Here is a 55,189-nt window from a genome sequence, read left to right as displayed (position 1 = left end):
TTTCGACCTAACTCAGTCAAGGTCAGTGTCTTACATTCAATCAGTGCCTTAGAGGCCAGCATCAAGCTGTTTAATCGTTTTAGGTGAAGTTCTGGGCAGTATTGGTGTAAAGAATGTTGTAGGATATTGGCTTCGCGCATCTTGTTGTCCAAGTGTAGTTTTTAGCGAAACCATTTGATCATGCAACAAGATGCGCTTCCACCCTAATTTGATGATTTATTTGTAAATCATCAGGGGATTCTTCAGAGCTCAGCTTGAAGCATAATATTTGAGCAAGGAGTGCCTACTACCTTGAAAAACACCGATGGTAGGTGTGAGAGCATTGAGAATTATAGATAAAAAAGGAGTTATCGATGAAGGAAATAGATTTTAATCAATTGCAAAATATAAATGGGATCTATTATGAAATAGATACACAAATACCTTTTACTGGGAAAAGTAAAAGGTATTATGAAAGTGATGATTGTGACGGATATAGGGAAATAACTTACAGAAATGGTCTAGAAGACGGTCCTTTTAAAACATATGATGAAGATGGTTTGCTATTGTTCGAAGGATCTTATAAAAATGGGTTGGAAGAAGGCCCTTACAAAAAATATTATGAAAATGGCGGAGTGGAGAAGGAAGGAAGTTATAGAAATGGATTAGAAGAAGGCCCTTACAAGATATTTTATAAAAATGGCGCTGTAAGGCTTGTAGGGAATTATAATAATGGATTAGAAGATGGTCCTTATAATAGATATTATGAAAGTGGTAGGATATTGAGAAAAGGAACTAAGAAAAATGGACTTCCAGAAGGAATTTGTGAATCATATTATGAAAATGGTCAATTGTGGGGAGTGGTTTTCTGTAAGGATGGTAAGCAGGAAGGCCTTTCTAGATATTATTATGAAAGAGGTCAGTTGTGGTGGGAGATGACGTATAAAAGTGGTTTGGAAAATGGCCACTCTATACATTATTATGAAAATGGAAAGGTCAATTGTGATGCAATTATTGAAAATAATCTAAAAGAAGGTCCATATAAGCGATATTATGAAAGTGGTCAATTGATGGAGGAAGGGACTTATAAAAATGACTTATTAGAAGGAGTCCTTAAAAGCTATTGTGACGATGGGCAATTAGCATCTGAAGAGATTTATAAAGATGGTCAATTAATCATGGTAAAAAATAAATAAAATTTAAATCTGCAATTCACTGAACCAGACTTATCTCGTCTGGTTCCCAGGGTAATCGCGTGAATGTTCATATTTTGTCCGCCTTGGCAAGCCCAGCCATTAATATCTTTTCAAGAAATGCGGTTTTCATCCAAGCTCGATTTCTTTTGGTCACTAGACTCGACTTGCTCGGCTAGGCATTGAGCATATAAGCGAAAGTCAGGATAGCGAAAGTCAGGACATATATGGAAACGGTTTGTCTTATCCAAAACCTGATAAGGACATCTGCTTTCGAAGTCTTACTGCTGCCAAGAGGTAAAACGTCAATTTGGCACATATAAAGATGCTCAGTCTAGCTATGACGCCTAATATGTCGCAAGACCGCAAACCATTAACAACCAAAGCTCAATTACGAAATATTATTTTATCAATTAGCGAAATTTTTGGACAAAATCGCATGGGCCTTATTAAATACAGGGGGTGTTCATATATACCATCTAATTAATAAATGTTATTATTCAAATAATTAGATAGTAACAAGGATAATTACTAACTGAAAAAAATCATCTCAGCTGCGGCCTTATCAATGACTCTTTCAGCATGTGGAGGCGGAGGTGATGAAGGCGGCAATGGCAACGAAACCACAAAGCCAGTTATTCCGCCATCAGGCTTTGTTTCAGGCAAGATGGTTTCATCGGCCGATACTGGATTTGCCACCTTCCCCAAGTATGGAACAGGTTTTTACGGAAGAGACTGCGACAATTCTTCCAGTTATTTTGAAAGTAGCAACGTTCGCGTTTATTCAAAGCGAAACCTTAGTGATGTCGATTACAAGTCGGTTGCGACCGTTGTTCAAACCAATATGAGCTTCGCGTTTGAGAAAATGGGCTTTACCATTGATTCACTGAATGAGTTCAAGCCAGTATTCAATCATTTTGATGCCCACAATATGCTTCTATCGCCAAGCAAGGAATTAAACGATGAAGGGGTGTACATTAATTATTTCCCGTACATGAGACTCAATCCAGATTTCGCATGGCCTGAATTAAATGATGACAACTGGGAGCTGGTTATGGGCACAATTATTGATCACTATCAAGAGATTGCGCCAAGTAAGCTAAGCGATATCTATAACTACATCTTTAATGAAGTGGGCAATACTTACCCTGTTGCCGATGTTGAAAAAACAACCGATAAAGTTTCTGTTTGCTTGACAAATGCCATGGGCTCAGGAAGCTTGGCGGAAGGCACATTCTCTGGGGTTAATATTGCTGAGCCGGAATCAGACGGTCGTGTTTTGGAGCCTGTTTACTCAAAACATGAGCTTATTCACTATGTTCAAAACCAATATTATCGCTCCAGCAATATTGACAGAAAAAGTGTGTTAACAACGCTGCCTCGATGGTTTACTGAAGGTCAAGCAACGTACCTTGCTGGGCAAAATATAGCCCGAAAGTCCGAGGCAGTTAACACATCTATTGATGATATGAACAATGCATCAGATCGCAATCAATATTATGCTGAATACGGTTTGGCATATAGCTACCTTCACTTAAACAATGATATACCCAAAATCAATCAGGTTTTCACAAAGACAGCCAGTGGAGCCATGACTTTTGATGAGGCGTTTGATTCTCTTGAATTTAAAAATCACATGGGTGAAACCATGACATATAAGTCATACCGCGATAACTACGGTACATGGGTTCCCCAGTCTTAATTTGAAAAATTTTGGTCTTCAACTACTAGTCGACACAAAAATAATGGCCCCAAGATACTAATCTTAGGGCCATTCTCTTTTTATAATTAGTGCCAGCTACGGGAGCCGTGGCAGTTTGTGCAGTTGCCTTTAACATCGCCAGAACCAATCTTGTCTATACAGTTGATAGATGTTCATATCAATACCAAATGATAAAGATAGGCCCATTGCTTACGATTCTGGATTTATATTGAAGTGGCATGGTCGCTTATTCACATACATGTGATCGCGACATTAGTATGTCCTATACAGCAGATTCCATGCTCGAGCATACATGGACGACTATTTTAAAACCAAAGTCGGCGTGTCACTGGAATGATAGTGCTGAATGGATATGCGGAATTAAAGCTACACCTATATTTACAAACGCACGAAGGATTAAGTTGGCATCCAAACTAAACTGCGGACAAAACTGAGTATTCATGATCTCACCCTGCGGTAGATTGCATTAACTCACCAAAAGATTTTTTGTTTACGAAAAAGTCTTAACCAAACATATCCTCATTGATCAAAATAGGCTGAAAGAGCAAAATGCGCCTCTTGAAGCTGTATGCCAATTCGACTAACGCTCCTGTGTCTATGGCAAAATTAAATGTGTTGATTATGTGAAGGTAGGTGCAATGGATAGCTCAATATTAGTTTTTGATTCAGGTTCAGGTGGACTGACTGTCGCGGCCGAAATAAAAAAGAGAATCCCCAACATACGGCTGAGTTACGTCTCTGACGCTGGCTTTTTCCCTTACGGAAAAAAGCCACACGATATACTAAAAAAGCGAATTTTAGACGTTATATCCAAAGCAAGCTCACTGACTCAACCCGATATCATCGTTATCGCCTGCAATACAGCGAGTACCATTGCGCTAGACTTACTTCGTGCTGAACTCAATATACCTATTGTCGGCGTTGTCCCTGCGATAAAACCCGCCGCTTCGTTATCAAAATCAAAGGTAGTGATGGTACTTGGCACTCACACCACAGTGAACTCAGCTTATGTGAAGATGCTGATCACGAATTTCGCCACAGAATGTAAGGTTTTAGTAGAAGACTCTGAAGCGCTGGTTCTCGCCTCAGAGCAAAAACTTCTCGGCAATGGGTTTGATCCCGACATTGTAACCCAGGAAATTCAGCGTATTTTTAACAAACCCGATGCGTTTAATACCGATGTATTAGTGCTGGCTTGTACTCACTTTCCACTTATCAATGCAGAAATCAAAAATGCCCTTCCCCACCACGTTACCGTCATTGATTCTGGATTAGCCATTGCTAATCGAACGCACTCATTGTTGAAAATCGAACACCAAACGTGTAGCCCGATACTCGATCCAGAAATAACGTTTTACACCACTGGGAATGTAGATTCAGAACAAGCGAAACAAAGCAAAATTGAAGCACTGCTTCAGTGCTCTATTAAATTTAAGCAGCTGTTATTGTAATATTTTTAACTCATTTTCTTTTAAAACCCGTTTTCAAAGAAATCTAAATGATTACCCTAAAAAACACCACGAAATAAATGCTATATACCATTGCTGATTGTTAAATATTGGATCTTAACAGGCTGCTATTGCGGCCTTTTTTGTATCAGCTACTTCCTGAAGTGCTTGTCTTGGCATAAAATTCGGCCCGTTTACTGGTGCGCATGAGGCGCAAGTTATCGGTGTAAAAGGTGTAATTAAATGGAACTTTCGATTCGCAGTTTATTCACTGCAGCGGGCATGATGTTGTTATCCTCTTTAACGGTTATTCCTGCGGCAAACGCTGCGGTCAAAACCGTCCATCCCACTGTCGATTTACCAAATGGCCAATGGCTTAATTTTCACCAAAAAGACAATCAAGTGTGGAGCGAAATGTCCGACGGCGATGCGCCCGGCGTACATCTTGATGATTATGGTGCGGCTGAAATTGTGGCCGTTTTTTACTATGACTTTGATAAAGGTGGCGACAAAGAAGTCGTAGTCATGCTTAAAGATGCTGATGGTCAGCATTTACGGGGTTATGGTTTTGAGGATTCAAAGCTCACTAAGCTGCCACGCCTTCAAGTTGTGCTGGATGAAGTCGCCCCGACGTTATCATCATTTACCGTCAGCGACACCCGCAAAGTGTTAAACCAAATTCCGCCGCAGCAATATCGCATGACCTATGATGTTGAGGCGATTGAAGATCCTGCCATTAAAGCGATTATCGATGGATCAACCAAGCTCAAACCAACCTTAATCGGCTATCGCAATGCTAAAGGTTTACCCGCCGATGTGAAAACCGCGGACGAATATAAATTACGTTATCCCCTCACCCGCAAAGATAAAGATGCCCAAGGCCGCGAGCATCAATACAGTTTAGTGACCCACTTTTATCGCAATGATTATCGCGAACAACAGGGCAGTTTTGTGTTGGTGAGCGTTGTCTTTGAAGCCGATGATGTGGACTGGCTAAGCAGCGGTGAGGGTGAGATCCCAAAGACGGGCCCAGCTTATGATTACATGAATCTCGGTGGATCTTGGGCTGGACTTGCGCTTGAAAGTCATTATGCCCAAGGTGTGCTCGATGGCCCCTATATCGCCTACGATAACCGTAATGCCAATATCATGTTGAATGGTCAGTACAAACAAGGCAAAAAAGTCGGTAAATGGATGGAGGCTGACGGCCAAGCAAGCTATTGGGAAGGTGAATATCTTGACGGCAAAAAGCAAGGTAAATGGATTGCACAGTCCATGTTCGATGAGGCAGATAACTACGGTTTTGCCCATTACAATCAAGGAGTGCTCGATGGCCCCTATGAAATCTATGAGCCCGAATATGGCGGAGACACAGGAGATAAGCGATTGTCTGAAAAAGGCATTTATCGCAACGGCGTCAAAGACGGTGAATGGCTTGAGAGCAATGGCAATAAAGGTCACTATCAAAACGGCATTAAACAAGGCCCTTGGGTAGATAAAGTCTCGCTTGGCGAATACCGCAACTATGTGGGTAACGGGGCTTACCTTGATGGCAAGCGCACTGGCCCTTGGGTATTTAAAACTGACAAGAAATCACGGATCGAAGTGACTTATCTCAATGGATTACGCGAAGGTGAAGAAAAACTAATCAGCGATGAAAATGTGCTCTTTGCCAATAAGCATTATAAGCAGGGCCTGCTCGATGGCCAGAGTATTTGGTACTCAGCACAGGATGTTGCCAGTGGCATTAGGCACTATCGCAAAGGTGAATACCATGGCATGCAGGCGATTTTTGATCCTAACCACAATCATAGGCTTATGGAGTTAAGTCATTATGAATATGACGAAACCTTGCCCGTCAAGCCCTCTCAGGACGAGTGCATAATGCGAGAAAATCCCTATAGCAATGACTGTAAGGACATACTGAATCCCCCCTTTAGAAATACGCCATCGATTAAGCATGGGGAACAATATTATTATGATAGTAAAGGAAAATTATACAAATTTTCTGACTACCATCATGGCAACCTCATCAAAGAATATGAATTCGATGAAGAGGGTCGTGTCCAAAAGCTGCAAAATAATGAACAGGGGCAAGACAGTCAAATCAGCATCCGCTATAAGAAGGATGGCGGTTATTCACTGTCCAACTACAGCGACAATGAGCAACGTAGCTGGACATATGAAATCGATAACAAGGAGCGATTACTGTCCCTGAAGTATTACCACGATGGTGAGAAAAAGGGGTTTACCATCCGCTATAACACAGATGGAAGTTATGCGATTACAGAAAGGTAAACATTAATATCGAACATCAGGCACTGCTTATCCTTTTATCCTAATGGTTAACTCAAGACCTTGAAGACAATTACCAGCAAAAAGGCAAAGTTTAAAATTGGGATATAGGGTAATGCGGATGCCCTTGATTAAATTGACCTATATAAGCCTAATTAAAGTGCGCTTTATTCAGGCTAAGTGAAAATGGTTATTTTACCAATCACTTAGTTTGTTCTTGTTAATAGGTGTAATGGTGCGTCATCACTTAAATAAATATCATCCACCAGATATAGCTTATTGGTACGGATCATCTGACGAATCGCCTCAACATAGGCGTGCCCACGCTCCGAATATCGGTCTAACGTCCCTGCGAGTGCAGAGCCTGTCACAGCTTGATTAGCTTGTCTTGATTGGGCACGAAAATCTCGCATCTTCTGATAAGCATTATGGGTATTCAAATTCAACAAATACCCTTCTACTGAAGCAAATGGTGTATCGAATCGTGCTAAACCATAATTGCCTAAACCTTGGCGCTTTTGCCTAGGTTCCATACCATTACCCTTGAAATCCCACTGCCCAAATAATGCATTACCTTCACGGGCAAATCGCGATGTGCCCCAACCGCTTTCTTTTGCCGCTTGAGCTAACACTAACGATGGTGGCAGGATATCCACCCTTTCAAGTAGCATTTGTCTTTGGGCTTCTAACAGCGGTTTATCTTCACTGCTTATTACTTTGTACTTTACCCCTAAGGCTAATAACGCAATATCATCAAGGGGGGCAGACATAATGACCTGTCTTTCTTGTAAAATTTTCTCATTCGCCAATAAGACTAAAGGGGCAATCATTCTAAGAAACACCATTTTCTTTTGCTTCACCGGGAGTTGGCTTGACACTGAACTCCAGCCCTCACCCACGGCATCAAAGGTCAATCTAGGGACCGATTTATTACCATCACGAAAGCTTTCTGGCGTGTAATTAAGCGAGTCAAACAAGCCCATGAGTTCATCGAGAGAACTGATATTCAGACTCAGTTGTTTAGACTCTGGATTGTCTAAGGATGACTGCTCAAGCATTTTTGGGGATGAGAAATGTTCAGCAACCGTTGGGTTTGCAACAGCACCTTGATTCGCTTGCACCAGGGAAGTCGTCATCAGTTTTGGCAAACTCTGCATATGATGTAGAGCACTCTGACTGGCAACTAAAGGATTGGAAGCCGTCAGTGACTGAAAACCAAGAGCATCAACTGGCAGCCTATTCGAAATCAGCTTAGTCGCTAGCGTTTCTTGCACATACACCGAAGAGCATAAAACAGACAAAGCAATGAGTGCGAGCATAGCAACGGGAAGCTTAAACTTTATAAACATGGTATCTCTTTAACTGAGGTAAAACGGTAGCAATGGGATTAGCCAATACATCGGGGGCGTAAGGTAACAGTAAAAACCTGACAGTTTGCTTAATAGATATACAAAATGACCTATTACGATCATTTTTTAAGGAGAATAGGACGAGCGCCTTCTTGGCCGCCTCTTGACCCAATGTCAGCAATTAAATCCAACACCTTGATTTATTTAAACTCAATATGAAAATAGCGAGCGTTCACTCGCCAATAGAGATTGGCGAAATAAAATCAACTTATTCCAGTGCCAGCAAAACGAGGTAATGCCTCTTCAAGATAGGCGACGCAGGTGCGAAGTTTGGCAGACGTTTCTAATCGTGATGCATAAATTACATGAATTTCAGCGGATTGATGATACTCGGGGAGTACTCTGACTAATCTGCCACTTAAGAAATCTTGCTGTAAATCCCAGATGGAGCGCAACATAATACCGTGGCCTTTAAGGCACCACTGCTTAGCGACTGTGCCATTATTGGTCATCAAGGAAGCCGCTAAATCAACCGAGGCTATGCCAGCCGCACTTTCCAATCGCCACACTCTATGGTTTTGATCGCGCTCGCGGATCCCTATGCACTTATGCTCGGCTAATGCCGCGAGATTGTTTGGCATGCCATGCGTGTCGATATAGGTCGGCGATGCAGCCAATACCCGATAATTACTCGCAAGACGCTTAGCAATCATTTGCGGTGGCAATTCGCCACCGACACGGACCTCTAGATCAAAACCTTCAGAGACCAGATCGACCGGGCGGTCGAGCAACTCTAAATCAACTTCTAATTCGGGATAGTGGAACACGAGGTCTGAAATAATCGGCGCAATACAGTGGCTGCCAAATCCTGTGCTAGTTGCGATACGTAATCGCCCCCGTGGCACTTGCTGCTCTAAGCTAATTTCAAGGCTCATTTGCTCCATGGTATCGAGCAAACGTTCGGACCATTCCAAGGCAATCTTGCCCTCTAAGGTGAGGCTGACACTTCTGGCAGAGCGCAGAAACAAGCGCACTCCGAGCGCTTTTTCTAATAGGCCAATGCGTTTACTCACATACGCTGGAGAAAAAGATAATTGCTCCGCAGCGGCTGTAAATCCCCCGCTTGTTGCGGCGATAACAAAGACCCGTAAATCTTCAAGTGGCGGCAGTTGACTCACGATTCGTAATCCTTAACAAAACATTTAGCCTATTCATACACGATACGAATATGGAATAACATACTAAAAACGCAGAATCCCCTATTGGAGTCAAAGATGTCTAAGGTAAAAATCGCCGTAATTGCCGGAGATGGCATAGGTACAGAAGTGATCCCCGAAGGGATACGCACACTCGAAGCCGCAGGAAAAATCTTAGGTGTGGCGTTTGAGTGGACCTACTTCGACTGGTCCTGTGAAACCTACCATAAAACCGGTCGCATGATGCCAGAGGATGGACTTAAGCAACTAAAATCCTTTGATGCCATCTACTTAGGCGCTGTTGGATTTCCAGGAGTTCCCGACCATATTTCACTCTGGGGATTGCTACTACCGATCCGCAGAGCCTTTGAGCAATACGTGAACCTTAGGCCTATTCGGTTATTTGAAGGCGTGCCCTGCCCACTCTCGGGTAAAAAGCCCGGCGATATCGATTTTTATGTAGTACGTGAAAACGTGGAAGGCGAATATTCCGCCGTCGGCGGCATTCAATATGAAGGCACTGAACATGAGATTGTCTCCCAGCAGAGCATTTTTACCCGTCGTGGCACAGATCGCATCTTAAAATATGCCTTCGATTTAGCCCAAAGCCGCGAGGCAAAGCACTTAACCTCGGCGACCAAATCCAATGGCATATTTCACTCTATGCCCTATTGGGATAGTCGCGTCGGGGAAATGGCAAAACAATATCCCAATGTTAAGGTCGACCAATATCATATCGATATTCTGACGGCAAATTTCGTGCTAAAACCCGAGCATTTTGACGTGGTTGTTGGCTCAAATTTGTTTGGCGATATCCTGTCTGATCTTGGCCCTGCGTGCACTGGCACGATCGCCATTGCCCCTTCGGCGAACATCAATCCAAGCAAGGAATTTCCGTCGATGTTTGAGCCGGTACATGGTTCGGCGCCGGATATTGCAGGCCAAGGTATTGCCAATCCTTTAGGCACAATTTGGGCGGGCGCTATGATGATGCAACATTTAGGTTATGGCGCAATGCACGACCTGATACTCAGCGCGATAGAAAACGTATTGAAAGATAAGCAGTCTTTAACCCGCGATATGGGCGGAACGGCGAATACTCGGGAGCTGACCGATGCGGTTATCGCTGCGATTAGTCGCAATTAAAACGTGCATTAAAACCTAATGCTAAAAGCCCTTTAGCATTAGGATTGAAAGAATTTGAAACTATCAAGAAACTGATAATAAACGCATTAATAAGCTAGCCAATTAATGCGTTAATTAAAGGCCCCTCCTTACAGCGGCATTCTGTACTCAATGACTCCCGGTTTTTCACCAATCCAGTTATAGAGTTTTTGCGCGGTTAAATTTGTTTCCTGTGTATGCCAGTACAGGCGCGCACACTTGTGTTCAATGGCCGCTTGCTTTACAAACTCAATCAATTGTTTTCCAACATGTTGACCCCTTGCCGTTGGGGCAACAAACAAGTCTTCAAGATAACAATAATCCGTTTCGGCCCAAGTAGAACGATGAAAAACATAGTGCACAAAACCGAGTAAGTTTTGGCCCTCTCTTGCAACTGCGCAATAAATGGGTTCTTGGTCATCGAAGAATCGGTGCCACGTGGCTTGGGTGGTCGCTTCTGATAACGCCACTTTGTAAAAAGTCTGATAATCACGCCAGTGTGGTAACCAGAGTAAATAGTCCGTTTCTTTAACCATATCAATGGTCACTGTTAGTGATTGGCTGGACATTAGCGCACTCCTTGAAATTAAGTAAATGGTCTCAGTTTTACTGAAGCAAGATTCTAGATTCAATTGTGGTACCGCATAAGGTACACTTTTTGTATTTTTTACAGTACCAGTTAGCAAATGAAAAAACCTCAATCCAATTTCCCTCACTTGCAACTCAAAGATGGCATCCTCAAAGATCAGCTTTATCATGCGTTTAGAGAGGCCATTCTTGATGGACGTTTACACCCACGAATGAAGCTCCCATCCAGCAGAGCCTTGTCGGAAACCATGCAGATTTCACGTAACTCAGTACTGCAAGGGTTTGAGCGCCTGATTGATGAAGGTTATCTGCTGACTAAGCCGGGATCGGGTACTTATGTTTCAGATACCATTCCCGATGAACTGATCGATATACCAAACCGTGCCAGAGAAAGCGCTCAAGCCTTTGATTCCGAATTAGAAATTAATCCACAGTTAATAGAAATGGCGCGACTGAAAGCGAAGGGGAATACGGACCACAGCCATAGCATGTTGAATATTGGCGTCGGATGCGTCGATCTTTTCCCGCACCAACTTTGGGGGCGGCTGTTAGGCCGAGTTTGGCGGCAATCGCGTAAAACCTTAGGTAAATCAAACCATAGCGCAGGGTATTTGCCGCTGCGTGAGGCGATAAGTGACTATGCGCGTTCGACACGCGGCCTCAATTGCACACCTGAGCAGATCATCATAGTCAATGGAACTCAGCAGGCCATTAACCTCACAGCGCAGGTACTACTCCAACAGGGAGATGAAGTCTGGCTTGATGAACCTGGATATGACGGGGCTTTAGGCGCTTTTCTCTCGCAAAATATGCGGGTTCGTCCTGTGAGTGTTGATGATGAGGGCACAAATATTGCCGATGCGATCCAGCGGTGGCCCGCAGTGAAACTGGCTTTTACCGCGCCCTCACACCAATTTCCCCTCGGCGGTATGCTAAGTCTGCCACGACGATTGGCCTTACTCGATTGGGCCGCTGAGCAGAATAAGTGGATTTTAGAAGATGACTATAATAGCGAGTTTCGTTATAGCGCCCGTCCGATACAGGCATTACAGGGGCTCGATAAACATCAAAGGGTGATCTACGCTGGCACCTTTTCCAAGATGCTGCTACCCGAATTACGACTCGGCTTTTTGGTGGTGCCCCCTAAACTGATACAGGCTTTCCAGTTGGCAAAATATTATGCCGATACGCACACGGCTCACCTAGAGCAAGCAACATTAGCGTTGTTTATCGCCGAAGGACATTACGCGCGGCATGTTCGCCGAGTGAGAAAAGCCTGCTTAGCACGCCAAACGGCGTTAATCGCGGCAATTGAGCAGTATCTGCCCGACAAATTGTCCGTTCAAACCTCTGACTCAGGTATTCACCTCGTATGTTGGCTAAAAGGCAACTTAACCGAAGAGGAAGTGATCAATAAATGCCGCCAACTCAGTTTAGGTGCACAGCCTTTGTCTCGATATTGCCAAGCGCCCTATCCAAGGCAAGCAATCTTACTGGGCTATGCCGCTCATACGCCTGATGAGCTGCGGGAAAGTATCAAAAAACTGGCGCAGATCCTTTAATATCCAAGCTTAAAAAGCCTGAAAGAAAATCCCGAAAGCACTGAAGATAGCAACAAACCATGTGAGGGATCTTAAGGTGCCTTTGTTGGCAAGATAGAGGATGTGATACACAAAGCGGGCGCCGACATGGACGATGGCGAGCCACTCAGTGGTGGGATTCACTTTGCCCGTGGCGATAACCACTAATACGGCTAGGCCAAACACCAGCAATGATTCAAAGGCATTTTGATGTCCTGCTAAAGCGCGAGCGCCAAAACCGGTTAGCTGTGCTTGCTGAGCACGGGGATGATTATTATCGTAACCACCCGTCTTTGCCATAGCCCAAGCCACTGGACCTTTCGCAAGATATGGCAATAACATGGCGACAAATAAGCAAATAAGTAAGGTATTCATGGGGTAATCTTCCTTTGATTGTTGTTTTGAGCTCTACTGTTTGAGTTCTACTGCTATAAGTGCCTAAGTTACAAGTGTATTGGTTAGCGCCGTTATTTCACCATATACATGCCTTCACTTGCGGGACGACTAAATTTAAAGCCAAACTTTTCATAAAGTTCAGGCACATCCGCCATCAGGGTAATATACGCGCCCTCAAAAGCCTCACGATCTAAATAAGCCATGATGTACTGCATAATAAGCCGCCCTAATCCCTTACCTTGGTGCTCAGGATCCACTGCGATATCGACAATTTCGAAGTTGAGTGCGCCGTCACCAACCACACGCCCCATACCCACAGTCTGTTCGGCGAGCTTTATTTGCACGCCATATAAACTCCTTGGCAAGGCCTTGATGGCCCCCTCCAATGGTCTAGGGCTTAAGCCAGAAATCTGTCGTAGACGAACAAAATCATTGGCAGAAACAACGCCTTCAAGCACTTGGTACATGATATTTCCTATTGTTTTTATTCACGAACTTATCTTTCTATCACCTCAAGCTCAAAGCCTTCATCCAGAGTCGGCGGCTGAAAATAACCACTCACATGCCAGAACATCGCCTCAGTATCGAACATGGCGCGCTCAGGGTGGCTTTGTCTGCGTTTATCGAGTTGACTCAAACAAAGCGCATCGCTGTGATTAAGATAAATAAGTTTATGGGCGGCGCAATCAGTAAAAATGCTTCGAAACCACAGGCGCTGATTGATAGTATTCGCGGGAAAATCCATGACCACAGAAACACCCGAACAGAGCAGTTCCTGCACATGCTTTTTAAGCAAAGGCTTAAGGCGAGCGGAATAGCTCAAGTAAGTATCAAAATCTTTAATTTCATCGGGATATAGCGCCGCCAGCCATGCGTCTTCCGAGATTAAAATACAGTTTTCGGCCTCTGCAAGTTGTCGCGATAAGGTGGATTTACCTGCGCCCATTTTGCCACAAAAGAATATTAACGTACCTTTACTGACCAATTGTCCTAACGCATTCTGCTGTGTCATCTTCACTCCTTGATTACTGGTCTTTTATCTCAGCCGACAATTTTACTCGCTATGACACCAATGAACGACAGTACAGAGCATCACATAAAGCATGAACACCGAGCAAGACTTGGGACGAGTTTAAGGTAATAAAATCCCATTAGATTAATGACTATCCTGTGTTTAGACAGCAGAAGTTTACCGCTATTCGCACAATCCACCGTTAGCTTTTTTTGAGATATTACATCTCTTCGCCCGCTGAGATCGCCTCGCTCTCTCAGCCCTATCCTTGCCTTAAATCAGGGAGAAACCAAAGCATTTAACTCGAAGAATAAAACAATAAACCACACTATTAATCTAACAATTAAGCACTAAAGTAGTAATTTACGCTTAACAATAAAAACATTGCCACCATTCATGCTATGACATTAATTTAGGCGTATGCTAGGGTAAGAATGAAAGGATAACCGTCATAAGTGCAAAGGAGGCTCTATGAGCACTGTCGTTCCACGTACCGTCACTTCCCCTAAAAAATTCATTATCGGCAAGGGCCTATTAGCTCAAATGCATGATTATGTTAAGGACTTTGGTGACAATGCTTTTATCATCTGCGATGAATTTATCCTCAGCCGTGTGAAGAATGAAGCTGTCGCTGGGCTAGATCAAAATGGGATCAGCAGCCACCTCGAAAAATTCAACTATGAGTGCAGCGAAGCCGAGATAAAGCGCTTAGGCGCGCTGGCAGAACAGCATCATACCAACGTTATTGTTGGAGTTGGCGGTGGAAAAACCTTAGATGCCGCCAAAGCCGTCGCTTTCTATCAAAAACGGCCTGTCATCTTGTACCCCACAATTGCTTCAACCGATGCGCCTTGTACTGCACTTGCAGTGATCTACTCCGAAACAGGTGAGTTTGAACGCTATCTGTTTCTGCCACAGAACCCAGATGCTGTCGTTGCCGACACTGCCATTATCGCCGCGGCTCCGGCCCGATTTTTTGCGGCAGGCATAGGCGATGCACTGGCAACCTATTTTGAAGCTCGTGCCTGCTATCAATCGGATGGCGTCAACCTAGTCCTGAAAAAGCCTTCCCGCACAGGGCTGGGATTGGCCCAACTTTGTTATCAGTTACTGACTGAAAATATTGAAGCTGCTATGGACGCCGTTAAAAACAAAATAGTCACACCTGCGCTAGAGCAAACCATTGAAGCCACCATCTATCTCAGTGGTGTTGGTGCAGAAGCGGGCGGATTAGCCGCCGCCCATGCCGTAAACAATGGTATGTCAGCGGTGGCGGACTTACATAAAGCTCAGCACGGCGAGAAAGTCGTCTTTGGGCTGCTAACTCAGCTCGTGCTCGAAAATGCCCCAAAAGCCGAAATCGATAACGTTATCCGCATCATCAAAACGGCGGGACTGCCGCTCACACTCGCAGATTTAGGGCTGAAAACCTTTATCGAGACCGAATGGCGCAAAGTGGCTGAGATAGCCTGTGCTGAGGGCGATACTATGGGCAATATGCCGATGAAATTAACCGCAGATGACGTCTATCAAGCCATGATAGCCGCCAATACCATGGCTGAACGCTATAAAACAGCTGAAGCTTGTTAACCGTAACAATATGACGTGTAAACCGTAGGTGTAAATCAACTATACATTTGATTTAATTGATTAATTATGTTGAGGTAGTTCCTGCTGCCACACGAGTTTACCGTTCATCCTAGGCTTCCTTGCCACATAATCAATGGCAAGGGAGTCCACAACAAACAAGACATTTCCACCCTCGATGCCAAAGCTGGCATTTACGCTCTATTTGTTAAACGCTTGGAGGCACATATGGCTTATGCAACAACCAATCCCTTTACGGGAAAGCTCATTAAAGAATTTCCAAATGCAACAGATACCGAAGTCACACAGGCGATAGAATCCGCCCATCAGGCATTTTTAAGCTGGCGAACCACTCCCTTTGCCGACAAGGCCGCAATACTGTCTAAGGCAGCGAAGATCCTCAGAGACAACAAGTCCAAATACGCCAATCTACTGACCTTAGAAATGGGCAAAGTCACAGCAGAAGCCGAAGCTGAAGTCGAACTGTCGGCGCAAATTTTCGAGTACTACGCCGAACATGCCGAGCGATTGTTAGCCCCACAAAAACTGCCCGTTGCCGATCCCGCCGAAGGTGAAGCGATACTGGTTAACGAGCCGCTGGGCGTATTGCTGGCCATCGAACCTTGGAACTTCCCTTACTACCAAATTGCTCGCATCCTCGCGCCACAGCTTGCTGCCGGTAATACCCTACTGCTCAAGCATGCGTCTAATGTGCCCCAGTGCGCCGCCGCATTTGAAGGTCTAATGCGCGATGCCGGATTACCCGCAGGCGCATTCCAAAACCTGTACGCCACTCGAGAACAAATAGGGCAAATTATCAATTCGCCCAAGGTACATGGGGTTGCCCTCACAGGCTCAGAAGATGCGGGATCGATCATTGCGGCTCAGGCCGGTAAGGCGCTGAAAAAGTCCACCCTCGAACTGGGTGGCGCTGATGCTTTTATCGTACTTGAAGATGCCGAACTGCCCAAAACCATCGATTGGGCTGTATTTGGTCGTCATTGGAATGCGGGTCAGGTCTGCACCTCATCTAAGCGGATGATCTTAGTTGAAGCCATTTATGATGAATTTATGCAAGGCTATATCAAGGGGATTGAAGCGTTAAAAGCGGGCGATCCTATGGATCCCACCACCACACTGGCACCGCTGTCTTCCCAAGGCGCAGCCGATGAATTGAAGCAGAAAATCCGTGATGCCGTAAAACACGGCGCTACCGCGACCGAAGTGGGGCCAAAAGTGCCGCAGCAAGGCGCCTTTGTGCAGCCAACAATACTGACAAACCTGACGCCAGATAACCCAGCCTACTATTGGGAATTCTTTGGTCCTGTGTCCAGTATCCACAGGGTGAAGGATGAGCAAGCAGCGATTGCCGTTGCCAATGACTCGCCCTTTGGACTGGGTGGCTCAGTGTTTACCGCCGATACCAAACGCGGGCTGGCGGTCGCTAAGCAGGTTTCCACTGGCATGATGTTTGTTAATCATCCGACTATGGTCAAGGCCGATTTACCCTTTGGTGGCGTGCGCCGCTCAGGTTATGGCCGCGAGTTGATTGATTTAGGATTGAAAGAGTTTGTAAACCACAAGCTGATTGATGTGGTCGATATAAACGCACCTTTCTAACTCCTTAAACAATAGCGACATCGGACTAAACGCCTGACGGAATAATCTGTCAGGCGTTTTTATTTAACGCGCTTTATCCAAGGCATCACATAAGGCTTGAACGCCGAGTAAGGCTCTGGGCGTCGCACGGTGTAATAAATCGGCATTAAGCTGATAAATATGCTGATTTTTAACGGCGGGAATTTCGGGCCATTGGCTCCAATCGACACCTTTAACATTGCCTTCCTCTTGGCTTTGCAAAATCACCTCGGGCAAGGTCAGCAACACATTTTCTAAACTCACCTGCGGGTAATCACTGGCGGCATCGTAAAACACATTTTGGCCATGGCAGACACTGATGATTTGTTGGATCCAACTGTTTTTAGAAACCGTCATCAAGGGCGTAGACCAGAGTTGATAAAACACTTTAGGCTCAGATTTACTGGCATTATCGCTCCTTAAACGACTAAGCTCAGCGCGGTACGCAGCGGCTGCCTTGCTCGCTTCTTCAACGTGGCCAGTTAATTTACCTAACTCTTCCAGTTCCTTGGCAACCCCTTCTAAGGTTTTGGGATCGCTACCATAAAGATTAAAACCCAGAGCCTTAAGTTGATTGATGTCTTCGGCTTTATTGCCCGTATCCCACACCACAATCAGATCGGGATTAAGCTCCATCACCCGCTCCATTTGAATGCCATAGTAACCGCCAATACGCGGGATTTTTTTGGCTGCCTCGGGATAATCCGCATAATCAGTTGCGGCCACTATGGCATCACCCGCGCCTATGGCGTAGAGCATTTCTACCGCGTGGGGCGAGAGCGCAATAATGCGTTTAGCGGGATCGGCCAACACGCCGTGGGGAAGAAACAAGCTGAGCCCAAAAACGAGTCCAGCTAAGTGTCGCTTAATCATGATATGCCTTAATTTTTAAAAAGTTAAACTAGCTGCTCTGGCCAGCCATAGTGTTCGATATAGGTTTGTAGATTCTTGGGGCGATACTTAGGATCTTGATCCCAGCGAGCCTTCACTGAATGATGCAAAAGTACCGGGACTTGCTCAGGGTCGAGTGGTCGCAAATATTCCTGTTTTATCCGATAAAAGCTGCGCCTCGAATCATGCAAGGTGGCTAACGGACTCGGATGCACACTCGCGGCTAAGTGTGGCTCTAGGCTTAAATCAAATTTCTGCGCCTCGGATATCATCCACAGCAACGCATTATCCGACAGCAATGCACCGTCTTTATCGGGTTTATAACTGCCGCCAATATTGCTATGGGCACCGGCAAACCACACCTGTTGCATGTCCATATTGTCACGCAGTTGCCAAACGGTTGGCTCAAAGTCGCTGCGGTGTTCGTCTATGGCTAAGGCATGGCGGGCAACGCGCACATTGCGGCCGATTTTAGTGTCGTAAAACTCATCTTTATCTTCGAACAAGCCTAAAAACGAGATAGGGATCCCCATGGCGCCAACGGTATCCCACACGCCAACAAACTTGATGTCCCGCGATTCATGGCTGTATCTAGCTCTAAATTCGAGGGATATTTCACCATCAGGCGCAAAGGGCGCACTGCTTTTTTTATAATGGTCGAAGGCTTGCTGGATCAATGCCGCATCGGGGCGTTTGAGTATGCCGCAGTTATTAATCAAGCCACACAGGCAACGCACAGTGTAAGCACCACGGCTAAAACCAAAGAGGTAAATCTCATCGCCTGGGGAATAGTTTTGTACTATATAGCGATACCCATCCATGATGTTTTTATGCAAACCGCGCCCTGTTGCGCCGCCCATGGCTTCATCGTAATAGGAACCGACACCCCAATCGTAAAACACTTGCTGGGGTTTACCGTCACTGGCCAAGGGGCTAATCGCCCGAGCGAGGCGCAGCACATTGGTTGGGAAATCGACCTTTAGATCTTTCTCGGGCCGATTCCAAGTCCCATCGGCACAAATCACGATACGCTTATTCATAGGATCATCCTTGAGAACACTTTGAACGTTGAACGGTTAGCGACTAACGGCTAGTAGTGGCTAAAGGCCTAGCTGCCAGCCAATAACAGATAGTCGCTAACGCATAGCCACTAACGCCATAGTCACTAACGCCATAGCCACTAGCCCTAAAACTTACCTGATCTTGTACCCGCGCTAAAGCCATTCGCGCGACTGAGGTCGAATCGCAACCGGCGTGCACCGCCACTTATGCTCACTTTCTTATGCTCACTTTCTTATGCTCAGCCACTTATGCACAATCATCTATGCTCAGTCGCTTATGCGCCGACTTTTACCAAGTTCGATTAGTAATCAAAACCTTGCTGTGCCTTGATACCCGCTTCGAAGGCGTGTTTCAGCGGCTGCACTTCGCTGACCGTATCTGCAAGCTCGATGATGGCACGGTGGCAAGCACGGCCCGTAATAATCACATGCTGCATCGGTGGGCGATTTTTAAGTGCGCTAAGCACACGTTCCACATCCAGATAGTGATAGCTCACCATGTAGGTCAGCTCATCCAGCATCAAGCAGTCAATCGACTCATCTTGCAGCAGCTTTTCAGCGGCTTCCCAAGCGAGCACAGCGGCGGCGGTATCCTTTTCTTTATCTTGGGTTTCCCAGGTAAAACCTGTGCCCATCACATGAAACTCAACCCCAGCACCTTCGAGTAAGTTGCGCTCACCGCATTCCCAAGTGCCTTTAATAAATTGCACTACCGCGGCTTTTTTACCGTGACCGACGGCACGGGCAACTGTGCCAAAACCTGAGGTCGATTTACCTTTGCCGTTACCGGTTAATACCAGCAAAATGCCCTTCTCTTCTTGGGCGGCGGCAATTTTAGCATCCACACCCGCTTTCACTTTTTGTTGGCGAGCCTTGTGGCGTTCGGCCTTGATTTGCGCTTGTTCATTGTCGTTTTGTGCTGTCATGGTCTTCTCTTCACTCTGCTGCTAAAAATGTCTGCTTGTATAAATGGTTCAATTTGTAAATGCCGCTCTCTTAATATCCGTTCTTTGCCGAATTCAACGCTGAACTGCGGCATCCAAAATAGTCTGTAATTTTTGCATGTCTAGATGCTCGGCTAGTACATCGGCTAAACGCTCGAGTTGCTGCTCACGTATTTGATTGATATCTATGGTCTTAGCATCGTTTAATCCCGCCCAGCGCAGGATCAGCTGACAGGCATCAGGGCTATCAAACAACCCGTGTAAATAAGTACCTAAGATTTGCCCATCATCACTTTGCAGGCCATCGGCAAAACTCACCGTAGGCGCGGTTAATGATGTCGATTCTGGGATTAACTGCAAGGGCGCATTCGTTTGTTCAAGCCTAGGGATAAGATAACGTGATTCGCCGCAGTGGATTTCATAGCCCTGCACTGCAACCCTTTGCCCAATTAACGTTAGCTCACCGCTCACCCGCCGTAACTGTTTATCGGCTTTCAGTTCTGTGCTCAATGGTAAGTAGCCAAGTCCTTCGGTATCGCCCGCACTGTCTTCAATCCCTAAGGGATCGGCAATGCTTTGGCCTAACATTTGGTAACCGCCGCAAATGCCGAGCACTTTGCCGCCGTAACGCAGGTGTGTGTCGATATCCTTATCCCAACCTTGCTGGCGTAAAAAGGCCAAATCGGCGCGCACATTCTTACTGCCGGGCAAGATCAATAAATCGGCGGCGGGCAAATGAGTGGCGTGACTCGCGGCTTGGGTTTGCAATGACACATAGTCAAAATCGATATCGGGATGCAACCGCAGCGGATCAAAATCCGTGTGATTACTGATCCTTGGGTACACTAATACCCGCACTTTTAAGCGGCTGTTAGCACCTTTGGTCGGTGAACTTACCAGCGCATCTTCGGCATCGAGATGTAAATCGTGCAGATAAGGCAACACGCCTAAAACAGGCTTGTTCGTATAAGCTTCAAGCCAATCGAGGCCAGATTGCAACAGGCTAATATCGCCACGAAAACGATTGATCACAAAGCCCTTTACCCGCGCCTGTTCAGACTCAGATAACAGCGCCAGCGTCCCGACCAAATGGGCAAATACGCCACCTTTATCGATATCGGCAATAATAATCACTGGGCAATCTACAGCTTCGGCAAATCCCATGTTGGCAATATCGCCCTCGCGCAGATTGATCTCCGCCGGACTGCCCGCGCCTTCCACCACTATGGTTTGATACTGGCCACTTAATCGCTCGAAGGATTCCAGCACAGCAGCGAGTGCCATTGCCTTGTAATCCTTAGATTTAGGCCCAAAAAAGGCCGAGGCTTCCAGCGTTGTCAGGGCTTTGCCGTGAACGATAATTTGCGCGCCCGTGTCCGAGCTAGGTTTAAGCAGAATAGGATTAAAATCGGTATGGGGCTCAAGATAACAGGCCACGGCTTGCAACGCCTGTGCGCGGCCAATCTCGCCGCCATCAATAGTTACAGCGCTATTGAGCGCCATATTTTGCGGCTTAAAGGGCGCAACCTTACCGCCCTCTCGGGCGAGCAAACGACAAATCCCCGCCACTAAGGTGCTTTTACCCGCATCGGATGTTGTGCCCTGCACCATCAAGATTTTTGCGCGCCGAGGTGAATTAACAGCAGGCCTATTCACCGCAGAATTAACAGCAGGCGTATTCACCGCAAGATTAGCAGCAGAATGAATAGCTAAAGCGTTAGCGCTATCGAGTGCAGTTGCACAGCCTGTGTTGTCTGTGTTTGGAGAGGGCATAGGGCTAAAAAACTTATTCTAGTTTGCAGGGATAAAGGTAAAAGCTCAGTCTAAATATCACTTAACATATTTAGATTACAGTGGTTTGAGTGCCAAGGGTAAACCCGCGACCACTAAGGTGACATTGTCAGCCAAAGCGGCAACGGCTTGGTTTAACCAGCCCGCTTCATCGACAAATTGTCGGCTCAACTCACCTAAGGGCACGATACCTGAGCCAACTTCGTTACTGATCAACACCACCACACCTTCGAGCTCGGCAAGTGAATCCACAAAAGCGCTTTTCTCCCCCTGCCAACTCGCCAAAGCTTCATCGTTAGAGGTTGAACTGGCAGAGGTTATAAAGTCAGTCGCATGCCACTCAGTCGATGCTGGTTCATCATCAATTTTGGCGCTGGATGCAAGTAATTGATTGGTCAACCAAAGGGTTAAACAGTCCACTAAAATCACTCGCCCAGGTTTTGCTAAGCGCTTTAACAGTGCCGTAAGGGCGAGCGACTCTTCAAACAATTGCCATTCGATACCATCGTCCGTTCGTCCCGCTTGATGTTTGGCGATACGGGTCGCCATTTCATCATCCAGCGCCTGCGCCGTGGCCACATAGCAGGCATCGAAGCCGAGCGCAGTGTACTGGCGCACTAAGGCTTCACCATAGCGACTCTTACCGCTACGGGCGCCGCCTAGGACGAGGTGGATCACAGTATGTTACCTACAACGAGCAATACAAAATAACACACGATTTCAGATATTTGCTGCGCCGCGCCTAAGGTATCACCCGTGTAACCGCCAATCTGGCGTCTAAAGATCACTATGATCAAACGGCGCAGTCCTATCATCACCAATAGCAATGACAATGCCGCTAACCCCTTGAGGAATAACAGCACTAATACGCCGCTGGCGATCAAGATAAGCAGCTCATTAATGCCTTGATGTTGCGATAACGGCTTAGACTTACTGGTCTCGTCATCGCGGACATATTTTTCACTAAAGATGATACTGGCTGATACCACGCGGCTGACCGTGTGTGCGACGATAAGCGCCGAGCCCGCGACCACAGGATCGTACAGTGCCAACTCGACGAGCAACTGCCATTTCAGCAGCAGGGCCAACATCAATGCCAGTGCACCATAACTGCCAAGGCGCGAGTCCTTCATGATCCGTAGCTTGTCTTCCGCCGTCCAACCACCGCCAAAACCGTCGAAGGTATCGGCTAGGCCATCCTCGTGAAATCCGCCCGTGAGCAAGACGCCAACCAACATAGCTAACAGCACAGAGACGCCGGCGGGGAGCCAGTTCTGCGTCAGCCAAAATACAATGGCACTTAACAGGCCGACCAAAAGACCGACGAGACCGAAATAACGGCTGGCCTTATTCAACTTATCGCTATCGACTTCGACCCATTTAGGCATAGGAATGCGGGTAAAATAGCCCATGGCAACTAAAAACAAATCTATCTCTTTGTGCCAGCTTTCGCGTTCTGACATAAAGCATCCTTAGTGAATTAACACTTGCTGCAAGGTTTAAGATTAAAACGGTTGGCTAAAAAGTTATTATTTTAAATAAGTAAAATAAGCGACTTAGCAGAGCACATCATACAACAGCCTCAATCCCCGCATCACTAAAACTCGCCATTTGATTGTAAAAATTTACTGAGGCTTGAATAAGCGGCAACGCCAAGGCTGCGCCCGTACCTTCACCTAATCTCAGCCCGAGTGATAATAAAGGTTTCGCCTGCAAAAATTCTAACATCCGCTGATGTCCTTGCTCGTCTGACTGGTGGGCGAAAATCAAATAATCGCGCACATTGGGGGCAATTTGCACCGCGACTAATGCCGCCGCCGTGGCGATAAAACCGTCCACAACCACCAGCATTTTACGCTCGGCGGCGGCTAACATAGCCCCCGTCATCTGCACAATTTCAAAGCCACCTAGGCAAGCTAACACTGACTTTGGCCCAGTTAAGGCGCTTTGATGCAGCAATAACGCCAGCTCAATCAACATGAGTTTACGTTCTAAGGTTTCGCTATTGATGCCCGTGCCACGGCCGACACAATCAATCACGTCGAGCTGCATGATCGCCGCCATAATGGCCGCAGCAGACGAGGTATTAGCAATACCCATTTCGCCAAAGGCGACTAAGTTACAACCAGCTTGATGGTGACGCTCAATCAAATCGCGCGCCATCGCAAAGCCTTTATCGACGGTTTCCAGCGCCATTGCAGGCTCTAAATGAATCGCCCCTGTACCCGCGCCAAGACGCTGATCGATAATGCCTTTAACCCCTTCGACTGGCGTTAAAATGCCGCAATCGATCACTTCGAGCCTAAAGCCCACCTGCCGACAAAAAACGTTAATCGCCGCGCCGCCATGGGCAAAGTTTTGCACCATTTGGCGCGTCACTTCGCTAGGGGCAATCGACACGCCTTCTGCGGCAATACCATGATCACCCGCAAACACTAACATAGTTGGATGAACGATTTTCAGCACAGTATTTTGTGGCTGATCCGTTTGTTGTGAATCAGTCGCTTGCACGCGGGCAATCTGTAAGGCTAAGGATTCGAGCTGACCTAAGGCGCCGGGCGGCTTAGTCTTAAGATCAATTTTCTGCTGGATCAATGGATCCTGCGTTTTACTCACAGGGCTGATTTGAAAAGACACGGCTGACTGAGACATCCACACTCCACTTATTATCTTAAATAACCACAACGCATCCTGCGTCTATGACTAACATGTCCAATTTTGCATTTCCAATCGCGGGGCAGATATCAACAAAAATGCTGATTATCTCGCCAGTCTGCGCTTGCTAGATGACTCTAGGATTACGTTCTGACTAGGTGCTTACGGCATGACTCTGCGTTTACGCAAAATCAGCAAAAAGAACATGCTACCTATGGCCGCCGTGATAATCCCCACGGGCAACTCTTGATTGCCCAACAAACAGCGCGCCAGCACATCAATCCACACCATAAATAATCCGCCCACCAGCGCCGTTAATAGAATCGGCTGACGACCAGGAAACAGCATACGCACGGTATGGGGGATCATTAACCCGACAAAACCGATACCGCCGCAGGTAGCCACCAAAATAGCGGTAATCAAGGAGCAGAGCAGCAACATATTGAGCCGCAGCTTAGGCACATTCACCCCTAAGGTATGCGCCGTTTCATCCCCCGCCTGCAACGCCATGATCTGCCGTTTCATGCCTAAAATAATGAATAAACTCGCACCAATCACCAGTGTCGGCAGTACTAACAAGGACCAACTGGCCTTTGCGAAACTGCCTAAACTCCAAAACAGCACAGAGGCTGTCGCCTGCGGACTGGCGAAATACAGCAGCAGACTCGTTAATGCGCCGAACATAAAGGAGGTCGCCACACCAGAGAGCAGCATGCGCTCCACTTGGCTATTGAGCCCAAGCCCAGACAAGGCAAGCACTATCAACACCGACAAACTCGCACCAATAAAAGCGCCCAAGGGCAAGCTAAACCAAAGTAATCCAGACAAGGCACCCGAACCGCTAAAAAGCCCAGAATGTGCCGCCATGCCCGCATTATCAAAAAATCCAGAGCCAGTGAATAAGGTCAACATCACCACAGCGCCAAAGGACGCGCCAGAGCTAATGCCAAACAAATAGGGATCGGCGAGCGGATTGCGAGTCACGGTTTGCAACACACTGCCCGCCAGTGACAAACCCGCACCCGCCACAAAAGCCAGTAAAATGCGCGGTAGCCTGAGCTCCATCACAATGCGTTCTGTCATACCATTGGCTTGAGTGAGGTTCGTCGCTTTATTGATAAATACTTGAATAACATCCATAAAACTGATGTTAGCCGCACCAAAACTCGTTGCGGCAATAGGCGTTATCAAAGTGATGATACCTAATACGAGCAGCATCAGTTGTTGTCTCGTCAACGGTGTCACGATACGCCCCAAATATGAGATGAAATATTGTTTACTCCCCAGAGTCATCCACCCTCGCCTCGCTCGTTCAGGCCATAATCTACATGGTGGTAACCATAAAAATAGCTGATTAAGGGCTTTTTATGTTGTGGATGGGGCGATACCTGAGCACACACACCAAACACATCGCCAATTCGCGCCTCGGTTAATACTTCGGTTGGCGTCCCCATAGCGCTGACTTCCCCGTTATGGATCAACAACAAACTGTCGCACAGGGCACTGGCTAAATTAAGATCATGAATTGAGGCAATCACGCTAATCCCAAGACTACGCACCAATTCGAGGATTTGAATTTGATAGCGCACATCGAGGTGGTTCGTTGGCTCATCGAGGATTAAAAGCTGCGGCTGCTGCACTATGGCGCGGGCAATTAAGGCGCGTTGCTTTTCACCGCCGGATAAGTGCTCATATTGTTGGTGCATCTTATGGCTCAAGCCAACTTTCTCTAAAGCCTTTGCAATACGCTCAATATCACAGCTCGAATTGGTATCGAACATGCCCTTGTGGGGCGTTAAGCCCATGCTGACTAATTGCTCTGTGGTGAGGTCAAAATAGTGCGGTGTATCCTGCTGCACTACGGCGACGCGACAGGCAAACGCCTTGGGCGACAAGCGCTCAATATCTTGATCAAAAAGGGTAATTTTGCCCTGAGTCGGGCGAACAAACCGATACAAACAGCGCAGCAAGCTAGACTTGCCCGCACCGTTAGGGCCAATCAGCCCCAGCATCTGCCCCGTTGGCAGCGTAAAGTTAATACCGGAAAGTATGGTTTTGCCATCGATACACCAGCTCAAATGACTCACATTGAGCGCGACTGACGGGCTCGATGATGGGTTAGTGTCATTCACGGGGCTGTTAGTTTGGATTGCGGAAAGTTTCACCTAAGCGGCGCTCCTATCGAGTCCAAACCTGTATAAAAAAAGGTTGTGCACATTGTCATCTGCTCCCTCGAGTCACCCGCTCGAGAACTAAGGCTGCACGCAGCGATAACAGAAATAGGCAGGTCTCCTGACTCGTAGGGAATAAGATTCGAGATCTTTTTCACTACTCACAGTTGCGGGCACAGTTCGGGCTGACTAACAAGCAGCTCCCCGATTCCCTATTATGTTTGGGTTGATATGCTCTTTGTTAACAACGCCACTGTGAATTAAAACAACGGAGCGATTCGAACAAAGAGAGTCTATTCCCAACACCTATTTCTGCGACGTTATCACTCATTGCGCATGTAATACGCTATCTTGTTCAAACGTCAGGGAAAAGCATTATCCTACATCTATCCCATTAGGCAATGCTGTTTAAATCAGAATATTTTCATGTCAGCTTATTCTCGCCAAACAATCACGCCTACACCATAGCGCCTAGGTCGTGAAATAAGGCCTCAACACCTGCGCCCACTCGGCCAATCTAAACGCCAATAGCAGGCACCCTGTTCATCTTGCAGCACATTAATGCTCACCACGGCCGCCACGGGTAAATCGAGTTGACTATAAAACCCCACCGCCCGTTCAACCCCTAAGGCACGCGCCATTAAGTGACGGATCACCCCGCCGTGGGTCACGACCCACACTTGAGTGGCAGGCATATTATCAGCGGTTTCATTAATGGCACTGTTTTCATTACCCATTTTATGTGAGTCAAGGGTCAATCGTTCAAACTCGGCGGCGAGTATCTGGTCAATCGTCCCATTCACCCGCGACTCAAAACTTGCCATAGTTTCACCATTGGGCGGCGGATTTTGCCAAGGGTTTTGCCAATACGCCGCTAAGCGTTCGCCCTCTTGTTGATACAGTTCATCGAGCCGACAACCGTCCCAATCACCAAAATCAATTTCCTGTAAACCCGACAAACACTGTGCCTGCAATGGCCTTGACTCAGATATCCGTGCCGCCGTCGAGTGCAGCTCGGCGGCAAAAGCGTGGGCAAAATCGGCGCAGCGGCGTGAAGTCGAGCTGTAAATCGCACTGCACACGCTGGCCTGTGACTCAACTGCTGCCGACATTTGTTGCCAACCCTTTTTGCTTAAAGGCACATCCACACGACCCCGCAAGATCGCGCCGCCTTCACACTCACCGTGGCGTAACAATAACAATCGAACTTGTTTCATATATGCCTTTTTAGTTAGGGACTAGATGCTAGGAACTCAAGCCGAGGGCCTAAATTCTAGATTCTCGCTCCGAATGCCTTTGACTTTCATCTTGCCCTGACAATCATAAGTCGCGTATTATGGACGTCTATACGTTTAAATGTCCAAAACAAATTTTTAAGAACAAGTATTCAAAAAATGTCGGCTGACGACAATAAAATGCACTTAGCATAACAATGGCCGATTTTTGGACTTAACTTAGCTGTATTTAAGGTAACTATTTATGACGATACCCTCTACCAAAGCCGGCCAGATATTGGCAGACATTCGCAAACAGCTTGCAGAGCGCATTCTGATCTTAGACGGTGCCATGGGCACTATGATCCAAGGCTACAAGCTGGAAGAAGAGGACTATCGCGGCGAACGCTTTAAAGATTGGCATACGGATGTCAAAGGTAACAACGACCTCTTGGTCTTGTCACAGCCTCACATCATCAAACAAATTCACACCGACTACTTAAATGCCGGTGCCCACATCATTGAAACCAACACCTTTAACGCCACCACCATCGCCATGGCCGACTACGACATGCAGTCGCTGTCCGCCGAAATTAACTTAGTCGGCGCGCGCCTCGCCCGTGAAGCCTGTGATGAAGCCTTTGCTGCCACAGGCATTCCACGCTATGTCGCCGGTGTGTTAGGCCCCACTAACCGTACGTGTTCGATTAGCCCTGATGTGAACGACCCAGGCTACCGCAACGTCAGCTTCGATGAGTTAGTGACTGCTTACAAAGAATCCACTAAGGCACTGATTGAGGGCGGCGCGGATATCATTATGGTCGAGACTATATTCGATACCTTAAACGCCAAAGCCGCGCTGTTTGCGATTGAATCCGTATTCGATGACTTATTCGGTCAGCATTCTAAAGACAGATTGCCGATCATGATTTCGGGCACCATTACCGATGCCTCTGGTCGCACACTGACTGGCCAAACGACCGAAGCCTTTTACAATTCCCTTCGCCATATCAAGCCCTTATCTATCGGTCTTAACTGTGCACTTGGGCCAAAAGAATTGCGCCCGTACGTCGAAGAATTATCCCGTATAGCCGAATGTTATGTGTCGGCGCATCCGAATGCAGGCCTGCCGAACGAGTTTGGCGGTTACGATGAAACCCCAGAAGATATGGCGAATGTGATCGAAGATTGGGCGCGCGAAGGCATGCTCAATATTATCGGTGGTTGTTGTGGTAGTACGCCTGAACATATCCGCGTGATCCGCGAAGCGGTGAGCCGTCACGATCCACGTATTTTGCCAGACATTCCGGTAGCTTGCCGCTTGGCAGGTTTGGAACCACTGACTATCGACGCCCAATCCCTGTTCGTTAACGTGGGTGAGCGCACCAACGTCACAGGTTCGGCCAAGTTTTTAAAGCTGATCAAAGAAGGCAAGTTTGAGCAGGCGCTCGATGTCGCCCGCGAGCAGGTCGAAAGCGGCGCGCAAATCATCGACATCAACATGGACGAAGGCATGCTCGATGGCGCCGAGATCATGCACAAGTTTTTAAACTTGATTGCCTCTGAGCCCGACATCAGTCGCGTACCTATTATGATCGACTCCTCTAAGTGGGAAGTGATCGAAGCTGGCCTCAAATGTATTCAAGGCAAGGGCATAGTTAACTCTATTTCCCTCAAAGAAGGCGAAGCCAAGTTTATCGAGCAAGCCACCTTAGTGAAACGCTACGGCGCGGCGGCCATTATCATGGCATTCGACGAGCAAGGTCAGGCCGACACTAAAGCGCGTAAAATCGAAATCTGTACCCGCGCCTATCGCGTACTGGTCGATAAGGTCGGCTTTCCGCCCGAAGACATCATCTTCGACCCGAACATTTTTGCCATCGCCACGGGTATCGATGAACACGACAACTATGCCGTCGATTTTATTGATGCCATTAAGGCGATTAAAGCCACCCTGCCCCACGCGATGATTTCGGGCGGCGTGTCGAACGTGTCGTTCTCGTTCCGCGGTAACAACCCCGTGCGCGAAGCGATTCACGCGGTATTCCTGTACCACGCCATCAAAGTCGGCATGGACATGGGCATTGTCAACGCGGGTCAATTAGCCATTTACGACGATATCGATCCTGAGCTTAAAGTGCGGGTCGAAAACGTGGTGCTTAACTTGCCCTGCCCAGTTGAAGGCTCGAGCAATACCGAGCAGTTACTTGAAATCGCAGAGAAATTCCGCGGTGATGGCGCGCAGGTGGGTAAGAAAGAAGATTTAGAATGGCGCAGCTGGCCGGTGAGCCAACGCTTATCCCATGCGCTAGTCAAAGGCATTACCGAATTTATCGATGAAGATACCGAAGCCGCTCGCCAAGAAGCGAAACGTCCGCTGGATGTGATTGAAGGCGCCTTGATGGATGGCATGAACGTGGTCGGCGATTTATTCGGCTCGGGCAAGATGTTCCTGCCGCAGGTGGTGAAATCGGCGCGGGTGATGAAAAAAGCCGTGGCTTACTTAAACCCCTATATCGAGCTGGAAAAGGTCGAAGGCCAATCTAACGGCAAGATTTTGATGGTGACGGTAAAAGGCGACGTGCACGATATTGGCAAAAATATTGTCGGCGTGGTGCTCGCCTGTAACGGTTTTGAGGTATTCGATTTAGGCGTGATGGTGTCGGTGGAGCGAATTCTCGACGCCGTGAAAGAACACAATATCGATATCATCGGCATGTCGGGCCTCATCACTCCGAGTCTGGACGAGATGGTGCATAACGTGAAAACCTTTCACCGCGAAGGCTTAACCATTCCAGCAATTATCGGCGGCGCGACTTGCTCTAAAATCCACACAGCGGTAAAGATTGCGCCCCATTATCCCCATGGCGCCATTTATATCGCCGATGCGTCCCGCGCCGTGCCTATGGTGAGTAAGCTCATCAACAACGAGACACGCCAAGCGACCATAGACGAAACCTATGCTGAATACGACGACATGCGTACTAAGCGTCTATCCCAAGCCAAGCGCAAAGAGATAGTGTCACTCGAAGCGGCCCGTGAAAACCGCTGCCAACACGATTGGGCCAACTACACCCCGTTCACGCCAAACGTGCTCGGTCGCCAAGTGTTTGATAATTATCCATTAGAAGACTTAGTCGAGCGTATCGACTGGACACCGTTTTTCCGCTCGTGGGAACTACATGGCCATTACCCTGAAATCCTCAGCGATAAAGTGGTCGGCGTCGAGGCGCAAAAGCTGTTCGCCGATGGTCAGGCCATGCTCAAGCAAATTATCGAAGAAAAGTGGCTCACGGCAAAAGCGGTTATCGGCTTATTCCCAGCCAATACCGTGAATTACGATGATATCGAGCTCTACACAGATGAGTCGCGCACCACAGTCGAAATGACCACACATCACCTGCGGATGCAGCTTGAACGTGTCGGCAACGACAACTTCTGCCTATCCGATTTTGTTGCACCAAAAGACTCAGGCGTCGCCGATTACATGGGCGGCTTTGCGGTGACCACAGGTCATGGCATAGACGAACATGTGGCGCGTTTTGAAGCCAACCACGACGACTACAACGCCATCATGCTCAAATGCTTAGCCGACCGTTTGGCCGAAGCCTTTGCCGAACGGATGCACGAACGGGTACGTAAAGAGTTTTGGGGTTATGCGGCCGATGAGCAGTTAAGCAACGAAGCCTTAATCCGCGAGAAATACAAAGGCATACGCCCAGCACCGGGTTACCCAGCTTGCCCAGACCACACAGAAAAAGGTTTGTTATGGGACTTGCTCAAGCCCGATGAAACCATCGACTTGAACATCACCGAAAGCTACGCCATGTTCCCGACAGCGGCAGTATCGGGCTGGTATTTCGCCCACCCGAAATCCCGCTACTTTGGCGTGAGTAACATAGGCCGTGATCAAGTGGAAGATTATGCCAAGCGTAAAGGGATGAGCATTGCCGAAACGGAGAAGTGGCTGGCGCCAGTGTTGGATTATGATCCCGAGTAATCATGTTTACTCAGTAAGTTGCCCGAACTGAATTTAAGCAACTTTATAAATGGGCAAAGTTAAGGGGCGAGTTATCGCCCCTAATTTTTTACTTTAGAAAGTTAAAATCAAGGTCGTGGGGCTTCACCCCACACCCGACCAAGGAGGACTGCTCGTCCTATCCTCCTTGGATTCTCCAAGACGCCCCTAGCGAAGTTACATGCATTAGTTACCTGTCTCATACTCCAATAAAAATCGCCTAACGGCTCAGATGGCACATCCATGTGCCCCCGAGCCTGCGCCATCATCCATGATGTCGCCACGGCATTTTTATCTGCGTATTTCGACAACTTCGCAGGGGATCGGTGAACTTCTGTAAGATTAGAGTTAACTTTTCGCATTGAAAGAGTTATGCCAACTCCACACGCCTTATTGTCCTCAACTTACTAATTTATATAGTAGACTCGAGCTTATTATTGATACTTTTATAAACTAAATATAAGTGTATCAACTCAACCAAAGCGAAATTAACTATTACGACGGTGAAATATTGAAGATGACCCATAGCCCATAAGTTAAATAAAAATAAAACTTCTATAAGTCGAAATTTAGACCATTTAAAGTAATTTGACGGATAATCTTTACCTATAAGCATAGGTAACAGTTTCAAATTAAAAGTGACTGCAATAGCAATCTGCACACAGAGCATGCTAAGTAAAGAAAACAATAATTTAAAGCTAAAAATATTCATCTGCATAAAAATCGATTCAGACTTAAATTCAACCATAAAATCAACTGCAAGACCGATAACTACTGTCAAAGCAAGCACTATGCTCATACCCAAAAAACTAATTTTTTTCATAAAACTCTTAAATCATCCCTAAAATAAATCAATAAACACAGTCAGCAAAACATCTCGAAAATAAAATTAACCCAATAAATTCAACCTATTACACTTTTTCACAAGTATATTAAAAACAAAAAACAAGGTCAGAAACATGAGTGTTTTTACAAAGATATCGATAAAACGTAATGGACTCATCCCGCCAGCTAATAACACATCGAAAACAGGCAGTGATGGCAGCACAACAAATGTAAAAAATGAAGTACCTAACACAGAGTAAATAAAATACCTTGGATACCCAACTCGATTAATAATCAAAGCACATGCTAAAGAAAATATGATCATCAGTGGAAGATGTATCCAAAAGCAAAATACAACCATCCCCAAGTTTTCACTTAACGCTTTTACATTGAAAGATAACAGTAAATCCCACCACCATTTGTTATCGACAGACAACCAACTTCCATGCATATATATCGACACAGCTATGCCGAAGATAATCACTAAAAACTTCAATTTACCTCCAATAAATCTGCTCTGTTTCGAGCTATTGCAAACCTTATCTTTTGAAATAAATAACAAAATCAAAATCGTGGAATTCCATTCCACACCAGGGCAAGAAGGGGATCAACAGCAATCCCCCTCTTGCATCTCCCCTTGCCGCCCCTAGCGAAGTTACATGCATTGAATACTGGCTTCGTGCTTATTCGAAAATAGCTAACGCTTCCGATGGGGCGTCCCTTCCCCCCGAAAGCTACGCAGACTTCCTGTCTGCGTCACGCTATTTTCTTCAACGCCCTTCAGCAACTTCGCAGGGGATCGGTGAACTTCTGTGGCATTTAGAGTTAACTTTTCGCATTGAAAAAGTTATGCATATCCTGTAATTTTGCCGAATATAATAATTTAAAAATGGATAGCCAAATAAATTACTCTATTTTATCACCCTAAATTAAATTACCTCTTATAGATAATAGTGCAATATCCTTTTTATTACTTTGCCGATTCAATTTACTTAACACTGATTGCTGAGTCTCTGGCGTCCAAAAAATTTTTAAACTATCTCTTGCTCGTGTAATCGCTGTATAAAAAATACTGTGCGTAATGTCATCTTCATTAGCATCTGTGATAACTATTTTTACAGAGTCATACTCTAAACCTTGAGCCTTATGTATCGATACTGCATAAGCAACTTGAAATGGTACTGTCATATTCAAGTCATCATCGTCGTTGTCACTAGCTTCATATCCATAGTCATATACCGAAAAGCGAACGACAGAGTCTCTAATCCAAGTCAACTCTGTACCAATCACATCAAAAGAAGTTAACGGCCTATCCAAAATAACTTGAAATTGTATCTCACCTTTACTAAAAAAAATGTCATCTATCCAACCTTTCAAGTTATTATATACAACTTTTTTAAACCTTTCTGAGTCTGAAAATAAAATAGGATCTCCTACTTTATATGCTGTATCCTTCCAAACAACTGATTTACCAACATTACTAGCTTGGAGAAAAAGATTTATATTATTTATACCATAAAGCCCATCGTAGTTTAGGCATAAAATGATCTCATCCCTCCCTAACGACTCGAATAAAGAACTATTCAAAACAGATGAATACTGATTTCTAGAAATAACCTCTGCAATATCATCATCAATTTTTCTAACTTTGTTCCAAAAACTTAAAAGCGATATATTTTTAGTTCTAAATGGTGTGGTTAGTTCAAAAACTGAAGTCTGCGGAATAAATGATGGTATCACGCTAAACCAATTACCAAACTCTATTGACTCTATCTGAAAAACATCACCAACTAGTAACAACAACTTATATTTCGTATTTTTTATGACATTTAAAAAATCAGAGTTACTAACAGTACTACACTCGTCAATTATCAACAAATCATATTCTATATTTTCTTTACTCTTATATTTATGACTATTAATTGTTCTAAATATCGAGTTCTGATGAGCTGAAACTTTCCGTTTAAGATTATCTATAGCTGGATTTGTATGTGCCAAAAATAGCTTGCTATTGCTCCCAAAATAGTTTGCAACATGATCAACCATTGTGGACTTTCCTGTACCTGCAGCACCATATATGAGAGCAACTTTTGAGCACTCAAACAATCCTTTAAGCGCAGTAAACTTTACCTCATCATCTATAATTCTAGTACTTTCCTTTACCCAGCGCTCAACAGCATTTGAATAACCTTGAATCCCAGAGTTTGAATACTGCCTAAGATTATTTATAATTGACAACGTGTCTTTTTCATAACCATTTATAAATGCATGATCATTTTCAATGACCATCTCTCGCTTTTCATAATGCTTGCTATAAATTCTTCTGTTATAGCTATTCTTTAATAACTCAATATTTTTAAATTCACTTAAATCTGATAACGGGGTGTATAACAGAGAATGTCTTTCGACGTTATTCTTTATCTTTCTGATCATTAGCTCATGTTCTCTCCCTTTTTGCTCGATACTTTCGACAAGATCCCAGTATTTTGGATTATGCCCTGCCAATGATGTACAGAATGGCATTGTATCAAAAGGAATACATGAAAAACTAATATTCAAACCAGTTAATAACGAGCATTTATGGAAACCATACTGTGATTTTAATATCTGATTATTCATTCTCAACATCAGATAAATCAAAACTCTTGAGCCAGAATTATTTCCCCTATAAAAAATACGTACATAGTCTAACATGCTAAATATCTGCGGACTTGTTGTTAGTGATGAAGTACAGTGATTTCTTATTACTTGATAATCAGAACCCTCCATTCCTATTAAATCTAAAAGATTTGTTGAGTTCTGAGTTAACCAACGCATTAAGTTATAATACTCAGGGGAATTTGTTCTGACTTTCAGGTCACGACCAATTAGATAACCATAATTATTAAATTCACAAGGCCTAATTGAAACCTCCCACCCTCTAATTATTGTGATTGGCATATCCTTACCAAGCACGTTAATTGACTCTCGTTGAAGAGTTAGCGTAGAAGCATATTTTTCAGTCATATCAATGTTAGTAAATGCAATTAATCTATCGAACTTATTTACCTTATTTATCGCTCTTAAAAAAATCACTTCATAATAGACTTCTCCACCTAAGAAAAAAGGTTTTATTTTATGTATATAATATCTACCAAATGAAATATTTTCTGAATTTGTTTGGTAAGCACCTTTTACTCTTCCTGCTATCATTTCATGATAAGCGGTTAACGATGGATCTAAATCCACTGGAAATAATTCAAGATTATTAAGTATATTAAAATTATATTTTTTATATATTAATGATTTTATTCTGTAAAGATACTCATAATACTTAAGCATGAGTCTCTCTGAATTATCACCATCTAATGTGTAGTGTGATGCACTAATTTGCAATAACTTATGAAATCTACCTATAAAATTAAGATCTGACTTACTCTTTACAAACTTGATTGCTGGCTCTATTGCAGGATAGTTAAACTCTGCAGAAAGTGAATCTTTATGAAATAGAACACTAACTCCTTCAATAAGATTTCTAAGCTGTGATAATAAGTTTTGAGATAACAAATCTCGATTACTCATATAAGCTGATATATTTCTACAAATTAAATTATCAACATTCTGAATTTGATACATTACAGTAGTCATGAAATTTTCACCTAAATGAATCTTATTAAAATAATAGAAAAATCAAACCGAAGATTGGGGGGCGGCAAGGGAGATCCAAGAGGGAATTGCTGTTGATCCCCTCTTGGTCGGGTGTGGGTTGAAGACCCACGACCTTGATTCACCTCGGCCGTGAGGCCGCATTAACTCACCGAACTCAACGCGAAACGGTTAACCCATAACACTCAGTAAAGTGCTACAAACACAGAGCAACAAGAAAATAAGTGCCAAAGCATATTCACGAATTTGCAAGAGGAGTTGGGTATCTAAGAAAGAGAAAAGACACATCGTCCTGATGCAAGTGACTCGAATCGCGGGTACGCGATTAAAGCTCATCCTTGTTAAAAACCTAAGATAGCGACATAGCGTACACTTGTCTATAACTTTAGCATTACAAATTAGATAGTTAAGTGATGACGAATCTTTGCATCTGCTTTGTTGGTACTGGCCAACAACTCCTTAGTCGAAGGAATACACCTTCCCCTGCGAAGTTGCCGACGGGCGTTGAAGAAAATCACGTGAGCGAGGCATGGATGCCGAGCTAGCTTTCGGGGTACAGGATGTACCATCGGAAGCGTTAGCGATTTTCGAATAAGCGCTAGGCCAGTAACTAATGCATGTAACTTCGCTAGGGGCGTCTTGGAGCATCCAAGGAGGATAGGACGAGCAGTCCTCCTTGGTCGGGTGTGGGGTGAAGCCCCACGACTTTGATTCACCTCGGCCGCTAGGCCGTATTAACTCACTATTACATGCGTACATGCGACCTAATTTTGGCGCGCAAATAAGCCCCAATTGAGTGCATTGCTCAAGGGCTCGAACAAAGGGCACTGAGCAAAACTCAGCCATAACGTAACTGAGTTGAATCACAGTACGAACATCACTGCAGAAGCCTGATAACACGGGTTTTACACTCTGATTTAGCTTGGTCAAAACTGCAACGATTAACCGCCTAAATTTGCATTTTCGGCCCTACATGCTAACGTGGCTAATGTAAATTTACATTCAGTGTTTATCAAAGCTATGTCGCAACAATCAATAAAAAGTCGATCGACAACAAGCTTATATCGGGCGATACCATGTAGCGCGGCTGATATTACACGGAAGCACAACTGAGGTTGAGATATGGAACCATCTAATACGTCACGCCGGACCTTTATCAAGCAATGTGTGATTGGCGGGGTTGCCGTATATTCGGCCCCTTTGTTGTGGGAAATGAGTCGCGCGAATGCGGCGATTGTCTCACCTGAACTGGCAGCCCAATGGCAAACTCAGGTTAATGGTCAATCCAAACCTAAGTTTCGTAACGACGGCATAGCTAAGGTCACAGGCCAAAAGGTCTATGGCCGTGATTACCGCGCTATGGACATGGAAGGCTGGCCCAAGCAGCAAGGTTACGCTTTTATTCTACGCGCCGCCGATGCCTCCCATGTTTATCAAGGCTTTTCCCTCGACCATCTGCCCGCGTCGGCTAAGCCCTATAAAGTGATCACTGCGGCCGATCTGGCTCGTGATAAAATCAAGCTGCCCGATTTTTACGGTGACAACATGTTACTGGCCGAGGGGCAAACCGCCGACTACTTAGGTCATGCGGTGGCAATATTGTTGTTCGACAGTTTCCCCGCCTTTAAGCAAGCTAAGTCCTTGCTGCAATTTGACCAGACCTTACTGCGCTTTGGTGAGCAAACGCCGTTTGTATCGGACACCAAAGACCCGTACGCCAGCTGGCGCCTTATTCGAGTTGAAGGTGAAAATGGCGCAAGGGAAGATTTATATAGCCCGCTCCACGATGGGCTGTTTTTCCCTAGCGTAAAAGATCGCAAGCCAGAATGGTTAGGCAATCCGAATGCCAAAGGGACAGTGTCAGAGCGCGGGCTTTATTATGCGGGTGAGATAGATAAGCAGATTGCTAGCGCCCAAGCCAATCAACAATGGCAAGTGTTAGAGCGGGAATATCGCACCCAGATCATCGATCCTATGATGATGGAACCCGAAGCCTTTAACGGCTGGTATGATGCGGCTAGCCAAACCTTTCATACTGTGATTACCTCGCAGTCGCCGCAGGACTTTCAAGAGATGGCAGTGCACATGCTGTTATCTAGCCCACTAGCAGGCAAGGTAAAACATCTTGTGGTGCACTCGCCTTATATCGGCGGCGGATTTGGCGCGAAAGACCATTCGATATTTCCTTATTACGGCGTGATCGCGGCCGTTTATGCCAAAGGGCCAATCCGACTCGCCAATGACAGATTCGAACAATTCCAATCTGGCCTTAAACGTCATCCGTTCATCATGAAAAGCCGCTTAGCGGTGGATAAATCGACCTTAAAAATCCAAGCCTTAACTTCACAGATGACAGTCGATGGCGGCGGACGAGTCAACTTTACTCCGTCTGTGACCTCGGTTGGCGCAACAGCGATGCAAAGCATTTATTACACGCCGCGCAACGATATTATCGCCACCGCCTATGCGTCGCGTAATCCAGATGCGGGCTCGATGCGTGGTTATGGCACGCTGCAATCGATGACGGCGATGGAATGTATGATCCACGAGATCGCCGACGAGCTAAAGGTTGATCCCTTTAAACTGCGCGCCGCCAACGTGATGGAGTCTGGCCAGCGTAATACTCAAGGTGCGATTCCTAACGGTACTTTGCGTTACCGCGAAATGCTCGACATGGCCGAGCAAGCTCCCGTGTGGCAAAACCGCGCGGTGAATAAAAAGGACTATGAGGCCAAACATCCAGGGATGCGTTACGGCGTCGGTTTTGGTATCGCCACCAAAGATTATGGTACGGGTGCAGCAGCGCCAAGTGCGGCGGTTCGCCTAGCTAAAGACGGAAAAATCACCCTAGAAATCGGCTTTATCGAAATGGGCACAGGCACGCAAACCTCCCAAGCCGTTGTGATCAGCGATGCCCTTGGCAACTTTGCCGATGAGGTAAAACTCGCCGAAGTGGATATTTGGGATGCGATGCAATTAGTGCAAACCGATAATCCTTATATTATTTCGCAGCAACGCCAAGATGCAATGGCGGCTAATCCACGCTGGACACCGGTTAAAGCTATGGCATCGTCGGCGTCTATGTCGGCCTATTACCAAAGCCATGTTACCCGCATCGCCGCCGATATTATCTATCGCCACGGCCTATGGCCTGCGGCGGTATCAATTTGGAACGAGTTGTATTTTAACACCCCAATGGGTTCGACTAATTTGCATAACTCACGGGATGGTCGCTGGGTCGATGGCAAGTTAACCGCCTTGGGCTTTCCGCCACTGTCGATCGATATTCTCGCGAAACGCGCCCACGATATGGGTTTAGTGATCGGCGTGATGGGCCATGCCTTTAATCGCTGGGCTTGGGCCGAAGCCGATTTCGACATTCTTGGCACTAAAGAACGTTTAGCACTCGATGCGCTGGCGTTGCAATACGGCGAAGGGAACGCGACGTTTGCGGCCACCTCCGACACGACTATGAGTATCAAAGCGCGCCAAGCCAGCATGAAGTCTAACGGCTATCACTTGATCGATCGTCAAGCCATAAGTTATCCCAGAGCCGAACTGAACAATGCCATGGTGACTTACTACGCCCCCTGCGCCACTTTGGTTGAAGTGGCCGTAAACGAAGGCAATGGCGAAGTCACGCTACTGAGTTCTCATACTTGGTTAGAGGCGGGCAAAGTGATTGTTAAAGAATTAGTCGAAGGGCAAATTCAAGGTGGCCTTGCGATGGGGATTGGCCATGCACTGCATGAAGGCTTACCGCCATTTGAAGCAGGCGCTGGCAATGGTACGTGGAACCTCAATCGCTATCAGGTGCCGCTAGCGCGGCATGTGGGCGTGTGGGATCAACGTCATACCATATTGCCGCAGTTATCTGATAACGATCCCAGCCGTGGTATCGCCGAAGTGGTGATGATCCCTGTGGTCGCGGCGCTGATTGAAGCCGTGTATCAAGCAACCCATGTCCGCTTTTACGATTTACCTATGACAGCGAAAAAAATTAAGGAGGCCATGGCATGAGCCAGTCTATTAAACTGACCATTAATAACCAAGCCGTAGGCCCGATTGAAGTCGCCGATGGTGTGATGATGATTGAGTTTCTACATGAATACTTGAACCTCACAGGCACTAAGTTTGGTTGCGGCGCAGGCGTATGCCACGCCTGTACAGTGATCGTCGACGACGAGCAAGGCATGAGTGAAGTGGTTCGTACCTGCATCAATGGTGTAGAGCGTTTTAATGGTAAACGCGTCCGCACTGTCGAAGGTCATGCTAGACAAAACTCCCTTGGCGAAATCACCGCCCTGAGCCCAGTACAAGAGGCTTTTTTAGAGCACTTTTCGTTTCAATGTGGTTGGTGCACCTCGGGCTTTGTCAACGAATCGACTGCGCTGCTTGAGCGATTAGAGCGACAACCTATCGCTAAAGATCAAGTTGAAAAAGTCGTTGAAGATGCCTTGAGTGAACACGTATGTCGCTGTACTGGCTACGTAAAATACTATGCGGCGGTCAAAGATCTGATCCTCAAAACTAAGGGGCTAACCCTGTGATGACATCAGCCAATCTGCGCCATTTCTCGCGCTATTTCCCGCACATTAGTAGGATAAAAAATCTGTTGAGCCACAATCTACTCCTGAGTTTAGGGCTAGGTTTGCTCGCCTGTTCCAGCAGCGTTGCCGATGAAGGCGGCAATACGAATAACGACATCGCACGCGGCGCGTATCTGATGAAGATAGGCGACTGTGTGGCCTGCCATACTGCAGTCGGCGGGCGCGAACTCGCGGGCGGTTTGCCGTTCGAAACGCCCTTTGGCGCTGTGTACTCAACCAATATCACCTCAGATAAAGAAACCGGGATTGGCAAATACAGTTACGAGGAGTTTTTTGATGCCATGCACCACGGTGTTGGCGTCAACGGCAACCTCTATCCTGCTATGCCTTACACTTCCTACAGTTTGCTCACGGACGCAGACACTCAGGCGATTTATGCCTATTTGATGAGTACTAAACCCATCAAACAAGCCAATCGCGACAATGATGTTTACTTTCCGTTTAACCTGCGTTTTGGCTTAAAAGCCTGGAACTTAGTCGCACACGATGCTAAGGAATTTACCCCGAGCAAGGAAAAAAGCGAACATTGGAACCGCGGCAATTACTTAGTCAATGCCCTAGGGCACTGCGGTGAATGCCACACCCCAAGAGACACTATGTTTGCCATGGAGCAGGACAAGCACTTTGAGGGCGCGATTATCGAAGGGCTAGAGGCATCGGACATTCGCCCCGCCGAGCTTAACAGGCAGAACTGGACCCATGAGGATCTTAAGTCGCTGTTTACCGAAGGCTACTCCCGTAAAGGCACTGTCTTTGGCGGCATGTATCCCGTGGTATATCACAGCTTTAGCCACTTGACCGATGATGATATGCGCGCGGTTAGCAGCTATCTGCTTGATACCGATGAAGATATTACACCACAAGCCCTCACCTTTAACGGCCATAAACCTGAACTGCCAGGTTATACGCTCTACAAAGGTTACTGCGCCGGTTGTCATGGTCAAAATGGTGAAGGTCGTCCTAATGTCGCCCCCGCGATGGCAGGAAACGCCACCTTAGATAAAGCGAGTCCTCATAATATCGTCGCCGTAATACTAAAAGGTATTCAGAGCCAGCATTACAACGCTACCACCAGCTTTTATGCCATGCCGGGATATGCTGATGAGTTAAGCGACGAGCAGATTAAAGACTTAGCCAATTACCTAAGACTCACCTGGAGCACACAAGCTGGTAATCTCGATGTGAAGACCATCCAAAGCTTAAAAGAAGTGATCCTCGAGCACGACTAACCCACATAGATATGTGGGAGATTTAAGATAAAAGCCGACTCTAGCGTCGGCTTTTGCTTGAATGATATAGCGCGCATGAATCGGTCACTCATCGACTTAATCAAAGTAAGCGGGATCAGAGTAAGCGGAGCTTCACTCCCACTTAGCCACGCAGTCGAGTATCAAAGAAAGCTAAGCTGCGCGCCCAAGCGAGTTCGGCGGTGGCTTTATCGTATCGGCCAGTGGAGTCGTTATGGAAACCGTGATTCACATTAGGGTAAAGATAGGCGACATAATCGGCTTTATTGGTTTTTAGCTGGGTTTCATACTCGGCCCAAGTGTCGTTCACCCGCTGATCGAGCCCAGCAAATTGCAACATAAGTGGCCCCTTTACTCGGCTACGCAGTTCCGCAGCGGCTGGCGTGCCATAGAAAGGTACGCCTGCATTGAGTTCATCGGGAATCGTGGCGGCCAGCATATTGACGATATAGCCGCCAAAGCAAAAACCCACGGCACCGAGTTTGCCATTGCTTTGGGGATGGGCTTTTAAAAACTGCGCAGCGGCAATAAAGTCTTGCTCGATTTTGGCTCTGTCTAAACTGCTTTGCATGGCGCGGCCCGCATCATCATTACCCGGATAACCACCAAGGGAATAAAGCGCATCGGGGGCGAAGGCGATATAACCCTGCGCCGCTAATCGGCGAGCCACATCTTCGATATAGGGATTAAGGCCACGATTTTCGTGCACCACTAATACCACAGCGGCTTTTTTACTGAGATCTAAGGTTTTCGGCTCACCTGCGGCACTGCCGGCTAGCAATAACTCATCGGGCATGACTAAGTAGCCGCGCCCTTCACCGTAACCATTTGGCGAGGGAAACTTAACATAGCTGGCTTGAATACTGGGATCGTTAAAGGAGACTTGCTCGGCGAGGGCATAGTTCGGCATGAGTGCGCCCGTGAGCATCGTCATGGTAAAACCTAGCGCCACCAGCCCTGCGAGCCGCCCCATAAACTCACGGCGATCGATAATGCCATGGGCATATTCGTCATACCAGTCAAAGGCTTCCTGCGGTATGGGTTGTACTTTCTGGGCATGTATCTGACTTGTTTCTGCTAAGGCTTGCTTGTCTTGCTGTGTCATCGTTATTCCTCCATTGAACAAGCTAACCACAGGTAACACGTCTTCCCTAGCTTGTGGGTGTTAAGATTTAACTCAAGAGTAAAGTAAGAATCGCACTTAGGGCAACTGACTTTAACGTGTGCCGTTTGGTAAGTTTGTTTTGAAATAGCACACGATCGGCACAAACGGCTGTCGGTTAGGGCAAGGCTAGCTTAAAATAGCGATTTAGATTCTAGAGGGCCTAGCGTGATACAACATAGAGCTAGCCAGATGGTGATATTCCACACTCTGGTGACCAGTGGTAGTTTTACCCAAGCGGCGGCCAAGTTAAAAACCTCGACTTCCTATGTCAGCAAGCAGCTTGGCGCACTGGAAGCAGAGCTGAACTTGCTGTTAGTCCAGCGGACCACTCGCACCTTAGTGCTAACCGACGCGGGCCAACAGTTTGCCCATTACTGTGAGCAAGTGTTTGAAGCGACGCAAAATGCCGATGCGATTATGCTAGATGCCCGCGATGACATTAGCGGTACGATTCGTCTCGGTTCCTCCCAGTCCTTTGGCACCTTACACATCATCCCCGCACTGGAAGTGTTGCAGCAAAAATACCCCGAATTGCGATTTGAGCTAAGCCTGTTCGACCATAAAGCCGACATGCTAGAAGAAGGCCTGGATCTGTGGATCACTAACCATGAACAGCTGAACGAAGGTTATATCGCCCAGCACCTCGCCGAGACTAACTTTGTGGTGGTCGCCTCTCCCGATTATTTACTCAAGCACGGCGTGCCACACCATCCACAGGCGTTAGCGCAACATAATTGCGTTATCTATCAAAGCAAGAGCCGTAATTATGATCGCTGGAGTTTTGCTAAGGATGACCTAGAACAAACCGTGCATGTGGCGGGAAATTACCGTGTCGATTTAGCCGAAGCCGTGCGCAATGCGGTGATTGCAGGGCGCGGCATAGGCTATGTGGCCACGTATTTACTCAGTGATGAGTTTCAAAGCGGAAAACTGATCCAACTCTTACCCGATTGGAAACCACTGCAACAGATGCCCGTTTATGTGGTTTACCCAAGGCGGCGCCATTTACCGACTAAGTACAAGGTGATAATCGAGTGTTTAAAGTCCCATATCGGCCACCCGCCCTACTGGGATAAAAAGCTCAAACCTTGGTTAGGTAAGACTGTAACTTAAGCTGCAGTCACTTAAAGCTGCATTTCAAACCAGCACTGACGACGACACCAGTCCAAAGCCGCCTGTGGCATGATGTCGATTATTGCCACAGGCACAAATATTATTTCCTCTGGGCAACAGTAGCTAAAATAGCTTTTATTCTCCTGCATAAACAGCAAGTTAAACTGTTGCTATTTTCAACACTTTTATCGTAACAGCCCAGTAACGCCCTCGACTTGCCCTTACTGCGACTCGGCCTACAATGCGCGACTTCTTCCTTAACTCAAAAGAATAACCCCTTATGACCGCGATATTAGGCATGATAAGTATCTTGTTTTTTGCTTGGTTACTGTCAGTGAACCGCAAGAATATTCCCTACCGCACTGTGATTTTAGCCCTAGGCTTACAAATTCTATTTGCCCTGTTAGTGCTCTACGTCCCCGCAGGTAAGGCCGTATTGCAATCCGTTACTGCGGGGGTGTCGAGCGTGATAGCCTATGGCAACGAAGGGATTGGCTTCCTGTTTGGCGATCTCGCCACGGGTAAAGTCGGCTTCGTATTTGCGATCAATGTGTTAGGTATCATCATCTTCTTCTCGGCGCTGATCTCGGCCCTGTACCATATTGGGTTAATGCCTAAGGTGATCAACATTATTGGTGGTGCTCTGCAGCGTTTACTGGGCACGGGCCGCGCCGAGTCTTTATCTGCCACGGCAAACATCTTCGTCGGCATGATTGAAGCGCCGCTGGTGATTAAACCCTATTTAAAGCATATGAGCGATTCGCAATTCTTCGCGGTCATGAGCTGTGGTTTAGCCTCAGTCGCGGGCGGTACCTTAGTCGGATATGCCGCGCTAGGTGTCGATCTTAACTATTTGATCGCCGCCGCCTTTATGTCGGCACCCGCGGGTCTGTTGATGGCTAAAATCCTCATGCCGCCTAGCGACAATGACAAACACAGCGCCGATGAAATCACCTCTGTCGAACTGCCACGCGCCACCAATGTGGTTGAAGCCTTAGCCGATGGCGCTATGTCTGGCATGCGGATTTCTGTCGGGATAGGTGCCACTCTACTGGCCTTTGTCAGTGTTATCGCCCTACTGAATGGCATGTTAGGTGCTGTGGGTGAATGGTTCGGTTACCAATTAAGCTTCGAATTTTTACTCGGTTATCTGTTCGCCCCTATGGCGTGGCTGCTGGGTATTCCTTGGCATGAGGCCATTACTGCAGGCTCACTCATTGGCCAAAAAATCGTGGTGAATGAATTTGTAGCCTTCATCCAGTTAATGAAAGTCGAAGACCAACTGAGCGCCCATTCTCAGGCCGTTGTGACTTTCGCCCTGTGTGGTTTCGCTAATATTTCCACTATGGCAATTTTGATCGGTGGACTAGGTAGCATGGTGCCAGAACGCCGCGAATTTATCGCCCGTAATGGTTTTCGCGCCATTGCCGCGGGTGTATTTGCCAACCTGATGAGTGCAGCAATTGCCAGCGTGATCCTCTCGCTGTAATCCATCAGCTTGGGCTTTTTTAGGCACTCATCTCACCATTGAGTTAACCACTAAGTTAGCCACTCTCGCGCAGCAAAACCGCGATCAACACAAACCCAAATCAAGCAAGCTTGGTTTGGGTTTTCTTTTATGCCTCAGATATTTTTTGTGTATAATGTCGCCAGAAAAAGATTAATGAGTTTACATTTCAATAACATGCGTAGCCAAAGGAGTACGAATGGCCATAGTGAAATACAAGGCAGTTAACGCCGCAATCACACTGACAATGGCAGGTATAACACTCTTGTTAACCGCCTGCGATAACTCAACGTCACCCTCCAATTCAGTTAATACCAACATACCCACAGAGCGTGAATATCAGATTATCTCCACCATAAACCTCAATGATGGCTTTGAAACCCGCAAAGTGCTGCAGGCACGACTGCTGCTGGATTACCAATTACAGAATGCAGAGGGTAAGGCGACCAGCTTAACAACGCCGTTAACCCATAACGCCCGTTTTTTTATCCAACCTAATATGCTGCAAATTAGCGATTATGGCATGCCGATTCCGGTGAGTAATATCGACCCTAAAGGTAACTCTAATGAAATCTTTCAGTTGGTTAAAGATGGCTTTAATGTGGAATTTAACAATGGTGAGGTCCGCCAACTGACTCCCATTGCCAAGATGGATCAAAAAGATATCAAGGAATTATTTGACCACTGGGTGAATCTTAATAGCTTGTTTAAACAAGCTCCAACCTTGCCTGTAGCACTTGAGCCTAGGGTCGGTTATAGCATCAGCGCCCCCATGGATGCACGCCTAACTTGGACGGTTGAGCAAGTGACCGAAGATAAGTTATTTGCAGTAGTACAAGGTGAGAAAGACAACTTTAAGGCCTATGGAAAGTTCGAGCTTAACCGCAAAACCGGCTGGTTAGAGAGCATGGCGTTTTTTCAACAGGAAGAGAGCAAAGGCAGTACCCTCACCCGCCGCATCGCCATGGCGCCCAAGGATAGCCCTTATATCATGAACATGCTTTGGCATGCCGACGCTAACTACGATGCTGAACGTGATGTAGATGATCTGCAAAAAGAGCTCTACCCGATTAGTGATGTTCCGCGGGAATATAAAGCCCATGATAAGGACTTTATAAAATCCTTATTAGCTGATCAGCAAGGTATTCTTGATAATATTGGCCCATGGGGCGCTGACGCGCCAGAAGTGCTGCAATTGCGCTTTGTGCATAATATGAGCCCGCGATATGTGGTTGCTAATGTGAATTATGAAGACTTAGCCGCCTTTGATGCCAGCGGAAATCCGATAGACATTCACTTCTGGCAGCACAGCAGAGGTGTGGCGATGAATTTCAACCGCTCGATTGAGTCTTCGGTGGATCTTATCGCCACAGGCTGGGACAACACCGCCAATAAACTCAAACAGATAGACCATATCACCGCCAAGCTGACCCTTATCCCCGAAGGCAATAAGATAGTCGAAAAGTCGTGGGATGAACTGGTCGCGAATCCTTACGCCTTCGGCGATGCGAGCCTCACCATTCAGGTGCTCGACGCCGAGGCAAAGCTATTTAAAGTCGTAACAAAGCAGAGTAACACTCAAAACATTAACCTTCCTTTTCAGCAATTTAAAGGAAAGATGGCCGAAGCCCGTCACGATGGTGATTATCCCCAATGGTTAACAGTGACGGATAAGGAACTACTGGGGGAATTAATCGGTGTCGATGATCCTCATCACCTTAGCACCCGCGCCCTGTTACTTAAGCTAGATGAAATCCCTAAAACCGTTGTAATCGTAGAGAACCAGCCACAGCCGGAGTTAAGCCAAACCAAGAACATCCGCTTTGTGACCTTTACCGACTACAACCAAAATCTGGCCAATCCCCTAAGCGAGTTTGGCGATTCGAGCCTCAATAACTTCCTCTATCAAGATCTTGAACCATCAAACGCTGAAATCAGTGCGATCCAAGGGATAAAACCTGAGACTGAAAATGGCCATAATCTGTATATTCCTATGTCAGCCGCATTAGCGAGTGCCTGTAAACCTGAAATAGAACAAGGTTTTAAAGAGGGGAAACACGAAGTCACTTGGCAGTTTGAGCATAATGCCCCAAACGGACCAGCCTATACCCTGATGACGCCCGACCGCGAGCGGCAGTTTTTCTACGATAAACACATCCAAGGAAAAATCCATTGCCAAGGTGATATCAGTTGGCAACCCTTAGAGCAGGCAGCTAACCCACGTCCTTGGTTAATCGATTTACAAGCTTGGCTAACAAAAACCGGTTATGGTGACGAGCCGAGTAAAGATCTTAAGAACTACTTTAAAGTCGAGGATGCCCAAGGCAAATCCCTAACGATTCGACTGCCCGAAACCACCGAACTGCGGATTAAAGAGGCGCTGGTCGATGGCCGCTATTTGAGTGTGGAGGGCCCTGCAGCGAAGGTGAGTTATATGACTCTCTCTCAAAACCCCGTCGACATCCCCTATGAATTCACCTTTAAGCCTTTGCCATAAGGAGCAGTTATGCGTCTATTTATATTAAAACTGCTCCTTGGAGCATTCGTACTTATCAGCACCCATGCCAATGCACAAAAGGTGTTACTCGATGCCCATTGGAAGGTTGTCAAAGATGAAAAACAGGCTCAATACTATCTAAAACAATCGACCGAAGTGATCGACGGCCATTATAAGGCTGAGGTTTATTACAAAAACAAAGATATGCTTTTCTGCGCCAGTGCCCTCGCCGATAACAAAATTGGCAAAACCCTCACAAGCGAACAATTCCGCGGAGCTTATCAATGCTACTTTGAGGATGGCAAGCCCTACGAACAAGGCTTTCGCAACGAGCAAGGTCAACTTCATGGCCTGCTCAAAAAATATATCGCCACGGGTCAATTGTATGTTGAATCGCACTATGAAAATGGCGTTAAACAAGGCCTTGAAACGGGTTACTGGGAAGGTGGGAAGATCCGGTACAAAACGACCTATAAAGATGGCAAAGAGGTCGGTATAAGCGAGCTTTTTGATAGCGAGGGCAAGCTTAGGGGCAAAGTCTGTAATAGTGGTACTTGTGTTACCCAGTACTATGACAATGGCAACTTACACGTCGAAATCCCTATGGTGGATGGGCTTACACATGGCGACGAGACCAATTGGGGCTTTGGTAAAATCATTTCGACCCAAGCTTATGTCAAAGGTAAGAAACACGGGGATTACTTCGAATATTTCGACGATGGCAAGGTAAAGCGCCACTACCGCTACCACAATGATTATAAAGTCGGTGAACAACTGGATTACTTTAAAAATGGCCAGATAGCCCAAAAGGAAATCATAGAGGCGCCATGGAATGTGAAGTTAGCGGTTAAATACAATGAAAAGGGCGAAATGCTCAGTTCAATCGAAGAAAAACACCAAGACAACAACTGGGTTTACCGTAAGCATCAACGCTTTAATGACGGTCAACTTACCTCTAACATAGAAGAAGACAAGCTTAAAAAATGGGTCCTCAGCGAAACATTTGAGCAAGGTGAGTTAATCAGCCGCAGCGAGCATATCGATAACCAATTGACAGGTTTATATCTGCAAACCTTAAACCGAACTCAAACCTTAAAAGTCATTACCCGGGAATATTTTAAAGAGGGCAAGCGCGAAGGCCCCTACGAAATGCTGAAAATTAACCATGAGACAGGGGAACAGTGGGTGGCCGAGCGCGGCCAATATGCCAACGACAAGCCCGTTGGCGCTTGGAAGAAACAACAAGAAGATGCCACCCTCACCTTTAGCTATGATGCCCAAGGCGAGCTCGATGGTGAATTCCGTAATGAGACAAGTTCAGGGCAACTGCTTGAATTAATAAATTTTAACCATGGCAACCCCGATGGATTAGTGCAACGTTACGCCACGAACGGCCAATTGTATGAAAAGGGCGAGTACCGCAATGGTCAACAGGATGGCGATTGGGTGTACACCCATGGCGAGTTCGGTTTTAACCCAAGGCCAAATCCTGAGAGACACTATTGGTACGGACGCTTCGACCAAGGTAAACAAGTCGGCCACTGGGAACTGCGTAATACCGAAGACTATGTGCTTGAAATAGCGAATTATGACGAGCAGGGCAGGCTTCATGGTAAACAATACGAATTTAGGGATAATGGCTGGATAGAAGTGATCAATAGCTTCCATCATGGCGAGTTTTTAAATCGGGAAATACCGCCGCCGGTGATTACCTCGGACCATGTTTTCCCTATTTTTTAGCCTAAGCATATTCGCTTAATCGATTAACTTAACCCTTGGCGCTGTGCACTGTATATAAGTGCACAGCCCGATAAATAAACTCAACAGCAAAAAATTAGGATTCTTGTATAGGCTGCAAACCGCGCGGCCTTAAGACCCCGAACAGAGCAAGGAATCAGCATGTTCAATACGCCATTTCGCTTTATCAGCCTCGCGATTGCGGGAGCCAGCTTAACCAGTGTCCATGTACAAGCAGCGCAAAATCTCTCCTCCATGATGGTCGAAATCCGCCAACAGGACGGAATTCCCAGCTATTACAATCTCGCCACTGGCATGCCCTTAAATGGCGATATCGCCATAGTGCGCGATAACCAAGGCTATACCTTAGGGCAGTTTTCCGAGGGGATCCCTAATGGTAAATGGCAAGTATTTCATACCAATAACAGCAAGCTAGTCGAAGGAAACTATCAGCAGGGTTATCAAGATGGCACTTGGCATATGTTCGATTTGAGCGGCGCCGTTACTGAGGAACAGCAATTTGCCAAAGGCGTGCCCACGGGCGAATGGAAGGAATACAACAGCAGCGGCCATCTCAGCCAAACGACGCGCTATAAAGACGGTAAAAAGGAGCAAGTAAAACGTTTCTATGCCAGTGGCAAACTGCAAGCCCAAGAAAGTTACCTCGATAACCTGCGCCACGGGAAATGGGAAAGTTTCTATGAAAACGGTACCTTGTCCCAAAGCCAGAGCTATGCGAACAACCAACTCTCAGGTTCTTATTTAGAACAAAATCCCAATGGACAAGCCACAGTGACGGGCCGCTTCGATGCAGAAGGCCGTCGCCAAGGAGCATGGGAAACCTTTTTCGATGACGGGACTAAATCAAGCAACAGCCAGTTTAATCTCAATCTGCTCGAGGGTGAAGAACGGACATTTTACCCCAATGGTGAACTCGCCAGCCGCTGCCAATATAGCGCTGGGCAACGCCAAGGGAAATGCCAGCAATTTAATGATGCAGGTAAATTACAAGTTGAAGAACAGTATGTTAATGGTGCATTAGACGGGCCACAGCAATATTTTAATGCCGAGGGCATTCTCACCAGTGCTCTCAACTATAAACAGGATCAACTCGCCGGTACGCAAAAATATTTCCACAACAACGGCCAACTTAAAGAATTACGTAACTACCAAGACTCAAAGCAGGCTGACAATGGCCAATATCCGCTTCATGGACCATCGGAGCGTTATGACACCGAAGGTAATTTGCTCGAAAAAAGCCACTACGATATGGGAATTAAGGATGGCCAATTTGAGCGCTATCACGCTGGCAAGCTGCAATCCTCCGAGCAATGGCGACAAGGGCAGCGTCACGGTGAATCACGCCGTTACCACAACAATGGCAAACTGCGGACGCTAGATCAATACGTTGAAGGTAAACCAACAGGAAAATCAGAAACCTATTTTGACGACGGCACAGTGAGTGAGCGCGGCGAACGTATCGATGGCCAATGGGTCGGAAAATATGAGTCATTTTACGATAACGGTAAACCTCGGGAAGTATCTCACTACGCACGGGATAAAAAAGACAACGCCAGTCGTTACCCTCTTGATGGCCATTTCGCCCGCTGGTATGCCAATGGTGATCCCAATGAAGAAGGCACATATCAAAACGGCAATAAAGAAGGCCTATGGATACAGTACAGCGAAGGCCTGAAACAACGGGAGCAAACCCTCGCCAATGGCAAACTTAATGGTAACTATGCAGAGTATTACCACGGACGCCGCCGTGTGACAGGGGAGTATCTGGACGACCAAAAAACCGGTCTATGGACGGATTATCGCTACGAAGAAAAAGACCCTACCTATGGCACAATCCCCGAGGGGAATATCCAGCAAAAAAGCCATTGGCAGAAAAACAAGCGCCACGGAATTAGGGAGTTTTACAGCGTTAAGCAAGTGGTTTACCGCTCAGAAACCTATGATAAAAATGACAAAACAGGCCCGTATGCCGAGTACTATCCCAACAATGGCCAGCTAAAACTCAGCGGGGCTATGGATAAAGGTAATCAAACTGGACTGTGGGAAAGCTGGTTTGAGGACGGGATGCAAGCTGCTAGCACTGAGTTTTTAGATGGTCAAAGCCATGGCCAAACAAAAGAATATTACAGTAACGGCCAACTCAAATTAGAGGCAATTTATGCTAAGGGTTCGCTTGATGGTCAAGTTAAACAATATCACCAGAACGGTAAGCCAGAACTCGTTGAAACTTGGGTGAAAGGCCAAAAAGAAGGCGATGCCAGCTATTACCACAACAATGGCAAGTTAGCCGAACAAGGCACTTATCTTAGGGATCGCAGGGAAGGCCTATGGCAAAGTTTTTGGCCTAATGGTGAAAAACGCACTGAAGGCAGTTATCTCAGCGATCGAGAATCAGGTGATTGGAATCATTATGATCAACTCGGTAAGCTGATTAAAACAGAACACCATGGCTAGCTTAAAAATGGGGTTTTAGATTAAAAAGCGATCTAGTTCAAACATTTATCCTTAACTCCAAATCTAAAGGAAGTTTCATGCAAAGTGTGCCATAACCAGTGTCTATACTAACGGCCTTTTTTTTCGTTTAGGACAAATTGCCTATGAAGACATTTATGAAAGACGAGTTAGCCCTGCTACTGGGAATACTGACCTTAGTATTCTTTAAAACCGGTGGCGATAGCTTACTCGCCGATGGCACCGCCCTCTCGACCTATATTCCCGTTTCACTCGCCCTATTGGGTGTAGTGACTTGGGCTATTTTCTCTGTGGTACGCCACTCAGATGCACTAGCGATTAAGCTTGGCGATCCCTATGGCACCTTAATCTTAACTTTATCGGTCATTTCACTCGAAGTGGTGATGATCTCCTCCGTGATGCTGACCGGAGAACCTAACCCTGTCATGGCGCGCGACACTATGTTCGCCGTAGTCATGTTGATCATCAATGGCTTAGTGGGCTTTACATTATTACTTGGCGGCTGGCGTTACCATACCCAGCATTTCAATTTAGATGGCGTAAAATCCTATCTCGTGGCGATTATTCCCCTCGCCCTACTCTGTTTAGTACTGCCCAATTTTACCGAAGGTGGCACTATTGGCGGCATGTCTAAAGCCATGTCTTGGATGCTGATCATTATTTCGATTCTGCTCTATGGCGTCTTTTTAGTGGTACAAACGAAGAGCCACAGCCATTTCTTTGTCGATGCCGATCATGAAGACCATGAGGAACACCACGGCATACTACGCAGTAATGCTTACCATACCATTCTATTAATTGGCTACTTACTCGTGGTCATTTTGCTGGCAAAAACCTTAGCTATGCCCATCAATTACAGCGTAGCAACCCTAGGCGCTCCACAGGCATTAGGGGGCTTTATTGTGGCCTGCTTGATTTTATCTCCCGAAGCTGTGGGAGGCTTTAAGGCCGCGTTAAACAATCAATTACAGCGGGCGATGAATCTGTATTTTGGTTCAGTACTCGCGACGATTGCACTCACAGTCCCCGCGGTATTAATTATTGGCAGCGTGATAGATCAAGAAGTCCATTTAGGCCTGTCACCCGCCGACATGGTGCTGTTAATCACCAGTTTAATGGTCTGTAAGGTAAGCTTTAGCAGCGGTCGCACCAATGCACTGCACGGCGCGACTCATATAGTCTTGTTTATCGTTTACTTGTTCTTAATGTTTGAACATGCCTAAACTTTATTAAATCCAAGGCCGAGCGTGATTTATTTGCGTCTCGGCTTTACGCTTTTCTCATCCAGATTGACCCGCAGTAAGAGTACAAACCAAACTAAAGCGCCAACAACAAACCAGATAAAAATCCACACTAACTTATGGCCATTACGAGCCTCAAATGGTTCAAATTTGGGCATAAAAATCGTTTGATGTTCAGCTTGATAAAGCGGACTTTTTTGTGCGGCGCTGAGCAACTCTGAACGAAGTGAGGATGGGGCTAATCGTTCAAGGTAAACAAAACTCTGGGGGTCCAACTCATTGAACTCATTTAGGGATTTAGCCACAAATGCTTTGAATTGCGCTTCTTTCTCATTGGGTTCAAGTCGATTACTGATCTCCTGCTGATAAACTTTACCATACCAAGCGAGGGCCTTAGCATGCCAACTGTCTGCACGCTCTGCAAAAATCGGCATAGCGATATACAGCGCCATATTTAAGTGACTACTATGTTTACCTGTAACCTCTAGTCTTCGCTGCAAACCAATTTGCGTCTTATCAATATAAGATTGCTGCAACTGATAATACTGAGTATTTTTATGGAGATACAATTCTTGTATCGATGCTAATTGCGTTAACTTCCCCGTGGTCGTCTTGAGATATTCCTGCGCAACGATGCAAGGAACAGCCATTAATTGCACCGCGATCAATAAATAGAAAAAACGCGAATTATCTTTAACAAACTTGAGTCGTTTTAGCCTAGGCCGGATATAAATGATCGACAATACCCAAGACAGTATCTGCGGCAGCCACAAATTAACGATATCTTCATCTAGGCTAAAAAACTCAAGGTTAACCAACAACAGCCAATGGACAAAACTGTAACCAGAAACAAATAACAGGCTGAGAAATAAGAAGGGAAAATAGATAAGTTGAATTTTTTTTAAAAATACATCCACACGAATGTCATCCTTGAGAACATAAAATAACGACTATGGTACGCTCAAATCCATCATAAATTTACCAAAATTGAGTAGAAACTCAAAGCGTTAAAACATAAAAGCCAGATTGATTGCTCATCTGGCCTTTGTGTTTGTACTTTTATAAAGCTGCAACCGAGAAACTAGGTCTCACTCAACTTAGCTAATTGCTGCTGGCTACGTTGTTTCTTATATTGCTTAGCTTCAGCAGGAATAGGAGTGACTTTGCCAGTCTCTAGCCAGTTACGTAAACGGTTAGCATCCGCAATATGAGTATA

General features: G+C 46.2%; 40 protein-coding genes, 1 pseudogene and 1 riboswitch (1 of these 42 running past the window's edge). Of the genes and pseudogenes, 18 read left to right on the top strand and 23 right to left on the bottom strand.

Features of this window, described 5'->3' with window-relative positions:
- Positions 1–140: pseudogene (locus L5M49_RS12560) on the bottom strand (IS4 family transposase); the annotation flags it as partial.
- Between the two features lie 213 nt (positions 141–353).
- Between L5M49_RS12560 and L5M49_RS12555 the strand changes: the two are divergent.
- The 4 genes from L5M49_RS12555 to L5M49_RS12540 all read left to right on the top strand — a co-directional run bounded on the left by L5M49_RS12555 (position 354) and on the right by L5M49_RS12540 (position 6,641).
- Positions 354–1,175, top strand: coding sequence for a toxin-antitoxin system YwqK family antitoxin (locus tag L5M49_RS12555; RefSeq protein WP_263266190.1), 822 nt, complete (start codon positions 354–356; stop codon positions 1,173–1,175).
- A 565-nt stretch (positions 1,176–1,740) separates the two neighbouring features.
- On the top strand, positions 1,741–2,874 hold the full coding sequence (locus tag L5M49_RS12550) for a hypothetical protein (protein ID WP_263266189.1): 1,134 nt from the start codon (positions 1,741–1,743) through the stop codon (positions 2,872–2,874).
- A 644-nt stretch (positions 2,875–3,518) separates the two neighbouring features.
- Positions 3,519–4,346 (top strand): glutamate racemase, encoded by an 828-nt coding sequence (gene murI, locus L5M49_RS12545; protein WP_263266188.1) that lies wholly within the window; start codon positions 3,519–3,521, stop codon positions 4,344–4,346.
- A 240-nt stretch (positions 4,347–4,586) separates the two neighbouring features.
- A complete protein-coding gene (locus L5M49_RS12540) occupies positions 4,587–6,641 on the top strand; it encodes a toxin-antitoxin system YwqK family antitoxin (protein WP_263266187.1) in 2,055 nt (684 codons plus the stop codon).
- A gap of 203 nt (positions 6,642–6,844) precedes the next feature.
- On the opposite strand, the gene L5M49_RS12535 is transcribed toward L5M49_RS12540, so the two are convergent.
- Entirely contained in the window at positions 6,845–7,987 is a 1,143-nt protein-coding gene (locus tag L5M49_RS12535) for a glucosaminidase domain-containing protein (RefSeq protein ID WP_263139952.1), read from the bottom strand.
- A gap of 263 nt (positions 7,988–8,250) precedes the next feature.
- Entirely contained in the window at positions 8,251–9,165 is a 915-nt protein-coding gene (locus L5M49_RS12530; protein WP_263139951.1) for a LysR family transcriptional regulator, read from the bottom strand.
- A 96-nt stretch (positions 9,166–9,261) separates the two neighbouring features.
- Here L5M49_RS12530 and L5M49_RS12525 point away from each other — a divergent pair, with 96 nt between their 5' ends.
- Positions 9,262–10,329 (top strand): tartrate dehydrogenase, encoded by a 1,068-nt coding sequence (locus L5M49_RS12525; RefSeq protein WP_219251145.1) that lies wholly within the window; start codon positions 9,262–9,264, stop codon positions 10,327–10,329.
- 128 nt (positions 10,330–10,457) lie between these two features.
- Here L5M49_RS12525 and L5M49_RS12520 read toward each other — a convergent pair whose 3' ends face one another.
- Positions 10,458–10,916, bottom strand: a complete 459-nt coding sequence (locus tag L5M49_RS12520; protein WP_263266186.1) for a GNAT family N-acetyltransferase — start codon at positions 10,914–10,916, stop codon at positions 10,458–10,460.
- Between the two features lie 117 nt (positions 10,917–11,033).
- Between L5M49_RS12520 and L5M49_RS12515 the strand changes: the two genes are divergently transcribed.
- On the top strand, positions 11,034–12,497 hold the full coding sequence (locus L5M49_RS12515) for a PLP-dependent aminotransferase family protein (protein WP_263266185.1): 1,464 nt from the start codon (positions 11,034–11,036) through the stop codon (positions 12,495–12,497).
- A gap of 9 nt (positions 12,498–12,506) precedes the next feature.
- Here the strand turns inward: L5M49_RS12515 and L5M49_RS12510 are convergent, their stop codons facing one another.
- From L5M49_RS12510 to L5M49_RS12500, 3 genes are all read right to left on the bottom strand, one after another.
- A complete protein-coding gene (locus L5M49_RS12510; protein ID WP_105251622.1) occupies positions 12,507–12,890 on the bottom strand; it encodes an MAPEG family protein in 384 nt (127 codons plus the stop codon).
- Between the two features lie 92 nt (positions 12,891–12,982).
- Entirely contained in the window at positions 12,983–13,378 is a 396-nt protein-coding gene (locus L5M49_RS12505; RefSeq protein WP_263186616.1) for a GNAT family N-acetyltransferase, read from the bottom strand.
- 29 nt (positions 13,379–13,407) lie between these two features.
- The gene (locus L5M49_RS12500) at positions 13,408–13,923 is read right to left on the bottom strand and encodes an AAA family ATPase (protein WP_263266184.1); all 516 of its coding nucleotides are present in this window, start codon (positions 13,921–13,923) and stop codon (positions 13,408–13,410) included.
- Positions 13,924–14,394: 471 nt separating this feature from the next.
- Between L5M49_RS12500 and L5M49_RS12495 the strand changes: the two genes are divergently transcribed.
- Both L5M49_RS12495 and L5M49_RS12490 read left to right on the top strand, forming a co-directional pair.
- Positions 14,395–15,513, top strand: coding sequence for a glycerol dehydrogenase (locus tag L5M49_RS12495; protein ID WP_263266183.1), 1,119 nt, complete (start codon positions 14,395–14,397; stop codon positions 15,511–15,513).
- Between the two features lie 225 nt (positions 15,514–15,738).
- Positions 15,739–17,130: an NAD-dependent succinate-semialdehyde dehydrogenase gene (locus L5M49_RS12490; protein ID WP_263266182.1), complete on the top strand. Its 1,392-nt coding sequence runs from the start codon at positions 15,739–15,741 to the stop codon at positions 17,128–17,130.
- A gap of 63 nt (positions 17,131–17,193) precedes the next feature.
- Here the strand turns inward: L5M49_RS12490 and L5M49_RS12485 are convergent, their stop codons facing one another.
- From L5M49_RS12485 to L5M49_RS12440, 10 genes are all read right to left on the bottom strand, one after another.
- A complete protein-coding gene (locus L5M49_RS12485) occupies positions 17,194–18,021 on the bottom strand; it encodes a cobalamin-binding protein (RefSeq protein WP_263266181.1) in 828 nt (275 codons plus the stop codon).
- 23 nt (positions 18,022–18,044) lie between these two features.
- The gene (locus L5M49_RS12480) at positions 18,045–19,079 is read right to left on the bottom strand and encodes a DUF2235 domain-containing protein (protein ID WP_263266180.1); all 1,035 of its coding nucleotides are present in this window, start codon (positions 19,077–19,079) and stop codon (positions 18,045–18,047) included.
- Between the two features lie 323 nt (positions 19,080–19,402).
- On the bottom strand, positions 19,403–20,026 hold the full coding sequence (cobO, locus tag L5M49_RS12475; protein ID WP_006085878.1) for a cob(I)yrinic acid a,c-diamide adenosyltransferase: 624 nt from the start codon (positions 20,024–20,026) through the stop codon (positions 19,403–19,405).
- A 93-nt stretch (positions 20,027–20,119) separates the two neighbouring features.
- Positions 20,120–21,817 carry a cobyric acid synthase gene (locus tag L5M49_RS12470; RefSeq protein ID WP_263266179.1) on the bottom strand — a complete coding sequence of 566 codons (1,698 nt, stop codon included), beginning with the start codon at positions 21,815–21,817 and terminating at the stop codon, positions 20,120–20,122.
- A gap of 75 nt (positions 21,818–21,892) precedes the next feature.
- A complete protein-coding gene (cobU, locus tag L5M49_RS12465) occupies positions 21,893–22,513 on the bottom strand; it encodes a bifunctional adenosylcobinamide kinase/adenosylcobinamide-phosphate guanylyltransferase (RefSeq protein WP_063883767.1) in 621 nt (206 codons plus the stop codon).
- On the bottom strand, positions 22,510–23,298 hold the full coding sequence (locus tag L5M49_RS12460) for an adenosylcobinamide-GDP ribazoletransferase (protein WP_028759425.1): 789 nt from the start codon (positions 23,296–23,298) through the stop codon (positions 22,510–22,512). Before L5M49_RS12460 ends, cobU begins: the two co-directional genes overlap by 4 nt.
- Before the next feature lie 106 nt (positions 23,299–23,404).
- Entirely contained in the window at positions 23,405–24,487 is a 1,083-nt protein-coding gene (gene cobT, locus L5M49_RS12455) for a nicotinate-nucleotide--dimethylbenzimidazole phosphoribosyltransferase (protein WP_263266178.1), read from the bottom strand.
- A 165-nt stretch (positions 24,488–24,652) separates the two neighbouring features.
- Positions 24,653–25,783, bottom strand: a complete 1,131-nt coding sequence (locus tag L5M49_RS12450) for a FecCD family ABC transporter permease (protein ID WP_263266177.1) — start codon at positions 25,781–25,783, stop codon at positions 24,653–24,655.
- Complete coding sequence (locus L5M49_RS12445; protein ID WP_263266176.1) at positions 25,780–26,655, bottom strand: ABC transporter ATP-binding protein; 876 nt, start codon at positions 26,653–26,655, stop codon at positions 25,780–25,782. Before L5M49_RS12445 ends, L5M49_RS12450 begins: the two co-directional genes overlap by 4 nt.
- 99 nt (positions 26,656–26,754) lie before the next feature.
- A riboswitch (cobalamin riboswitch) is annotated at positions 26,755–26,931 on the bottom strand.
- Between the two features lie 221 nt (positions 26,932–27,152).
- Positions 27,153–27,878, bottom strand: coding sequence for a histidine phosphatase family protein (locus L5M49_RS12440; protein WP_263266175.1), 726 nt, complete (start codon positions 27,876–27,878; stop codon positions 27,153–27,155).
- Positions 27,879–28,140: 262 nt separating this feature from the next.
- Between L5M49_RS12440 and metH the strand changes: the two genes are divergently transcribed.
- Positions 28,141–31,875 carry a methionine synthase gene (metH, locus tag L5M49_RS12435; protein ID WP_263266174.1) on the top strand — a complete coding sequence of 1,245 codons (3,735 nt, stop codon included), beginning with the start codon at positions 28,141–28,143 and terminating at the stop codon, positions 31,873–31,875.
- A 430-nt stretch (positions 31,876–32,305) separates the two neighbouring features.
- Here metH and L5M49_RS12430 read toward each other — a convergent pair whose 3' ends face one another.
- From L5M49_RS12430 to L5M49_RS12420, 3 genes are all read right to left on the bottom strand, one after another.
- Positions 32,306–32,716, bottom strand: coding sequence for a hypothetical protein (locus tag L5M49_RS12430; RefSeq protein WP_173496800.1), 411 nt, complete (start codon positions 32,714–32,716; stop codon positions 32,306–32,308).
- Positions 32,717–32,782: 66 nt separating this feature from the next.
- Positions 32,783–33,214 carry a hypothetical protein gene (locus L5M49_RS12425; protein WP_173496799.1) on the bottom strand — a complete coding sequence of 144 codons (432 nt, stop codon included), beginning with the start codon at positions 33,212–33,214 and terminating at the stop codon, positions 32,783–32,785.
- Positions 33,215–33,642: 428 nt separating this feature from the next.
- The gene (locus tag L5M49_RS12420) at positions 33,643–36,345 is read right to left on the bottom strand and encodes an ATP-dependent RecD-like DNA helicase (RefSeq protein WP_263266173.1); all 2,703 of its coding nucleotides are present in this window, start codon (positions 36,343–36,345) and stop codon (positions 33,643–33,645) included.
- A 1,140-nt stretch (positions 36,346–37,485) separates the two neighbouring features.
- Between L5M49_RS12420 and L5M49_RS12415 the strand changes: the two genes are divergently transcribed.
- From L5M49_RS12415 to L5M49_RS12405, 3 genes are read left to right on the top strand one after another with little or no spacing between them, the layout of a single operon-like run.
- Positions 37,486–40,383 (top strand): xanthine dehydrogenase family protein molybdopterin-binding subunit, encoded by a 2,898-nt coding sequence (locus L5M49_RS12415; RefSeq protein WP_263266172.1) that lies wholly within the window; start codon positions 37,486–37,488, stop codon positions 40,381–40,383.
- Positions 40,380–40,913: a (2Fe-2S)-binding protein gene (locus tag L5M49_RS12410; RefSeq protein WP_006082848.1), complete on the top strand. Its 534-nt coding sequence runs from the start codon at positions 40,380–40,382 to the stop codon at positions 40,911–40,913. Before L5M49_RS12415 ends, L5M49_RS12410 begins: the two co-directional genes overlap by 4 nt.
- Positions 40,913–42,202, top strand: a complete 1,290-nt coding sequence (locus L5M49_RS12405; protein WP_263266171.1) for a cytochrome c — start codon at positions 40,913–40,915, stop codon at positions 42,200–42,202. Before L5M49_RS12410 ends, L5M49_RS12405 begins: the two co-directional genes overlap by 1 nt.
- Before the next feature lie 142 nt (positions 42,203–42,344).
- Here the strand turns inward: L5M49_RS12405 and L5M49_RS12400 are convergent, their stop codons facing one another.
- Entirely contained in the window at positions 42,345–43,325 is a 981-nt protein-coding gene (locus L5M49_RS12400) for a dienelactone hydrolase family protein (RefSeq protein WP_263266170.1), read from the bottom strand.
- Between the two features lie 225 nt (positions 43,326–43,550).
- Here L5M49_RS12400 and L5M49_RS12395 point away from each other — a divergent pair, with 225 nt between their 5' ends.
- The 6 genes from L5M49_RS12395 to L5M49_RS12370 all read left to right on the top strand — a co-directional run bounded on the left by L5M49_RS12395 (position 43,551) and on the right by L5M49_RS12370 (position 53,955).
- Positions 43,551–44,498: a LysR family transcriptional regulator gene (locus L5M49_RS12395; protein ID WP_028761657.1), complete on the top strand. Its 948-nt coding sequence runs from the start codon at positions 43,551–43,553 to the stop codon at positions 44,496–44,498.
- Between the two features lie 280 nt (positions 44,499–44,778).
- Positions 44,779–45,987, top strand: coding sequence for a NupC/NupG family nucleoside CNT transporter (locus L5M49_RS12390; RefSeq protein WP_263202286.1), 1,209 nt, complete (start codon positions 44,779–44,781; stop codon positions 45,985–45,987).
- A 217-nt stretch (positions 45,988–46,204) separates the two neighbouring features.
- Complete coding sequence (locus L5M49_RS12385; protein ID WP_263266169.1) at positions 46,205–48,502, top strand: hypothetical protein; 2,298 nt, start codon at positions 46,205–46,207, stop codon at positions 48,500–48,502.
- Between the two features lie 9 nt (positions 48,503–48,511).
- Positions 48,512–50,242 (top strand): toxin-antitoxin system YwqK family antitoxin, encoded by a 1,731-nt coding sequence (locus L5M49_RS12380; RefSeq protein WP_263266168.1) that lies wholly within the window; start codon positions 48,512–48,514, stop codon positions 50,240–50,242.
- A gap of 159 nt (positions 50,243–50,401) precedes the next feature.
- On the top strand, positions 50,402–52,714 hold the full coding sequence (locus tag L5M49_RS12375; protein WP_263183642.1) for a toxin-antitoxin system YwqK family antitoxin: 2,313 nt from the start codon (positions 50,402–50,404) through the stop codon (positions 52,712–52,714).
- A 143-nt stretch (positions 52,715–52,857) separates the two neighbouring features.
- Positions 52,858–53,955: a calcium:proton antiporter gene (locus L5M49_RS12370; protein ID WP_025008445.1), complete on the top strand. Its 1,098-nt coding sequence runs from the start codon at positions 52,858–52,860 to the stop codon at positions 53,953–53,955.
- A gap of 29 nt (positions 53,956–53,984) precedes the next feature.
- Here L5M49_RS12370 and L5M49_RS12365 read toward each other — a convergent pair whose 3' ends face one another.
- Both L5M49_RS12365 and pbpG read right to left on the bottom strand, forming a co-directional pair.
- The gene (locus tag L5M49_RS12365; RefSeq protein ID WP_263183640.1) at positions 53,985–54,890 is read right to left on the bottom strand and encodes a hypothetical protein; all 906 of its coding nucleotides are present in this window, start codon (positions 54,888–54,890) and stop codon (positions 53,985–53,987) included.
- Positions 54,891–55,054: 164 nt separating this feature from the next.
- Positions 55,055–55,189 carry the end of a D-alanyl-D-alanine endopeptidase gene (gene pbpG, locus L5M49_RS12360; RefSeq protein WP_105251600.1) on the bottom strand. It continues 834 nt past the right edge of the window, so 135 of the gene's 969 nt are visible here — the last part of the coding sequence; the start codon falls outside the window, past its right edge — the gene reads right to left on this strand; it ends in the stop codon at positions 55,055–55,057.

Source organism: Shewanella sp. SM74 (genome assembly GCF_025653725.1).
GTDB lineage: Bacteria > Pseudomonadota > Gammaproteobacteria > Enterobacterales > Shewanellaceae > Shewanella > Shewanella oncorhynchi.
The sequence above is the reverse complement of the archived record's forward strand: the minus strand, read 5'-3'. Positions and strand labels throughout refer to the sequence as shown.

Bases quoted from the DNA above. Each gene is read 5' to 3' on its own strand.
- L5M49_RS12555 (WP_263266190.1), top strand. From the start codon at position 354: ATGAAGGAAATAGATTTTAATCAATTGCAAAATATAAATGGGATCTAT.
- L5M49_RS12550 (WP_263266189.1), top strand. From the start codon at position 1,741: ATGACTCTTTCAGCATGTGGAGGCGGAGGTGATGAAGGCGGCAATGGC.
- L5M49_RS12540 (WP_263266187.1), top strand. From the start codon at position 4,587: ATGGAACTTTCGATTCGCAGTTTATTCACTGCAGCGGGCATGATGTTG.
- L5M49_RS12535 (WP_263139952.1), bottom strand. From the start codon at position 7,987: ATGTTTATAAAGTTTAAGCTTCCCGTTGCTATGCTCGCACTCATTGCT.
- L5M49_RS12525 (WP_219251145.1), top strand. From the start codon at position 9,262: ATGTCTAAGGTAAAAATCGCCGTAATTGCCGGAGATGGCATAGGTACA.
- L5M49_RS12520 (WP_263266186.1), bottom strand. From the start codon at position 10,916: ATGTCCAGCCAATCACTAACAGTGACCATTGATATGGTTAAAGAAACG.
- L5M49_RS12515 (WP_263266185.1), top strand. From the start codon at position 11,034: ATGAAAAAACCTCAATCCAATTTCCCTCACTTGCAACTCAAAGATGGC.
- L5M49_RS12510 (WP_105251622.1), bottom strand. From the start codon at position 12,890: ATGAATACCTTACTTATTTGCTTATTTGTCGCCATGTTATTGCCATAT.
- L5M49_RS12505 (WP_263186616.1), bottom strand. From the start codon at position 13,378: ATGTACCAAGTGCTTGAAGGCGTTGTTTCTGCCAATGATTTTGTTCGT.
- L5M49_RS12500 (WP_263266184.1), bottom strand. From the start codon at position 13,923: ATGACACAGCAGAATGCGTTAGGACAATTGGTCAGTAAAGGTACGTTA.
- L5M49_RS12495 (WP_263266183.1), top strand. From the start codon at position 14,395: ATGAGCACTGTCGTTCCACGTACCGTCACTTCCCCTAAAAAATTCATT.
- L5M49_RS12490 (WP_263266182.1), top strand. From the start codon at position 15,739: ATGGCTTATGCAACAACCAATCCCTTTACGGGAAAGCTCATTAAAGAA.
- L5M49_RS12485 (WP_263266181.1), bottom strand. From the start codon at position 18,021: ATGATTAAGCGACACTTAGCTGGACTCGTTTTTGGGCTCAGCTTGTTT.
- L5M49_RS12480 (WP_263266180.1), bottom strand. From the start codon at position 19,079: ATGAATAAGCGTATCGTGATTTGTGCCGATGGGACTTGGAATCGGCCC.
- cobO (WP_006085878.1), bottom strand. From the start codon at position 20,026: ATGACAGCACAAAACGACAATGAACAAGCGCAAATCAAGGCCGAACGC.
- L5M49_RS12470 (WP_263266179.1), bottom strand. From the start codon at position 21,817: ATGCCCTCTCCAAACACAGACAACACAGGCTGTGCAACTGCACTCGAT.
- L5M49_RS12460 (WP_028759425.1), bottom strand. From the start codon at position 23,298: ATGTCAGAACGCGAAAGCTGGCACAAAGAGATAGATTTGTTTTTAGTT.
- cobT (WP_263266178.1), bottom strand. From the start codon at position 24,487: ATGTCTCAGTCAGCCGTGTCTTTTCAAATCAGCCCTGTGAGTAAAACG.
- L5M49_RS12450 (WP_263266177.1), bottom strand. From the start codon at position 25,783: ATGACTCTGGGGAGTAAACAATATTTCATCTCATATTTGGGGCGTATC.
- L5M49_RS12440 (WP_263266175.1), bottom strand. From the start codon at position 27,878: ATGAAACAAGTTCGATTGTTATTGTTACGCCACGGTGAGTGTGAAGGC.
- metH (WP_263266174.1), top strand. From the start codon at position 28,141: ATGACGATACCCTCTACCAAAGCCGGCCAGATATTGGCAGACATTCGC.
- L5M49_RS12430 (WP_173496800.1), bottom strand. From the start codon at position 32,716: ATGAAAAAAATTAGTTTTTTGGGTATGAGCATAGTGCTTGCTTTGACA.
- L5M49_RS12420 (WP_263266173.1), bottom strand. From the start codon at position 36,345: ATGACTACTGTAATGTATCAAATTCAGAATGTTGATAATTTAATTTGT.
- L5M49_RS12415 (WP_263266172.1), top strand. From the start codon at position 37,486: ATGGAACCATCTAATACGTCACGCCGGACCTTTATCAAGCAATGTGTG.
- L5M49_RS12410 (WP_006082848.1), top strand. From the start codon at position 40,380: ATGAGCCAGTCTATTAAACTGACCATTAATAACCAAGCCGTAGGCCCG.
- L5M49_RS12405 (WP_263266171.1), top strand. From the start codon at position 40,913: ATGACATCAGCCAATCTGCGCCATTTCTCGCGCTATTTCCCGCACATT.
- L5M49_RS12400 (WP_263266170.1), bottom strand. From the start codon at position 43,325: ATGACACAGCAAGACAAGCAAGCCTTAGCAGAAACAAGTCAGATACAT.
- L5M49_RS12390 (WP_263202286.1), top strand. From the start codon at position 44,779: ATGACCGCGATATTAGGCATGATAAGTATCTTGTTTTTTGCTTGGTTA.
- L5M49_RS12385 (WP_263266169.1), top strand. From the start codon at position 46,205: ATGGCCATAGTGAAATACAAGGCAGTTAACGCCGCAATCACACTGACA.
- L5M49_RS12380 (WP_263266168.1), top strand. From the start codon at position 48,512: ATGCGTCTATTTATATTAAAACTGCTCCTTGGAGCATTCGTACTTATC.
- L5M49_RS12375 (WP_263183642.1), top strand. From the start codon at position 50,402: ATGTTCAATACGCCATTTCGCTTTATCAGCCTCGCGATTGCGGGAGCC.
- L5M49_RS12370 (WP_025008445.1), top strand. From the start codon at position 52,858: ATGAAGACATTTATGAAAGACGAGTTAGCCCTGCTACTGGGAATACTG.